Raw genomic sequence first — 57,671 nt, forward strand, 5'->3', positions numbered from 1 at the left:
GCTCTATCCAGGACGGAATGTCGCTCGAGGGGATCAGCCGTCGCGGCAAAAAGGGATTGAGCGTGCCTGCAAACACGATCAATCCCTCATTGAACTTCTCTCGCGCGAAAGCCCGCGCCTCGGCTTCGCTCTCGAATGTGCGTGTCTCCCGTGGGCTTCGCCTCTTCGGCAAGGTCCCACGCTTCTGCACCTCGAATGTTACGTACCAGGTCTGCGGCATCCGCCAGCTTCCGGATCGCGATCAAGCAGACATATGCCGGTGAACGATGATCGGTGAGATCATGTCGGCGTCCTAGTTGCGCCGCTCTTCACGGCGCTCCGTGCGCCCTGTACGCCTTTCCAGGCGGCGTTCAGTCCGGCCCGTGCGCCGTTCCTGACGCCGCTCGTGGCGGGCTCCCCGCCTCTCCTGGCGTCGCTCCATGCCGATCGTCTGAGCCGGCACTTCTGTTCCTAACAGCACCGTGCCGGATGTCGCCAATCCGAGCACAGCGGGCCATCCGAGCAATGAAAGAGCCTCGCGACGATCGAGTCGTTGAAACCTTGGCGTTTCACTCATGTCAGTTACTCCCGATCTTGAGGACGTTTGATTAGGCGACGCTTCGACGTGCATTCGTTGATCAGTATCAACGGCGGGCGCCCCACTCCGCAGCGACGAACGGAGACGCTCACCAGACCTGGTTGCCAAACCAGCCGTACTGCGGAGGTCGCGAGACGAGCCGGATATTTCTTTCAATGTGCCTCCTCACAATTTTGTTTTGACGCTGCGGCTTCGCATCAGCCTTTGCCGACGGACGCGCTGGCGGTCGTTCGATATCGAGCGGTCCAAGCCGAGCAAATGCCTCGCGCGCGCGCGTCTGTGGCAGGTCGGCGCCCGGCGGGGCGGCGAGCTCGACCTTGGGGACGTCGACCGCCATGATCGTGGGCCGGCTAGTGTCGAGAACGATCCGTTCGGGCAACCTCAAATCAGAGTGGATGCGGATAGTGGAGGAGCGCGCAACGCCATCGTGTATAGCGGGCCGGATCGGGACAAAGGCATCCGCAACGAAGAGCATCGCGAGCAACGCACCGCCGACATAGAACAAATATCGTGAGATAGGCATTGTCGGCGCCATCGCCGCCGCAGATTTTCGTCTGGCAAGCAACGGGCCACGGCGGCAGAATTGGCGAAGCAATGCAACATGCATGGGCGTAGTTGCCTAAATCGAGCCGCCGCTGCTTCCGCCGCGGCGCGCCCCTGGTGAAACACTTGCTGAGGCATGGGCGGCGCTTCGTGGTAAGCGCACGCACGCTGCAGCGGACTAATGTTCACCGCGCCCGACGCGGTTTCGCTTGAGCCAGATCAACGAATTGAATTATCGCAACACCGCCTCGCGTTAGTGCCGCATGGCATATCAGTGTCAGTGACATGCCCCTTGGTACAATGGCCGGAAGGGCAATTGCAGAGATGTGGCACGCAACGCAGAATTCTCACCGCGTACATCGAGCTTCTGGCAGGGAGGGCCGATGATGAGTCAATTCGAGCTGAGTTCGCGCGCAGCACTTTGCCGGCAGCTTGCAAGCCAGGATCCGGCAAACCAAATAGTCTGGATGGCCGAGGCAAGGAGCTGGTCACGCCAGGCCGCCGAGGCGCTTCATGATGAGCACCAATTAAAAGGTGGCATCACCGCCCGATTGTTCTTCGCGTTCAGCAAATTGGTCGAGGCGCAACACGAGCCTACAAACGAAACAGCAGACATGATGAAGAGCAGGTCGAGAGGCGTCATGCCGTCTCGGAGCTTGTCGCCGACTGCCTGACGCATTCCAGAAAAAGCGCTCGCACGATTGCATACTTCGCTCCAGTGTGGAGAAGCCGTCCCACGTGACAGCGCGCTTTCCGATGCGACCCGGCGGGCTGCACTTTTCAGACGTCGGAGCGTCCTCCTCCAGATTCACTTAACTCGCTCCGAACTGGATCCGGCGAATTCGAAGAGGAAGCGGACTCGATTTATTTCAATCCCTTGATCTAAAGCAAGTCGGCGGCCCAGTGCCGGGATGGTGTTGCAGCGTTGAACTTCATTTTTGGAGAACGTCCATGAAGTCGATAAGCGCAAGGAAAATTGCCGTTGCCGTCGCCGCGCTCGTATGCGGCACGACGCTGTCCATAGGCTGGACCGACCAAGGCGGAGTTTCGCTGAAGGTCGACAAGGCGCAAGCGGCGACGCGATTGTACGTCACTCCCTCTTATCGCGGACACTACTACACTAACGAGAGTCTGCCCTGGTACGCTGTTCGGGCCTATTACTTCGGCGGACCGTGGAGCTACGGCTATAGCGGCTGGACCGACTATGCGGCGCGCAACGGCATCGGTTGCGTCCCAGGCTCGTTGGTGAAGGGCGGTGACGGCATCATGTATGTCTGCCAATAGAGCTTGATAGCGGCGCGATGGACGGCGCTCATCAAGCCGCCTGTCGCGCTAAGCTGCGTTCCGAGATCGGCGACTGAGGGGGGAGGATACCATGACCTATGTTCTGGTCGTCATCAGCTGGCTCGGCGTCGCGAACGGCGCCGTAGTCTCGACGCAAGAATTTTCAAGCGCAGAGCGTTGCGAAGCAGCCCGGATAGCGCTGATGGAATACGCAAAAGCGCGCAGTACCGACGAGACGCTCAGGCCACTCTGCATACAGAAGTAAAAAAGCGACGAAAAGTGTGACGCATGCACCCGACCCCGACTGAAATCGTTCTGGTGTTTCGCCTTTGCTAACAGCTTCACGATTTCCACGGTTCTTTGATCTTGATCAATGGTCCGAGCGCCAGTCCATGGAGCGATCCAAATTCACTCTCACAGGCGGAGACTATCATGAAGCGTGGTTTGGTCACAAAGCTATCACTCGCGGCTGCCGTGGTCGCCCTTGGAGTGTCCGGCTCGATCGACTGGTCGGTCGACGAAGGCCTTTCGCTCTCGCTCGGCCGGGCTGAAGCACGGGTCGGGCGGCCCTTGACACCTGTATCAGTCGCTGGCGTAGCACGGCGCACCACCAGGCGCGCGGTCGTCGGCGGCGCGGCAGTCGGTGCAGCCGCTGTCGGCACGGCATGTGTCCGCGTTCTGGTCAATGGCAGCTACGTCTGCCGCTGATAGCCGTCGTTGCCGGCTCTGAACACCGCATCCTGCCGGATAATTTTTCTGCAGGATGTGCGGTTTCGGGTTTCGGAGCGCGATTGACGTGGCCGGATGCGAGCGGCAATGCACCGACCAAATCCTCGTTGGGCCACTGCAGATTTTTCAGTCTCCCAGCGGCCCTTTGGCGTCCCCGTCGCTTCCCTTCAGCAACTCGTATTTGATCCGCCGCATGCGTGCCTGGGCTTCGAGCGGCTTGCAATAGGCAGTTGACGCTGCGAGCAGGTCGATGGTGGCGAGAAACGCATAGCGCGACGCCGTAGGCTTGAGCGCGTCGGGCGCTTCGGGCACGTGCACGCCAAGCGCAATATCGGCGATTGAGGCCAGCCTGCTTTGCGGCTTGGTGATTGCCACGACCAAGGCGCCGTATTGCTTGGCGATACTGGCTGCGTCGATCACTTCGTTCGCCGCACCGGTGGTCGAGATGGCAACGACGACGTCATCCCGCCCGAGGGTCGCCGCGATCATGCGCATCAAGCTCGGGTCAGAGGCATGCGAGACGGCAATCCCAAGACGAAAGAACCGGTTCTGAACTTCCGCCGCCGCAAGAGTGGAACCGCCCCCCACCCCGAACGCTGCAAGCTTCGAACAGCCGGAGATAGCCTCGGCAGCCCTCTCGATGTCCTCCTTGCGAAGTCCCTCCTCGGCAGCGGCAATTGCACGACGAATTTCCTGAAACACCGACCGCCACAGCGCGGGGCGCGCCAGATCGGTCCCGACATGCGGGGGAAGCTCAACGTAGATCCGCCCAACCGCCATTGCTTGAGCCAGCCTCACCTTGAGGTCCCGGACGCCCCGGCAACCGACGGAGCGGCTGAACCGGGTGACCGTCGGCTCGCTCACGCGCGCCCGACGGGCCAGCTCGGAATTGCTGGCGTGAACGGCAAACTCCATATCGGCCAGCAGCACCGTGGCAACGCGTTGCTCGGACGGGCTGAGGCTTGGAGCGCTCTGCCTGATGAGGGAGATGATGTCGCCGACCACGACATTGTCGTCGCCCGACGGCTTCGAGATCGCTGCATCAACGGCTCTCGTCGGATGATTTCGCTTTGCACGCGCCATTGCCGCCCTTCCCCAGGTCAGATCCACCTGCGCCCTTGGCAAGAAGCTGCCGTAAGAAACCTTCAGCATCCGACCAAACGTATATCGGCATGCCCCATCAATAACAGCATTTTCCGCTTGATAATTGCCAAATTGTGTATGTAACTTTCGAACAAGCAATAGCGTGCCATCAGCCCAACAGCTGAAAGGCACATCCCCTGCACCGGGAAGCAGGCGGTTCAACAAGGCGGGAGGGCGATCATGAGATACGGTCCAAGTGTCTTGATGCGTGGCGTCGTGGGGCTGGTTACCGCGTCATTCTTGATTGCGCAGGCTAATGCCGCCACCCTGCTGCGCGAAGCCACCATCGGAGAACCGCCGCCGCTCGATGTCATGCTGACGACAGCCGATGTGGCATCGGTCATCGGCCGCCACATCTTCGAGACCCTGTATGCGCTGGACTCAACCTATACGCCGCGTCCGATGCTGGCCGAGAACGATCGGACGGAAGACGGCGGTCGGACCATCGTCATCGAGCTCCGCGAGGGTGTCCTCTTCCACACCGGCAAGGAGATGACCGCCAAGGACGTGGTCGCCTCGATGACGCGATGGGGCAGTTTCGGTGCGCGCGGCAAGCTCCTGATGGCGGCGGCTACGTCGGTCGAGGCGACCGGAAAGTATGAAGTCACGCTGAAATTGTCCGCGCCGAACGGCGCCTGGAAGGCTCTCATTGCGGACGTCAATGGCGGTCTTGCGATCTATCCGGAAGACATTGCCACCAAAGCGGGAAACCGGCCGATCGAGCAAAAGGACTATATCGGCACCGGGCCTTACAAGTTCGTGGAGTGGCGGCCGAACCGCTACGTCGAGGTGGAAAAGTTCGACGGCTACAAGCCGTTGAAGGAAAAGGGTGACGGCTTCGCCGGCGCCCGCCTTGCGAGCTTCGACAAGATCCGGTTCATTCCGGTGCCTGACGTCGGCACGCGCGTGAGCGGCGTGCAGGCGGGCGACTACGACTATGCGGAAATGATCTCCGGCGATCTGTACGAGTCCCTGAGCAAAGATCCATCGGTTCAGGTGCAGCGTACCAACGCGCCGATCTTCGGCCTTTTTTTCATGAACTCGAAGCAAGGAATCCTGAAGGACAATTACAAGCTCCGCCGCGCCATCCAGACCGCGTTGGACAAGTCGCAGGCGCTGCGCGTCGCCTTCGGTCCCAAGGACCTGTGGAATGCCGAAGGATCGATCTTTCCCAACGGCACACCCTGGTACTCGACGGACGGCGCCTCAAATTATAGTGCGCACGATCCGAAGAAGGCCAAGGAGCTCGCAAAGGAGGCGGACTACACGGGGGCGCCGATCCGCCTGCTGGTCTCGACGAACTATCAGGCACACTATGACGAAGCCTCCGTCTTCACCCGCCAGCTGGCCGATGCCGGCATCAATGTTCAGATGATGGTCGTCGATTGGGCGACTCTTCTGAAGATGCGCGGCCAGCCGGAACAGTGGGACATCTTCGTCACCCACCATTCCTTCGCGCCCGACCCGCTGCTGCTCACGTTCCTGAATGCGAGCTATCCCGGATGGTGGGACAGCCCCGAGATCGGCTCGCTTCGGGCTGAGTTGATCAACACGACCGATCCAGCCGCGCGCAAGTCGACATGGGACAAGATCCAGTCGCTGATCTATGAGCAGGTACCCGTGATGAAAGTAGGCGATGCCTACACCTATGACATTGCGTCTCCCAAGCTCAAGGGGCTCAACCCAAACGGTCCCGTGTTCTGGAATGTGTCAACGAAGTAAGGACGGGCAATGAGGCCGCGAGGACTGTCGAGCGCCGGCGCCAGCGCGCATCGTTGCCGCTGAGCAGGCGCACAATCACATGTGGTCTTACGCATTCAAGCGCGCAGGAACGACGGCGGTGACGCTGCTGGCGGCGTCCATCATCATCTTCGCGTTCATCCATATCGTGCCGGGTGACCCGATCTATGTTTTGCTCGGTGACACCGCGACTCCCGACCAGATCGACGCCTTGAGACACCAACTCGGTCTCGACCAACCGATCATCCTGCAATATCTCACTTGGGCCGGCCATGTGCTCGAGGGCGACCTCGGGCGGTCGATCTTCTTCCAGGCGCCCGTGCTGTCGGTGATTGCCGATGGCGCCGAGACCAGCACCTTGCTCGCCACGATGACGATGATCTGGGTTGCGGTCATCGGCGTGCCGATCGGAATGATTGCGGCGGTCCGGCACGGCACGTGGCTCGATCAGGGATTGTCCGGCGGGGCGATGCTGATGGCCTCGATACCCACGTTCTGGGTCGGGCTCTATCTGATCCTGATCTTTGCGGCCTGGCTCGGTTGGTTTCCGAGCTCCGGTTATCCGTCGATCTTCGAAGGTGGCGTCGTCAATCTCCGCTATCTCGTCCTCCCCAGCCTGGCGCTAGCGGCTCCGAATGCCGCCTTGATCCTGCGGCTGACGCGCGCCAGCATGCTCGACGTCTCCCGGGAGGACTACGTGCGCACGGCGCGTGCAAAGGGAATCCGGCCGTGGCAGGTGGTGCGCCGCCACATTTGGCGTAATGCACTCCTGGCGGTCGTCTCGGCCTTCGGCTTCACCTTCGCCGCACTGCTGTCCGAAGCGGTGGTGACCGAAACCGTGTTTGCCCTGCCCGGCATCGGCCGCCTCGTCGTTCAGTCGATCCTTCGTCGAGACTACCCTGTGATCCAGGGCGTCATCCTGGTCATCGTGGTGGTTTATCTCCTGATCAATCTGATCGTCGATCTGAGCTATCGTCTGCTCGATCCGCGGGTCGAGCTCCAATGAGCAGCAATAGCGTGACCTTGTGGCTCAGGCCGTTCACCGCCCGCCCGATCGCGCTGGCCGGGCTCGGGGTCCTTGTGGCGACTGTGCTCGCCGCGGTCTTCGCGCCCTGGCTGTCGCCTTACGATCCGTATGCCATCGATCCCCTGATCCGTCTGACGCCCCCGAACGTGACCCACTGGTTCGGCACCGACCAATTCGGCCGGGATACCCTGTCGCGCACCATTCATTCATCACGCATGGCACTTCTGATCGGCTCTGGCGTGGTCGTCTTCGCCCTCGCGACGGGCGTTCCGGCCGGCGTACTTTCCGCTCTGTTTCCGCGGCTGGGTCACCTGCTGATGCGCATGGTCGACGTGCTGATGGCCTTTCCGACTCTGCTTCTCGCACTTGGCCTGATTGTCATCTTGAGCCCGAGTGTGGGCACCGTCATTCTGGCCATCGGGCTCGGTTACATGACGACGACGACCCGCATCGTCTACGGACTGACACTGCGCTTGCGCGCGGAAACCTATGTCGAGGCATCCCGCAGCATGGGTGCCGGAACGGCATGGCTCATCAGCAGGCACATCTTGCCGAACCTTGTCTCCCCGCTTCTCGTACAGGCCAGCTTCGTCTTCGCGTTCGCGCAGCTCGGCGCGGCTTCACTCGATTTCCTGGGCCTCGGCGCGCCGCCGGACATTCCGAGCTGGGGCAATATGCTGGCGGAATCGCGCACCTTCATCACGCGCGCTCCGTGGCTGCTCTTCTTTCCGGGTATGATGATCGTGGCGACGGCATTTTCTCTGAACCTGGTCGGCGATGCATTGCGCGATAGACTCGATCCGCGGTTCCGTCAGGTCTTTGGTGAGAAGGGTTAGGCCGTGCTGACAGTTCGCGACCTTACGGTGTCAGTGGGGCCGGAGACCGCGCCGGTCGACATCGTCGCGGGCGTGTCCTTCGGCTTGGCCAAGGGCGAGATCCTCGGTCTCGTCGGCGAGTCCGGTTGTGGAAAGAGCATGACCTCGCTTGCAGTCATGGGATTGCTGCCGCAGCCCGGTCCCCGGGTCCGGGCCGGGCGGGTCCTGTTGGAGGGCTGCGACGTAACGCAGCTGCAGCCCTGGCAACGTGTCGAAGCGGGCCACGGCCGCATGGCAATGATCTTTCAGGAGCCGATGACCTCACTGAACCCGGTTCGCCGGATCGGCGATCAGATCGCGGAAGCCGTGCGCGTGCATGAGGGAATTCCGGGTGCAGCGGCGCTCGTCCGGGCGCGCGAACTGCTCGAACTGGTGCGTTTGCCTGACCCCAAAATGCAGCTGTCCGCGTATCCGCACCAGTTGTCCGGAGGCCAACGCCAGCGGGTCATGATCGCGATTGCACTGGCCTGCAGGCCACAGGTGCTGGTCGCCGATGAACCGACCACCGCTCTGGATGTCACCATACAGGTTCAGATTCTCGGGCTCTTGCGCGAGCTCTGCAACCGGCTGGATATGGCGATATTGTTCATCACCCACGACATGGGAGTCATTGCGCAGCTCGCCGATCGCGTCGCCGTCATGTACGCCGGCCGAATCGTGGAAACTGCGGCAGTCGATGGGCTGTTCGGCGCACCGCGTCACCATTACACCCGCGGACTGATGGATTGCATGCCGTCGCGAAATTCCGGTGCGCGCCGGCTGCCTACCATTTCTGGTCAGCCGCCGCTGCCAGGTTCGGTCGCTGCTGGCTGCGTGTTTGCCCTGCGTTGCGCAGCGGTGCGCGATGAGTGCCGCGTGGCGACCCCGCCCCGCCTGGAGGCCTCCCAAGGACACGAGGTGCTCTGCGCATTTCCGCTTGCCCGCGGGGAGCTGCCATGAGCGGCAATGTCATCCTCGACGTCCGGGACATGATGGTCTCGTTCAGTGCCAGGCGAGCCGGTCGGAAATACCGGGTGCAGGCGGTGGATGGTGTATCGCTGTCGCTGGCCGAAGGCGAGGTCCTCGGGATCGTCGGCGAGTCCGGTTGCGGCAAGACCACGCTGGGCCGAACCCTGGTCGGGCTGGTCCAGCCCGACAGCGGCAACATCAATTTGAAGGGAACCGAAGTGATCGGAGCCGGCGGCTCCGGCCTCCGCGAGATGCGTCTGAACGTCCGAATGGTTTTCCAGGATCCCAATGCATCGCTCAACCCGCGGCGCACAATTGGAGATTCGGTGGCGGAGGCGGCCGACATCAGCGGCTTCTTCAAGAGCCGCGCCGAGCGCAGCGCGGCCATAGCTGCCACCTTGACAGCCGTCGGGTTGAACCCGTCTTTCGCCGCTCGCTATCCCTACGAACTGAGTGGCGGGCAGCGGCAACGGGTCGGAATCGCGCGCGCCATTCTTCCTACGCCGTCCATCTTCGTCGCCGACGAGCCGGTCTCGGCCCTCGACGTTTCCGTGCAGGCGCAGGTGCTCAATCTGATGATGGATCTGCGTGACCAGTTGAGACTGGCGATGCTCTTCATCTCGCACGACCTTGGCGTGATCAGACAGATCAGCAGCCGCGTTGCTGTCATGTATATGGGCCGGATCGTGGAGCAGGCCGGGACGCGGACGGTGCTGGATCATCCGCTCCATCCCTATACGCGCGCGTTGGTGGCAGCAATTCCGAAGCCGGATCCATCGAGGCGGATCCTGGGCGCGATCGAAATGGGTGAACCGCCGAGCCTCTTCACACGACCGCACGGTTGTGCATATGCGCCCCGCTGTCTAATGGCCAGCGATCGCTGTCTCGTCGATGTGCCACAACTTCGATCTGTCGGTGCGGACGGTCGGACAATCGCCTGCCACAACGTATAACCATCGAATGTCGCTGAGCGAAACGAGCCGCGCGAGGCACTGAGCCGGCAACGCTTGGGATTGATTTCTCCTCTATTCGAGCGTTCCCATTCACGCGGCGGCAGTCCGCGACCGCCATGCGGCAGGCACATGCAAATTCGGGAAGCCCGACGCCTGTTGCACCGCGATGTTAATCGCGACGCAGCATTCAAAATGAGACTGCCCGTTAAGCCGCGCACAGCTCCGATACGTGCGCTGCATCGGAGTTCGGTTAGCCTCCACTTCAAGAACCGTCGGCCCTGCCCGAACGCCGCACGACGCAGCGGACGCGCCAGGGCGCGGTGAAAAACAGCGACAAGAACGCCAAGGGAGGAGAGCAATGTTGAAAGGCAGTCTAGGACTGATCGCGTTGAGCAGCCTGTTACTTTCGGGCACAGCCTTCGCACAGGAGAAGATCAAGGTCGGCGTCACCGCGACGCTCGAAGGCACCTACACCGTGCTCGGCGAGGACGGCATCCGCGGCTTCCAGACGGCCCTCAACGTGCTCGGCAAGAAGGTCGGCGACAAGGAACTCGAATTTGTCATCGCCTCGACCGACGCGACGCCGGACTCCGCCGTACGAGCCGTGCGCAAGCTGATCGAACAGGACAAGGTGCAGATTCTGCTGTCGCCGCTCTCCGGCGACGAAGGCATCGCGGTCAAGAATTTTGCAAAGACCCATCCCGAACTGACCTTCATCAACGCCGCCTCGGGGGCCCAGGAAACGACCTATGTCGATCCCGCTCCGAACTTTTTCCGCTACAACATGGACGGTGCGCAGTGGCAGGTCGGCCTCGGCAAATACGCTTATGACGAAAAGAAGTATCGCAAGATCGCGACCGTCGGCGAAGACTACTCCTTCATCTATACGCAGGTATTCGGCCTCGTGCTCGAGTTCTGCGGTGCCGGCGGACAGGTCACCAACCGGCAATGGGTACCGCTCGGCACCAAGGACTTTGCCTCGGTTATCGCCGCACTGCCCGACGACGTCGACGCGATCTATCTCGGCCTCGGCGGGGCCGACGCCGTCAACTTCCTGAACCAGTACCAGCAGGCCGGCGGCAAGGCGCATCTGATGGGCGGCTCGATCATGATCGACCAGACCATCCTGTCGTCCAAGGGCAACGCCAAGAATGCCCTGATCGGCACGCTGGCCGCGAGCGGCCAGGCCGACACCTGGGAGAACCCGAGTTGGCAGAAGTTCGTGAAGGACTATCAGGACGCCTTCCCGGCCAACAAGCGCTTCCCGAGCCCATCGCTGCTCGCCACCAACTATTACGACTCGACCATGGCGCTGATCCTGGCGCTGCGTCAGGTCAATGGCGATCTCTCCAACAACCAGGCCAAGTATAAGGAAGCCCTCGCCAAGATCGAGATCGACGCACCCAATGGCAAGATCAAGCTGGACTCCAACCGCCAGGCGATCGGCACCAACTTCGTCACCGAGGTCGTCGACGACGGCAAGGGCGCGCTGTTCTCAAAGGTCGTGAAGGTGATCCCAAACGTCAACCAGACGCTGGGCTACGATCCCGCAGTGTTCGCCAAAATCGGTTTGCCGAGCCGCACAGTACCGGAATGTAAGAAATACTGACCTAGTCTCGTTCGCGAGCGATGATCGACCGGGGAGAGATTTGCCAGGACGCGACACGTGCGCCCTTGCATTCTCTCCCCGGTTGTTGAACGCTACCAAAAAATACCAAGAGCTTTTGGGAGGAGAGGCATGAGCCGGGCGCTCGCCGTCTTCCACGGCCGCTTTGGTCGGGCGACGGTCTATCAGTTGAACCGCCCTTTCAACATCCACGCACATCGCGAAGGTCATTTGATCTTCCATGTCGGCGGACGTTCCGCATGCATCGATGTCAGCGACGGACGTTACGAGCTCACAGAAGGTTCCGTCGTCGCGGTCAATCCGTGGGAGCCGCATAATTTCCTGCCATCCGATCTCGAAGGCGGCGCCGTTTTCTTCGTGCTCTACGTCAATGCAGAGTGGTTCGCGCCCGACGCGCCCGGCGCCGACCGCCTGCGCTTCGGCCGTACCCAGTTCACGCGGTCGGTTGCGCTCGACAAGCATATCAGGCACGCAGCCGCCCTCGTGTGCGGCGCCCCCTCTCTCAACAGCCTCGATGGCGAGCTGAGAAGTCTCATCGACATCTGTTATGACGAAAGCTGGCAACAGGCCGCGACCGCGCGCGATCCGCGCGCAAACGGTTCCGTCACGGATTTTCGTGTGCGCAAGTGCATCAAGATGATGTCGGAGAGTCCCGGCGCCGAGATCGAACTCGACACCATCGCGCGCGAATCCGGCCTGTCGCGGCCGCATTTCTACCGGCTGTTCCGCACCCAGACCGGCGTCACGCCACACCTCTATCTCAACACGCTGATGATGGAGCAGGCGCTGGAGGCGCTGGTGGCGAGCGAAGCGCCGATCGCCGATATCGGCTTCGATCTCGGTTTCTCGTCGCAGAGCGGATTCACCCGCTTCTTCGCCGCCAATGTCGGCATGGCGCCGACCGATTATCGCCGCGCGGCCAAGGTTTTGCGCGCCTGACCGCACGCGAAAAGATACTCACGATCAAACGCCTCCCTTTCAGCCGCATTAGGATAGGCCAAATGCGGTCCCGAAAAGAGGATCGCGCGCGATAGGGAGCGCATGTTCATGGCAGGGCTTGCGGCCGGCAACGGTCTGCGTGCCCCTCCGTCCTGCTTGCGGGATGAGAGATGGGGTGACGTGAAGACGGAGCGGCGATCATGACCCGCTTTGTCGAACGCCATCCCGCCTGGGCATTGATCGTCATTATCGCGATCGCGGTGGCGCTTTGGCTGATTTTCGCGGTGTGGCCGCAGGGCCTTGAAGATGCGGTCGGCCGCAAGCGGGTCTTTCTCAACGCGCTCTTCAACGGCATCACGCTCGGCGGTCTGTATTTCCTGGTCGCCAGCGGTTTTACGCTGATCTTCGGCCTGATGCGTAACGTCAACCTCGCACACGGCTCGCTCTATTTGTTCGGCGGCTATGTCGGCTACGCCATCAGCGCCGCGACCGGCTCATGGGTCCTCAGCTTCATCGTCGCTTTCATCCTGACGGCACTGGTCGGCGTCCTGCTCCAGGTCCTCGTCTTCCGCCGCATGGAAGGCCAGGACTTGCGCCAGACCATGGTGACGATCGGACTCTCGATCGTATTCGCCGATTTGATGCTGTGGGCCTGCGGCGGCGATTTCTATCAGATCCAGACCCCGAACTGGCTGATCGGACCTGTGGAGCTGCCGCTGGTCACCGCGGTCAAATCCTCAGGCGAGCCGGTCTATCTCCGCTATCCCCTGGTCCGGCTCGTGATCTTCGCCGCCTCCGTCGTAATCGGCGTGGCGATGTGGCTCGCGCTCAACCGCACGCGCATCGGCATGATCATCCGCGCCGGCGTCGACGATCGTGACATCCTGGCTGCGACCGGTGTGCGGATCCAACTCGTTTTCGTCGTGGTGTTTGCGCTCGGCGCCGGCCTCGCCGGCGTCGCCGGTGTCGTCGGCGGAACGTTCCAGTCGCTCTCGCCCGGCGAGGATATCCGCTTCCTGCTCGCCTCCCTCGTCGTCGTGATCGTCGGTGGCATGGGCTCGATCCCGGGTGCCGCGCTGGGCGCGCTCATCATCGGCCTCGCCGAACAGCTCGGCTCGGTCTACATCCCGACCTACGCCATCGTCGTGACCTTCCTGATCATGGTTCTGGTGCTGGCAATTCGGCCGCAGGGCCTGTTGGCGAGGCGCTGACATGTCCCTCGCTCACGACACCCGCGTCACGGTTCGTCCCACTGCTGCGGTGCAGCGCTCCAGATTGCGCGGATGGCCGGAGATCGACAATCCGGCGGCCTGGGCCGTCGCGGCTATCCTCCTGATCATGCCGCTGATCGCCAACGGCTTCTTCCTGATCGAGATCTTCGCGACCACGCTGATCCTCGGACTCATGGCGCTGAGTCTGATGTTTCTTGCCGGCTATGGCGGCATGGTGAGCCTGATGCAGCTCACCATCGCGGGTTTCTCCGCCTATATGGTCGCGGTGTTTGGCGCCAGCGGCAACGCCAATATCAGCCTGGGCTGGCCGTGGTGGCTTGCGGTCCCGATGGCGCTTGCGCTCGCGACCATCTTCGGCACCCTCGGGGGCGCGCTGGCGGTGCGCACCGAAGGCATCTACACCATCATGATCACGCTCGCGATCGGCGCGGCGTTCTATTATTTCACCAACCAGAACTGGGCGATCTTCAACGGCCATACCGGCATCAATACCGTTGCCACACCGCATTTCTGGGGCGTCAACTGGCGCGCCGACATTCCCTTCTACTATATCGTGCTCGCGGTAGCCGCGCTGTGCTACTTCGCCGTCGACTACATCTCCCGCGCACCATTCGGCCTCGCGCTGCAAGGTGTACGCGATAATCCCCGCCGCATGGCGGCACTCGGCTTCAACGTCAATGCGCATCGCGTCGCGGCCTACGCCTTCGCGTCCTTCGTCGCAGCGTTGGCGGGAGTGCTCCAGGTCTGGAATTATCGGCAGATTTCGCCGGGATCGGTGAGCGTCGGAGCCTGCATCGATATCCTCATCATCGCAGTCGTCGGCGGCATCACGCGCCCTATCGGACCCTTTATCGGCGCGCTGATCTTCGTGCTGCTGCGCACTTTCGCACTCGACTTTCTGGTCAAGCTGGGGCTCGACGGCAACCGCTTTCGCCTCCTGATCGGCCTCGGTTTCCTCGCGATCGTGTTCTGGTCCTCGGACGGCGTCATCGGGCTCTGGCAGAGCTGGCGGCGCCGCCAACGCTCCGGCGCGGCAAGTTCAAGCGGGCGTCATGGCCGGGAAGCTGGTCGAGAATCTGGCCAAGGATCCACCCAAGGATCCCGCCATGGATAGCGTCGCGCAACGCCTCTCTGTCGTGGGCGCAGGCGCGGCGCTGGAGCTGCGCGGCGTGACGCGTCTGTTCGGCGCGCTCGCGGCACTCACCGACATCACCATTACCGTCCGCCCCGGCGAACGGCGCGCCGTGCTTGGCTCCAACGGCGCCGGCAAGACCACGCTGTTCAACTGCATCACCGGCGACTTCCCACCTTCTTCCGGCACCATCCGCTTCTTCGGCGAGGACGTCACGCACTTCCCGCCCTATGAGCGCATCCGCCGCGGCCTGCGCCGGACTTACCAGATCTCAGCGCTGTTTCCCGGCCTCACCGTCCAGGACAATGTCTATCTCGCCTGCCGTGGCGTCTCACGGGGGCGCTTCTCGTTCCTCCGCCCCGGTCAGAACGATGCGTTGATGCACGCGGCCGAAAATCTCGTGCAGGCCGTCCATCTCTCGGGTGTGAAGGATCAGCGCGTTGCCGAGCTCGCGCATGGCCAGCAGCGCCAGCTCGAGATCGCACTTGCGCTTGCCGGCGCGCCGCGATTCGTCCTGTTCGATGAACCGGCCGCGGGACTGTCGCCGACCGAGCGTGCCGAGCTGATCGAGATATTGACGTCCCTGCCCGCGCATATCGGCTACATCATCATCGAGCACGACATGGACGTGGCCCTGCGGGTCGTCGAGAGCGTCACGATGATGCACAATGGGCGGATCTTCAAGGAAGGCCGTCCGCAGGAGATCGAGTCAGATCCCGAAGTGCAGGAGCTTTACCTCGGAGGCGGCCATGAATGAGGTCCGCCGTACCGCCGCCGCGCTCGAAGTCCGTGGGCTGGACGTCTATTACGGCCATTCGCATGCGCTGCAGGGCGTAGATCTGACGCTCGAGGCCGGCGTGTTCTCGGTCGTCGGCCGCAACGGCATGGGCAAGACCACACTGTGCAAGGCCATCATGGGGCTGGTGCCGGTCAGCGGCGGCTCGATCCGCATCCGCGGCGATGACATCACCCGGCAGCCGCCCGCCCACATAGCCCGGCTCGGCGTCGGCTACGTTCCGCAGGGACGCCGGCTGTGGCGCTCACTCAGCGTCGACGAGCATCTGCAGCTTGCCGCCGGCTTGCGCCGCGGCGCCTGGACGGTCGAGCGCATCTACAAGACGTTTCCGCGGTTAGCCGAACGCAAGGATCACGGCGGCGCTCAGCTCTCCGGCGGCGAGCAACAGATGCTTGCGATCTCCCGCGCGTTGCTCACCAACCCGCGGCTCCTGATCATGGACGAGCCCACCGAGGGGCTCGCGCCCGTGATCGTGGCCCAGGTCGAGGAGATGCTGCTACAGCTTGGCGAGGACGGCGACATGTCCGTGCTCGTGATCGAGCAGAATATCGGCGTGGCTACCGCCGTGTCGCGCAACGTCGCGATCATGGTCAATGGTCGCGTCAACCGCATCATCGATTCGGTGCGGCTTGCCGCCGATCGCGAAATGCAGCAGCGCCTGCTCGGTGTCGGAATGCACGCCGGACTCGAGCTCGACCTCGACGTGCCGCCAGCGGATACGGAAGCGAAGCCTTCTCCGCAGCAGACACGTCCAGGCGGCGCAACCCGCATCTACCTGTCCAACCCGACGCCGCCGACACGCTGGTCGCAGCCCGTGCCGATCGCCCGCATCGAGGCTGCGGCCCGCACGTTCTCGACACAGGTGATGCGTCTCGACGAGACGGCACGGCGCAAGCGCGAACCGGCCGCGACGCAAACGCAGGCCTCCCCGGTCGTGCTCGTCGTCGGTACGCTCGACACCAAGGGCACGGAGCTCCGCTTCATCCGCGACATCATCGCCGGGACCGGCCTGCGAACCCGATTGGTCGATGTCTCCACCAGCGGCAGGCACGCGGCCAGCGACGTCTCTGCCCAGGAGATCGCCTTGAACCATGGTCGCGGCGGATCGGCGGTATTCGGACCCGACCGCGGCGCCGCCGTCACCGCGATGGCCGACGCCTTCGTCAGCTGGCTGCGGCGCCAGAACAATGTTGCCGGCGTGATTTCGGCGGGCGGCTCGGGCGCAGCGTCGCTGGTCGCGCCCGGGATGCGGATGCTTCCTGTCGGAGTGCCGAAGCTCATCGTCTCGTCCGTCGCCTCCGGCGACGTCGGGCCCTACGTCGGCCCCGCGGACATCACCATGATGCATTCGGTCGCCGACGTGCAGGGCCTCAATTCGATCTCACGCGCTGTGCTGGCCAACGGCGCCAATGCGCTGGCCGGCATGGTCAAGGCGCGCCTTGATCAGCCTGCACGGAAGGATCGCGGCGACAGCGGATTGCCGGCGGTCGGCATCACCATGTTTGGTGTCACCACGCCGGCGGTGCAGAAGATCGCGGCCGACTTGCGCGAGGATTTCGAGTGCCTGGTCTTCCACGCCACCGGCGTCGGAGGACGGTCAATGGAGAAGCTCGTTGATTCCGGGCAGCTCGCAGGCATCATCGACCTCACGACCACGGAGGTCGGCGATCTCCTGATGGGCGGTGTATTCCCGGCCACCGACGATCGCTTTGGCGCCATCATCCGCAGCCGAGTGCCTTATGTCGGCTCGGTGGGCGCGCTGGACATGGTGAATTTCGGTGCCCCCCAGACCATCCCGGAACACTACCGCGGCAGGAAGTTCCACATCCACAACCCGCAGGTCACCTTGATGCGGACCACGGCGGAGGAAAACGAGCGCATGGGGCACTGGATTTCCGATCGGCTCAATCGGATGGACGGCCCGGTGCGCTTCTTCCTGCCCGAGGGCGGCGTCTCTGCGCTCGACGCGCGAGGACAGCCATTCTGGGATCCGGACGCGGATGCGGCGCTGTTCCGAACGCTGGAGCGCAACGTGCGGCAGACCGCCAACCGTCAGCTCATCCGCGTTCCCAAGAACATCAATGATCCCGAGTTCGCCTCCACCATTGTCAGCGCGTTCCGAACATTGTTCGGCCGCACCGGGGCGCGCCGGAGACTAGCGAGGTGACCGATGGCCCGGTTTGAACGCGCTGCACTGTTGAAGCGCTTCCGCGACATGGCAAGGCGCGGCGAGCCCATCGTCGGCGGCGGGGCCGGCACCGGCTTGTCGGCCAAATGCGAAGAGGCCGGCGGTGTCGACCTCATCGTCATCTACAATTCCGGCCGCTACCGCATGGCCGGCCGAGGCTCGCTCGCGGGATTGATGGCTTACGGCGACGCCAACGCGATCGTGCTGGAGATGGCCGGCGAAGTGCTGCCCGTCGTCACCAGAACGCCAGTGCTCGCCGGCGTCAATGGCACGGATCCGTTCCGCGACATGGATCTTTTCCTGGACCAGTTGAAGGCGCTCGGCTTCGCCGGCGTGCAGAACTTTCCAACCGTCGGCCTTATCGACGGCGTCTTCCGTGCCAATCTCGAAGAGACCGGCATGTCCTACGCGCTCGAGATCGACATGATCGCAAAGGCGCGCGAGAAGGACCTGCTGACGACGCCCTACGTCTTTAGCGAGAAGGAGGCCGCCGCGATGGCGATCGCGGGCGCGGATATTATCGTCTGTCATCTGGGCCTGACGACGGGGGGGACCATCGGCGCGCAGACCGCACACAAGCTGACTGATTGCCCAGCGCACATCGACACCTGGGCCTCCGCCGCGCTCGGCGTCAACCCGGACATTCTGGTGCTCGCTCATGGCGGACCGATCTCCGATCCTGACGATGCCGATTTCATCATGAGGAACACACGCAATTGCCACGGCTTCTACGGCGCCTCCTCGATGGAGCGGCTGCCGGTCGAGCGGGCGCTGACGGATCAGGTTCGCAAATTCAAGGCGATCGGCGCGCGATAACGCCGAAAGGTCGAGGGAGAGAAACATGTCAGGGACTCTGGTCGGTGAATTGATCCTCTGGTTGATCGTCGCCGTCGTGGTGATCGTGGTCGGCGTCTACATCGTGAACTGGCTCTATCATCGCTCGTCCAAGGAGACATCATTCGTTCGCACCGGCCTGCTCGGCGAGCGCGTTGTGATCAACGGCGGCGCCTTCGTGCTGCCGTTCATCCACGACTACACGCCGGTCAACATGAACGTGCAGCCGATGGGCATCGTTCGCTCCCGCCAGGACGCCGTGATCACCCGAGACCGCATGCGCGTCGACATCGAGGCTGACTTTTATGTCCGGGTCCAGGCGACCCGCGAAGCCGTGTCTATCGCGGCCGCCACGCTCGGCCGCCGCACCATGGAGCCCGAGCAGCTCCACGCCCTCCTCGCCGGCAAATTCATCTCAGCCATTCGTTCCGTTGCCTCGGAGATGACCCTCGAGCAGATGCACGAGCAGCGTGGTGAGTACGTCGCCCGCCTCAAAGCCAACGCGGCAGAAGCACTCGCCCAGAACGGACTCGAGCTGGAGTCAGTCGCGATCACCGATCTCGACCAGACCGATCTCGAATTCTTCAATCCCTCGAACCGCTTCGACGCCGAAGGTCTGACCCGCCTGATGGAGGACATCGAGGCCAAGCGCAAGCTGCGCAACGACATCGAGCAGGATTCGATGATCAAGATCCGCTCCCGCAACCTGGAGGCCGAGCGGCAGGCGCTCGAGATCGAACGCGAAAGCGAGACGGCGCGCCTCGAACAGGAGCGTGACATCGAGATGCGCCGCGCCCTGCAACGCACCGAAGTCGCACGTGAGCGGGCCCTGCGCGAGACCGAAGCCGAGCAGGCGCAGATTTCCGCCCGTGAAACCATCGAGAAGGCGCGAATCGCCAACGACCAGGCGATCGCCGAAGCCCGCATCGCTTCGGAGCGTGAGACCCGTCAGCGGGAGATCGAGCGCACCCGCACCATCGAGGAGAAGGAACTGCTCGCACGGGAGGATATCGAGAAGGCCCGGATCGCCAACCAGCGCTCGATCGATACCAGCCGCATCGCCTCCGAGCGCGAGGTGCGCCAGCGCGAAATCGAGCGGATGCAGACCGTCGAGGAAGCCGAGATCACCGCCCGCGAGGCGATCGAGAAAGCGCGTATCCAGCAAGACCGCGTCGTGACCGACGCCCGCATCGCCAACGAAGAGGAGACCCGACGCCGCGAGATCGACCGGACCCGCGCCGTGGACGAAGCCGAGATCGCCGCCCGCGAGACCACCGAAATGGCCCGCATCGCCCAGACCATGATCGTCAATGTCGAGCGCATCGCATCCGATGAGCGCACCCGAGCGCTGGAGATCCAGCAGGTGCGTAACATCCAGGAAGCCGAGATTGAGGCGCAACGCGCGGTCGAGGCGGCGCGCATCGCCCGCGAGCACAGGCTCGCGGTCGAGCGCATCGCGGTCGAGCAGAATACCCGGCAGTTGGAGATCGAACGCAATCAGACGCTGGAAGTCGCAGAGGTCACGGCGCGCGAAGCCACGGAAGCTGCCCGCATCACCCAGCAAGAACGCGTTCGCTCCTTGGAAATCGCCCGCAACCGCGCCGTCGAGGAAGCCGACATTGCCTCACGCGAAGCCATCGAAGCCGCCCGGATCGCGCAGGAAAAGTCCGTTGCAGCCGAGCGTATCCAGGCCGAGCGTGACACACGCGCGCTCGAGATCGAGCGCAGCGCCGTGCTCGAGGCGGCCGAGTTGAAGCGGCGCGACGCCATCGAGCGCCAGCGCATCGGCGTCGATCTCGCGCTCGAAGCCGAGCGGATCACGTCCTCCAAGAAGCGCGAAGTCCTCAACATCGAGCACAAGAAGGCGATCGAGATCGCGGACGAGGACCGCGTCATTGCGCTCTCGACCAAGAAGTCCGAGCGCATCGACGCCGACCGCCAGGTCAGGCAGGCCGAGATTGTCGCGCGCAAGGAGGTCGAGACCACCGACGTCTCGCGCGAGCATGCGCTGGAGGCGGCGCGGATCGAACGCCGACGTTCCATCGAACAACTCGAAGTCGCCCGTGTCCAGTCTCTCCAGGAAGCCGAGATTGCCGCGCGCGAGGAGGTCGAGCGCTCCCGCATCGCGTCCGATCGTGGCCTCGACGAGGCCCGCATCGGCCGCGAGCGCGAGCTGCGCAAGCTCGAAATCAATCGCGAGAAGGAGGTCGAGACCGTTCTGATGGAGAAGGCAATTGCCATACACCTGAAGTCGTTGGAGGAATCTGCGGCCAAGGCCTCGGCCGAGGAAGCGCGGGTGCATGCCACTGAAGCGACCGAGCGTGTCATTACCGCGCGCGAGAGCGAGATTGCGAAGCGCCGTAAGACCGTGGAGATCCTGATCGCCGAGAAGCAGGCGGAGGAGACGCGAATTGCCGCGGAAGCCGAACGGATCCGCGCTGCGGTCGAGGCCGAGGCGCAGCGTATGCTCAACGAGGCCGAGAACGTGCTGACCGACCAGGCGCGCTACTCGCTGTTCCGGCGAAAGCTGCTCGACCGCATCGAGGGCATCGTCCGTGAGAGCGTCAAGCCGATGGAGAAGATCGAGGGCATCCGCATCCTCCAGGTCGACGGCCTCAACGGCAACGGCCATGGCGGCAATGGCGGCCGTAGCGCGACCGACGAGGTGATCGACTCGGCGCTGCGCTACCGCGTCCAGGCGCCGCTGATCGACTCGCTTCTGGCGGACATCGGCGTCGAAGGCGGCAGCCTCGCCAAGATGCCAGGCCTGATCCGGGAGGCTCGCGACATGCAGGGCATCAAGGACTCCGCACGCAAGGGCGGCGGCGGCGGCGAGAAGCCAGCCGCCGCGCCCTCGCCTTCGGCCGAGGGTGAGCCGCCCGCCGAGCGCAGCCCACGGAAGAAGAGCTGAGGTCGCACCATGGCCCGCGTCTACGTCTCGACCGTCGTCAACGCGCGCAACGACCGCGTCTGGGCGCGGGTGCGCGACTTCAACGGTCTGCCGAACTGGCATCCCGCGATTGCGGAAAGCCGCATCGAAGGCGGCGAGCCCTCCGACAAGATCGGCTGCGTCAGGGATTTTCGCCTGCGCAACGGCGATCGTATCCGGGAGAAGCTGCTCGGCCTGTCCGATTACGACATGTTCTGCACCTACTCGATCCTCGAATCCCCGATGGGGGTCGAGGACTACGTCGCCACGCTTCGGCTGACGCCGGTCACGGATGGCGACCAGACCTTCATGGAATGGACCGCCGAGTTCGACTGCGCGCCCGAGCGGGAGGCGGAGCTCGTCGCAAATATCGGCGGCGGCGTGTTCCAGGGCGGCTTCGACGCTCTCAAACGCCGGTTCGGAGGCTGAGCGCCGTGCCGCACATCATCAAGAGCACGATCGTGGATGCGCCGACCGGCTCCCTGTGGGCCGTGCTGCGCGATTTCAACGGGCACGATCGTTGGCATCCGGCGGTCGCGACCTCCACGATCGAGCGCGCCCAAGCCTCGGACAAGATCGGCTGTGTCAGGCGGTTCAAGCTCCAGGACGGCTCCGAGCTGCGCGAGCAATTGCTGACGCTATCGGATCTGGAGCAGACCTTCAGCTATTGCCTGCTCGATACGCCGGTCCCGATGTTCAACTACGTGGCCCACGTCCGCCTGCTGCCCGTGACGGACGGCGACCGCACCTTCTGGCACTGGGAATCCCGCTTCTCGACGCGGCCGGAGGACAAGGACCATATCACCCACATGGTCGCGGAAGATATCTACCAAGCGGGGTTCGACGCGATCCGCCGGCACCTCAAGGAGGCTGTGTCAACATGACTGTGACGGTGAAGACCTTCACGAGTTCGAGTGAGGCCGCCGCAGCGCTGTCGTCCGATCGCAATGCGCGCTATCTCGGCGGCGGCACGCTCGTGATGCGCGCACTGAACGAAGGCGACATCTCCATCTCGACCGTCGTGCGCGCCAATGACCATGCCTTGACGCGCATCGACCCCTCAGGCCCGCGGATCACACTGGGTGCCGGCGTAACTTTCGCGCGGATTCTGGGCGAGCGCGACCTCGCTTTCCTGCACGCTCCTGCCCGCTCGATTGGTGGCCCGGCGGTGCGCAACATGGGTACGGTGGGCGGCAATCTGTTTGCGCCCAATCCCTATGGCGATTTCACCGTCGCCCTGCTTGCGCTCGATGCCACCGTGGCCCTGCAAGGCGGCTTTGGATCGCGCGACATTCCGATTGAGGAGTTTTTGCAGTCACGTGAAAGGCAGGCGGGCACGCTCGTGCTGTCGGTGTCCTGCACGCGGCCGGCAAGCGCGGAGGCTTTCCGCTACCGCAAGATCGCACGAATCAAGCCCAAAGGCGGCTCGGTCATCACGCTCGCCGCACATCTGCCTATCAGTGGCGGGCGGGTCGCCGGGGCACGCATTGCATTGGGATCGATGGCGCCGACGCAAATACGTGCGCGGGCGGCCGAACGCGCGCTGGAAGGCCGCTCGCTCGATGCCGCGACCATTGCGGCCGCAGGCTCTGCAGCCGTGGAAGGAACATCGCCGTCCGACAACGCGCTCGGCAGCGCCTGGTATCGCCGCGAGATCGTCGGCGTACATCTGCGTCGTCTTCTCTTGGGTCAGGAATAGATCGTATGGCCAAGACTGCCCTGCAATTTCGTCACAACGGCAGCGATGTCGCCATTTTCGTCGATGGCGGCACCAACCTGCTCGTCGCGCTTCGCGAATTGATCGGCGACATGACGCCGAAGTTCGGTTGCGGCCAGGGGGGCTGCGGCACCTGCAGCGTCCTGATCGACGGCGAGCTTCATCTCTCCTGTCTGACGCTGGCCGAGACCGTCGCCGGCCGCTCCGTCGAGACGCTGGATAGCCTGAAGCAAGGACCAAACCTGCATGCGCTGCAACGCGCCTTCGCCGAGAATTTTGCTGCCCAGTGCGGCTATTGCACGCCGGGCATGCTGATGGCGGCCAAGGCGCTGCTCGACCGCAATCCCTCCCCGAGCCGCGCCGAGATCGTCGAGGCGATCTCCGGCAACATCTGCCGCTGCACCGGCTACGAGCCGATCATCAACGCCATCCTCGCCGCCTCCGGCGGCCGGGTGAGCGCCTGAAGGACCAGACCATGCTGGAACTGCGCAAAGACATTTTCGCGGACGAGCGCGACGATAATCTCAACGAGATCGGCAAGGGCACACAGCGCCAGGACATGCTCGGCCATGTCACGGGCACATCGAGCTATTTCAACGACCACAAGCTCCAGGGCATGCTGCACCTGAAAGTCGTCCGCTCGACCCATTCTCATGCAAGGATCCGACGGATCGACACCGCGGAGGCCGAGCGCTCCGCCGGCGTGCGCCGGATCATCCGCGGCTCCGACGTGCCCCGCAATCTCAACACGCTCTTGAGCCTGATCAATTTCGGCAAGGACGACGAGCCGTCGCTGGCCGTCGACAAGGTCCGCTACAAGGGTGAGCCGATCCTGGCCATCGTCGCCGACAGCGAGCGGGAGGCCTTTGAGACGATTGCGAAGGTGCGGATCGACTATGAGCCGTTGCCTGCCGTGTTCGACGTGGAAGATGCGTTGAAGGCCGGTGCACCCGTCGTCAACGATACCTATCCGAAGAATGCCTTCATTTATCACGACACATATGACCACCAAAAACTCCGCTTCGGCGACGCCGATGCCGCGCTCGCGACCGCCGATCACGTGCTCGAACAGCGTTACCAGATGTCGCCCATCGAGCACGCGCCAACCGAAACCAACGGGTCGATCGCGGCGCCCGACACCAACGGGCGTTATGTCGTCTATACCTCGACGCAGGCGCTGTTCTTCTCGGTCGACACCTGCGCCAAGATTCTCGACGTCCCCTCCAATACCTTCCATTTCATCGGCGGCACCGTCGGCGGCGGCTTTGGCGGCAAGGTGGACACGCTGACCGAACCTTTATGCATCCTGGGTGCGATGCTGACGGGACGTCCCGTGCGCTACGTATTCGGACGCGAAGAAGAGATGCAATACGGCCCGCCGCGCGGCGCAGAGCGCATCTACATCAAGGACGGTGTGATGCGCGACGGCCGGGTCGTCGCGCGAAAGATCCGCGCATATTTCGACAGCGGCGCATATACACGGCTCTCCAGTTATGCCGCGGTGAAATGCGCAGCCCATCTGCCGGGACCCTACACTATCCCGAACGTCTATGGCGATGTCTACTGCGTCTTCACCAACCGTACGCCGGCAACCGCGATGCGCGGATTCGGCGTCACCGCAATGGATTTTGCGATCGAGTGCCAGATGGACAAGCTCGCGAACCTCGTCGGGATGGATCCGATGGAGTTCCGTATCCTCAATGCCTATCGCGACGGCGACATGAAGGCGCATCGGCGCGAGGCCAAGAACACGGCATTGATCGAGTGCGTCCAGGTCGCTGCCGAGAAAGCCAAATGGCCGATCCGCGACGAGTTCAAGCGCGCCTCCTCCCGCAAGGACGGTGGCGGCAACCGCGCCGCAATCCCGCGGACGCCGACTGACACCCACGGAGGATCAACTGCGCCAACGCAGCAGCGCACAACCTATGACCGCTTGCCGGCGGCGGCGTTGCGCGAACCACCGCGCGAGCCCCCACCGCCCGCGCCGCCACCGCCGCAGCCACCGCGACCAGCATCGCCCTCGCATGGGGCGGGCCGCTTCTCATCCGTGTTCGGCACCAGGAGGCGTTGAGATGACCCGACATCGCGGACGCGGCATCGCGTCGGTCAATTATCCCATCGGCATGAACCTCGGCGGCGATCCCAGCCAGGCCCTAGTTCATTCCAATCCAAGCGGTAAATTCACTGTGGCGCTATCCTCGATTGACCTTGGCCAGGGCATGAAGTCGGTAACGCGGCAGATCTGCGCTGAGACGCTCGGCGTACCGGTCGAGGATGTTTATGTCGACACCGCCGATTCCGACACCGGTCCGCATTGCATGGGCTCGTTCGCCTCCCGCGGCACCCATCGCGTCGGCAATGCCGTGATGGCGGCGGCGCGTGAGGCGCGTGGCGTGATGATGGAAGCCGCCGCAGAGGAACTCGAGGTCAACGCCGCCGATCTCGAAACCGACGGGCGTGGCAACATCCACGTCAAGGGCGCGCCGCACCGCTCGATCTCCACCAAGGACGTCGCCATCGCCGCGCAATTCAAACAGGGCAAGACCATCTCGGGCCGCGGCATCTTCCTGGTGCCGCTATCCAATGTCGATCCGGAAACCGGCGAGATGTCGCCGGCAACCTGCTACGCTCATGCCTGTCTTGTCGCCGAGGTCGAGGTCGACGACGAGACCGGCGAGGTCACGATGATCCGCATGGACTCTGCCTACGAGCTCGGCCGTGCGCTCAACCCGCGCCTGGTCGAGCAACAGCTCGTCGGCGGCGCGTGGATGGGCGTCAGTCACGCGCTCTACGAGACGCCTGAACCCTATTATCCCGACCCTGTCCACGGCCCTCGCGACTTTGTCGAATATGTCATGCCTGGTCCTGGCGACATCTGCCCGCACGACATCGCCGTGTTGGAACGCCCCGCTCCCGATGGCCCCTTCGGCGCCAAGGGTCCGGGCGAAATGTGCGCGAATCCCGTATTGCCGGCGGTTGCGAATGCCATCTTCAACGCCGTCGGCGTCCGCATCGACGATCTGCCGATTACGCCGGAGAAGGTGCTGCGCGCGATCAAGGCCGAGGGCGGCGCGCGCCCTCAGGCGCGGCGCTGAGGTCTCGATGGCCGTCCGCAGCAACATCGTCGGCATCGACAGCCCCGAGGCACTGGAGAAGGCATTACGGGCGGCCTATTACCTCGCCGACGAGGGACTGGCGACCGCAGCCTATCTCGGGCTGGCACTCGGCAAGCCATTGCTGCTCGAGGGCGCGCCGGGCGTCGGCAAGACCGAGGCCGCCAAAGCTATTGCCGCCGTCCTCGGCCGCCGCCTGATCCGCCTGCAATGCTACGAAGGCATCGACGCGTCCGCCGCACTCTATGAATGGAACTATCCGCGCCAGATGCTCGCCATCCGTCAGGCCGGTGATGAGAGCATCGACATCTATGGCGAAACGTTTCTGATCGAGCGACCCATGCTGGCGACGCTGCGCGCGCCTGACTCGACTGTGCTGTTGATCGACGAAATCGATCGCGCCGACCAGGAATTCGAGGCCTTCCTCCTCGAATTCCTGTCCGACTTCCAGATCTCGATTCCAGAACGCGGTACGGTGCGCGCCTCCGAGCGCCCGGTCGTCGTCCTGACCTCAAACCGCACGCGGGATCTTCATGAAGCGTTGCGGAGACGCTGCGTCTATCACTGGATCGACTATCCCACCGCTGAGCGCGAAGCGCGCATCGTGATGATGCGGGCCTCCAGCGTCGCCGAAGGGACCGCGCGGGCCGTCGTCGCGGCCGTCGAGAAACTGCGGCACGAGCCGCTCAGCAAGGCGCCCGGAATCGCCGAGGCCGTCGATTGGGCTGAGGCCGCCACGCTGTTGCACAAGGGCGGCGCGCGGTGGCCCGATGCCTTCAAGCGCTCGATCGGCGTAGCCCTGAAAGACGAGGAGGATCTGCACTTCATCTCGCCGCGCCTCGATGCCCTGCTGGCGGAGGCCTCTGCATGAGCGCCGAACCCGAACTGCCGCGCGCTGCGCGTGTCTTCATCACCTTCGTCGGGCTGTTGCGAACGAACAGGTTTGCCGTCGCACCGGAACAGACGACCTCGTTCCTGGCCGGAATCCAGTTGCTCGGTCCCCGCAGCCTGGAGGACATTCGGCAGGCAGCCCTCGCAACACTGGGCCCTCCACCGGAGCGTCGCGCAACGTTCGACCGGCTGTTCGATCTGCACTTTCGTGGAAACGAGGCAATCGAGCGCGTCGATGACGGTGAGGACGACGAGACGGTTCGGCTGCAAGAGGAGGCCCGCGGAAACAATGAGCCGCTGTTGTCGGACGAGGCCAATGAGTCCGGTCTCGCAGCGGCGCGCGCCGAAGCCCTCGTCGAGCGCCGGTTTGCGCAGCTCTCGACCACCGATGCGCTGCGCCGGCTGTTCCGCGAGGCGCCCAGACGCCTACCGAAGCGGCGCGGCCATCGCCGCATGCGGGCACGCAGCGGGCCCTACGCGGATTTGCGCCGCACCCTGCGCGACTCCGTTCGCAGCGACGGCGAAATCCTCCGGCTGGGACGTTTGAAGCGGCGGCAGCGCCCACGCAAGGTGTTGCTTCTGATTGACGTCTCCGGCTCGATGAAGACCCGCACCGAGGAGAATATGAAGTTTGCGCACACGCTGGTACAGGCGGCGCCCAACGTCGAGGTCTTCACCTTGGGCACACGGCTGACCCGTATCACCCGGCCGTTGCGTCTCAAGCGGCGCGAGCAAGCGCTCAACGCCGCGGCCTACGTGGTGAGCGACTGGGACGGCGGCACCCGAATCGGCGATGCGCTTCAGGCCTTTCTCGCGGTGCCCCGCTTCGGCGGATACGCGCGCGGCGCCGCCGTGATCATCGTTTCCGACGGCCTGGAGCGAGGCGAACCCGATGCGCTACGCGATGCGGTCGCGAAACTGTCGCGCCGTGCGTGGCGCGTGAGCTGGCTGACGCCGCTCGCGTCTGGTCCCGGCTTTCGCCCGCAGACCGAAGCGCTGGTCGCGATCGAACGCTTCGTCGACGACCTCGTCGATGGTGGATCGAGCGCGTCGATCGTCGCGCACGTGCTGGCGCTGGGACAAAGGAGAGTTGCGTGACCGACATCGTCGATGGGCACCATCATATCTGGCGCCAGGCCGACCTGCCCTGGCTGGTGGGTCCGCTGCAGCCGCGCATCTTCGGTCCGTACGAGCCGATCCGGCGCGATTACCCGATCGAGGAATATCTCGGCGACCTCGAAGGCAGCGGCGTCACCCGCTCGGTCTATGTCCAGACCAACTGGGCCAATGACCGCTTCGAGGACGAGGCGGCTTGGGTGCAGCAGACCGCCGAGGCGCACGGCTGGCCGCATGCCATCGTGGCTTACGCCGACTTTTCAGTGGATGACGTGCGTCCACAACTCGACCGCCTGAAGCGCTATGCCCTGCTACGCGGCGTTCGCATGCAACTGCATTGGCACGAGAACCCGCTTTATCGCTTTGCCGCGCGGCCCGATCTCTGCACCGATCCCGTGATCCAGCGCAATATCGCTCGCCTTGCGGACTATGGCTGGAGCTTTGACCTTCAGGTGTTCACGCCGCAGATGCCGGACGCCGCACACCTTGCGGAATCCTGTCCCAAGGTGACCTTCATCCTCCAGCACGCCGGCATGCTCGAGGACCTTTCACCCTCAGGCCGCGCCGCGTGGCGTGCCGGGATGGCCCGCCTCGCCGCCTGCCCGAACGTCGTGTCGAAACTGTCAGGGCTCGGAACCTTCATCCAACGCAACGACCCCGCGCATATCGCATCCGTCCTGACGGACACGATTGCGATCTTTGGCGCCGAACGCTGCTTGTTCGGCTCTAATTTTCCAATCGAGAAATTGTGGACCAGCTATCGCGAATTGATCGATGCGTTCCGTGACGCTGCAGCGCCGCTACGAGATGATCAGCGCGAAGCTATTTTCAGAACGACAGCCATGCGCGTCTATCGGCTCTGAGCGCCGAGGAAACCAATAAGAACGGACACAGGGAGGGACGGAATGCCGCTGGAAATCAAAATCCTGGACTATGGCGATATCGAGCTGGAATCGAGCTTTCTGGTTCTCGGCCACGACTGCGGCCGCACCCGCCGTGTCCTCACCCTCGGCTTCCTGATCCTCGGCGGCAAATACCCGGTCGTGGTCGATACGGGTTACCGCTCCAACCAGATCATGGAAACGCTGGGGATGCGCGGCCTGCAGTATCACGAGCACATGATCGAGAACCAGCTTGCGCGGCACGGCGTGCGGATGGGCGATGTGCGTTTCGTCTGCCACACCCATCTGCATATCGACCACGCTGGCAAGGACGATCTGTTTCCGATGAACACGACCGTCGTCCTCAACCGCCGCGAGCTCGAGTATTCCGTGTCCGGCCTGATGCATCCGCAATATCCGGCGCCGGATATCAAGCATCTGATCGACCGTCTGCACACCAAGAGCGCGCTGCGCTTTCTCGACCTCGAAATCACGGGTCCCATCGAGCTGATGCCGGGCGTCTACTGCGACGCCGCGAATGCGCATACCGAGGGGTCGATGAACATCATCGTAGAAACCGCCGACGGCATCGCCACCATCTGCGGTGACGTCATCTATGATTTCAACGACCAGATCGTGACGCCCTTCAACGAGATCCACGACTGGGAGCCACGCACCACGGGCAACCACGGCACCACCAAGCGGGCCGAGAAGGCCGCCATCAAGAAGCTGCTCAGCAATTCGCGCTATCTGCTGCCGGTCCACGACCGTCCCGCCAAGATCGAGGGCGGCAACGTCGTCGGCCGGCTGCACGACCAGGTCCCTGGACCGGTCGTGCAATCCCTGCCCCAGCGCAACTGGTTTCCGGCCTAGACGCCAGAGGATGGACGATGACGCACGTCACCTTGCGCTCCGAATTCGAGACCCTGATCGATCCTTACGCACCGGTCGCGCAGATCGGCACCGGTTTTGACTTCACGGAGGGACCGATCTGGCATCCGGTCGATCATTATCTGCTGTTCTCGGACATGCCGGGCGACGTGCGCCGGCGCTGGGATGGGCGGCGCGGCATCGCCGAGGTCAAACGTCCGTCGAACAAGTGCAACGGCATGACCTATGACGCCGAGCTCAATTTGATCGTTTGCGAGCACGCGACATCGTCGTTGATCCGCGAGCGGCCGGACGGGCGGCGCGAGGTGCTAGCCTCGCACTTTGGGGGGCAGGAGCTTAACAGCCCCAACGACGTCTGCGTGCACTCCTCCGGCGCGATCTATTTCTCGGATCCCTGGTACGGCCGCATGCCAGTCTATGGCGTCGAGCGGCCAAGGCAGCTCGGTTTCCAGGGCGTCTATCGCGTCGTGCCCGGCGCCGAGCCGAAGCTGGTAGTTGACCGCAATCTGTTCGACCAGCCGAACGGGCTGTGCTTTTCGCCGGACGAGAAACTGCTCTATGTCAACGACACCGTGCAGGCACTGATCCGCGTGTTCGACGTCAACGGCGACGGCTCGCTGTCGAGTGCGCGTGTATTCGCGAGCGGCATCCGCTCCGAGCTCGAGCCCGGCTTGCCGGACGGCATGAAGTGCGACCAGCACGGCAACGTCTGGGTTACGGCACCCGGCGGGGTCTGGGTCTATTCGCCCCGGAGCGAGCTGCTCGGCAAGCTCCGCCTGCCCGAGCTCGTCGCCAACCTTACCTGGGGCGGGCCGGATTTCCGCACGCTGTACCTGACTTCGACGCACTCGGTCTATGCCATTCCCACCAAAGTCGGACCGCGCCACGAGCCCTATATGAGCGGCAAGCGAGGCGGCGGCACAGCGGCCGCCGGCTCTGCTTCCGCTGCCCCCGTCCTCGCCGACGGCGAAATGCAGCTCGACCCGCGACGATGTGCCATGATCATCCAGGATCTCCAGAACGACGTTATCATGGACGGTGGCGCCTTTGCCGATTCCGGCGCACCCGGGCATGCGCGCCAGCAGCATGTTGTCGAGAATGTTCGCCGCCTGGCGGAAACGGCGCGGGCGCGCGGCGTCGCCATCATTCATGTCTGGTTCGTCGTCGAGTCCGGCGCGCCCGGCGTGACCTTGAATGCGCCCCTGTTCGAGGGTCTCGTCGACAGCAAGGCGATGGTGCGCGGAAGCTGGGGCGCGGCACCGGTGTCAGGTCTCGAACCACGGCCCGGCGACTTCGTGGTCGAGAAGGTGCGCATGAGCGCCTGGGAAGGCACGAGGCTCGAAATAATTCTGAAAGCAACCGGCCGCGACATGATCATCAACACCGGCGCCTGGACCAACATGTCGGTCGAGCACACGGCGCGGACCGGTGCCGACAAGGGCTACTTCATGGTTGTTCCTGAGGATTGCTGCTCGACCATGAACGCCGATTGGCACGCTGCGTCGATCAACTTTGCCATGCAAAACGTCGCCGTCGTGACCAAGGCCGATGCGGTCATCAAAGCGCTGGGATGAGCGGTGGCGAAGCTCCTGCACCTGTCCTGCTCGCCCCGCGACGACTCTTGGTCAAGCGCCGGCGCCCGCGTTTTCCTTGACGGCTTTCGCCGAGCTCGGCCCGATTGGGACGTGGACGTCATGAATCTCTGGCGCGAGCGCCTGCCGGAGTTTTCAGGCCCCATTGTCGAAGCCAAGTATGCACGGATGAAGGCGCAAGCCTTCAACGACGCGCAGCGGGATAGCTTCGCTGAAGCCGAGCGGATGGCGGTGCGCTTGGCGCTTGCCGATCGTGTGCTGATCTCAACTCCCATGTGGAACTTCAGCATTCCCTATAAGCTTAAGCAATGGTTCGACGTCATCGTCCAACCCGGGCTTACCTTCCGGTTCGACCCGTCCCTGGGATATATCCCGCTGCTGAAGGACCGGCCGACCATCGTCATCATCGCCAGTGGCAGCGATTTCGCGACCGGAATGAACCGCGGGCGCATCGACATGGCAACGCCTTACCTGCGCGAAATTTTGCGTTTTGTCGGGATCAGCAATGTCCGCTTTATTCCGATTGGGCCAACCACCGGACCGCAACAGCCCATCGAAGCGGCCCGCGAAAGAGCCCACCAACGTCTGGCCGAAATGGCCGCGAGCTTCTGATGCGCCTCGCAGGCCAGTCGAGGTTACGGCAGATTGTCCCGCAGAAAAATGTCAATGCGGATGCGCTCCTGGTCGGGGCTGATGGGCTCACCCGAACAATGCGCGAGCAGAACTCTCGCCGCAGACCGTGCCTCGTGGCCGGGATCCTGGTTGATGATTGCATCGAGCGCGCCGCGCACCAGGAAACGCCGTGTATATTGAGTGAGCTCATGGGCAATCCAGACCACCTCACGCGCGCGGCCCGAGGCCTCGAGTGCGTCGGCGATGCCACGGTTGCCGGCGCCGCAGCAGTAGATGCCGCGAAGATCGGGTTGGCGCGCGAGCAGTGCCGCAGTGAGCTCCCGCGTCCGCCCGCTGTCGTCGCGGCCCTCGACCACCGGCAGCGCGAGCAGGTTCGGATACTCGCTGGACAGGATCTGGTGGAAGCCGAATTGCCGTTCGGTGTGATCGCGCAGCGACAACGATCCCGCGATCACGGCCACCGTCCCCTTGCGACCAGTGAGGAACCGTCCCATCAGCGTTGCAGCGGTGCGGCCTGCCGCCGGATTGTCGATGCCGACATAGTGCAGGCGACGCGAGCTCGGCGCGTCCGACACAAGCGTCACCACAGCGACCCCGCGCGCGGTGAGTTCGTCGATCGCCGCGCGTACCCTGGGATGGTCGAGCGCGATGACGGCGACGCCCTGATACGCCGGCGAGAGATTTTCCAGCGCGACGGCGAGTACATCCGGATCGAACACGTCAACATGGAGGATATCAATGAAGCCGCGCTGGCCGGCGAGCCAGTCCGCGGTGCGCTGGACCTGCTCGGTCAGGTTGGTCATGAAGCTGTTGCTGCCGGTCGGCAGCACGAAGGCAAAGCGGAACGTCTGCCCGCGGGCAAGCCGAGCGGCCGCGACGTCGGCGCGATAGCCGAGTTTTGCCACCGCGGCCTCGACTCGCGCGACGGTCTTGGCGCGCACGCCCTCGCGCCGGTTGACGACGCGGTCGACCGTGGCGAGAGAAACACCCGCCGTGCGCGCGACGTCCTCAAGCGTGGCACGAATCACCGGCTGAGTCGCACCAGCGTTCATTCGCGCGCGGCCCACAGCATGCCACGGGTCATCAACGTTCGGATCTCCGGTACGTCGAGCTCGTAGGCGCGGTGGCCGAGCGAGGAATAGAACACCCTGCCCGCGCCGTATCGCTTCTTCCAGACCACGGGCATCACCACGCCCTCGATCCAGGGCGCGTGCTCGCCGGTGAAGGTCGTCGTCGCCAACACCTCGTTGGCGGGGTCGACATGCATGTAGTATTGCTCGGAACGGTGCTCGAAACTCTTCAGGCCCTTCATGATGGGATCATCCGGCTTCGTCAAGTCGACCTTGTAGTCGATGATGTTGCCGGGATGCGCAACCCACTGCCCTCCGCACAGGAACTGGTAGTCGACGGAATCGCGGAACGCGTCCCCCATGCCCCCATGATGGCCGGCGAGCCCGACGCCGCTGCGGACCGCAGCGCAGAGATTGAGCGCTTCCGCCTTCTCGATCTTCGCCATGGTATAGATCGGGATGATCAGTGACAGGTCGTGAATCGCGGGATCGGCGAACGCGGCGGTGGTGGTTTCGGTCCGCACCTCGAAGCCTTCCGCTTTCAGCCAGCCGCGGATCATCGACGCACAGAGATCGGGATCGTGCCCCGGCCAGCCGCCCCATACAATCATTGCCTTGCGCATGTTTCTGTCCTTAGTCGATCTGTCCGGTTTCACGCCCGGCCGGCAGCATCGCAGGCCGCTCGACGTAGCTCTCGATCTTGACGCGTCGCCCTTCGTCGGCAGAGGTCTGGAACGCCTCCATCACCTCCAGCACGTGGAAAGCGAGCGCGCCGCTGGCACGATGCGGCCGGTTGTTCAGGATCGCAGAGGCCATGTCGGCGACGCCAATGGAACGGAACTCGCCATCGACATGACCATGAGTCAGCGGCACCGGCTCCCAGTCGCCGCCGGTCTTGGCGACCTGCACCTCGCCGCCGAAGCGGTTCGGATCGGGCACCAGCATGCTGCCCTTGTCGCCATAAATCTCGATTGGCGCGTGCCGGTGCTTCGGCACATCAAAGCTCATCACGATCGAGACGACCGCTCCGCTCTCGAATTCGAGCGTGCCGGCGACATGGGTCGCAACTTCGACCGGGATCAGCGTTCCGTTCATTGGCTGGCTGGTGACCAGCCGCTCGGATTTCGGACGCGCGGTCGAGCCCATCACGCTCGCCACCGGGCCGAGCAGCTGCACGAGATCGGTGATGTAGTACGGCCCCATGTCAAGCATCGGCCCGCCGCCGCGCAAATAGTAGAAACCCGGCGCCGGATGCCAGCGCTCGTGGCCGGGGCAGCCGAAGAACGCGCTACCGGCTACAGGCGTGCCGATCGCACCATCGTCGATCAGCTTGCGCGCGGTCTGGTGTCCGCCGCCAAGGAACGTATCGGGCGCGCAGCCGACGCGAAGACCCTTTTGCGCGGCGAGATCCATCACCTTGCGGGCTTCCGTGACGTTGATGCCGAGCGGCTTCTCGGAATGAACGTGCTTGCCGGCGTTTAGCACTGCGAGGCTGACGTCAGTGTGGGCGAGTGGCACGGTGAGATTGATGACGATCTCAATATCGTCCCGCTTGAGCAGTTGATCGACCCGCATCGCCGGCAGTCCGAAGGCGGAGCCCTGCCGCTCCGCGACGTCGCTGCGCATATCGGCGAGCGCCTTGATTTCCATGACCGGGAATCGCTGGGCCGCCTTCAGATAAGCGGTGCTGATATTGCCGCAGCCGATGATGCCGATGCCGACTTTTCTCATTGTGATCTCCGTGAGGTACCGTTCACCCCTTGACCGCGCCTGCGGTGAGGCCAGCGACGATGTGTTTCTGCGCCAGAAGAAAGAGAACGATCGTCGGCAGAATGGTCAGCGTGATGAAGGCGAGGATCAGATGCCACTCGGACGAATACTCGCCCTGATAAACCATGATCCCGAGCGGCCAGGGATAGAGCGCGTCGGTGTTGAGCATCACCAGTGGCAACAGATAGGCATTCCAGCTGTTGACGAAGGTGATGGTACCGACGGTTGTCAGGATCGGCCGCGATAAGGGCAACGTCACATAGCGGAAGAATTTGATATAGCTGCAGCCGTCGACCAGCGCGGCCTCCAGCAGTTCGTAGGGGATGTCCTTGAAGAAACGCCGCAGCAGCAGCACGCTCATCGCAAGACTGAAGGCCGTCTGCGGCAGGGCAACGCCAAAATATGTATCGAGCAATCCGAGATCGCGCACTTTGATGAAGAGCGGCAGCACCGCTGTCGCGGCCGGAAACAGCAGGCCCAGCGTCAGATAGCTCAGCAGCATCGAGCTGCCGTAGAACCTGATATGGGCGAAGGTGAACGCCGCCATCGAGGCTACGATCAGGGTCAGTGCAACCGTGAGGGTCGAGATGATCAGCGAGTTGCGCAAGAGCTGCCAGTAGCGCGCCGAGAACAGGATGTCGGCATAGTTCTGCCACTCCCAGTGACGTGGCAAGCCGAACGGATTGACGCGCAGTTCGCCGAGCGATTTGAAGCCACCGAACAAGGTCGCGAGCAGCGGTACTACTACGATGATGGCAACGACGGCGAGGAACACCATCTTGAATAGCATTGAGGGATCAAACGGCGCGCGGATAGCCTTGGCGTTACTCATCGCGCATGAACCATCGCTTGTACGTGAAGGCAAAGGTCACGCAGATCGCGAACAGAATGACACCGATAGCGCTCCCGTAGCCGACCCGCATGCGCGAGATGCCGTTGTTGTAGAGAAAGCTCACCATCGTGTTCGAGGAATCCGCGGGCCCGCCGCGCGTCAGCGGCATGACGAGGTCGAACAGCTGCAGCGAGCCGACGATGGCGAAGAACACGGAGAGCCGAATCGTCGGATAGAGCAACGGGATGACCACATGTCGCAAGGCTTGCGATGGGGTCGCGCCGTCAATGCGTGCCGCCTCGACCAGGCTCTTGTCGAGGCTCTGGAGCGCTGCGATGAACAGCATCATGTGGAAGCCAAAGTACTTCCAGACGATCACGATCAGCACCGCCAGCATGGCCGTATCCGTCGAGGCAAGCAGATGTGGGGGCTCGGCGCCGAAGGTGCGCCAGATCGAAGCTACAAGGCCGTAGTCGCCATCATAGACGAAGCTGAAGATCAGCCCGGTCGCGATCTCCGCCAGGATATAAGGCATGAAGAACAGCATGCGCAGCGCCACCGCCCCTCGAAAGCGTTCGGCGAGCATCAAGGCCAGCGTGAGCGCAAGCGGCAGCTGGATGGCGAGCGAAACTCCGATAATCAGGCCGTTGTTGCGCAGCGCGAGCCAGAAGGCGCGGGTCTCCGGCACAAAGCGGTAATTGTCCAGGCCGATCCAATTGGTCGGCCTGCCGAACCCGTTCCAATTGAAGGCCGAATACCAGGCTGCTTCGCCGATCGGCAGCACAACGAACAACGTGAACAATAGCAGCGCCGGTGGCAGGAACAGGATGAGCACCGTCAGCCTGCCGTCCCAACTTGGGCCGCGGATCGAGACCTGTGGCACCATCTCGCCAGCAGCGCCGATCGCCGACACCCTCGCGGTCCGCCGCGCCACCGTCAGTTGCCCTGCTTCCACGCCGCCTCGATCGCCTTGGCAGCCTCTTGCGGGCTCATGCTGCCGCCGGCGATCTCGGCTGTGACGTCGTTGACGACGCGGCCGACCGACGGACCGAGGCTCTGGTCATAGAAATTCTGGTGGTAGTTCGACTTCGCCAGATTGGCGGCAATCAGCTTCATGAAGGAGTTGTTGAGGCCGACATCTGCGCCCTGCACCACCGGGATGATGAAGTTGCCGGCGGCAAGCCGCGTCTGCACCTCTTTGGAGACGAAATATTTCAGGAAATCGACAGCCTCCTTCGGCGAGCCTTTCGTAATCAGCCAACCGGTGATGCCGCCGAGCGTATCGGTGGGCGCGCCCTTGCCGCCGGTCACGACCGGGAAGTCGAACCAGCACATCTTGTCCTCGGTCAATCCGGCCTTGTCGGCGGCGAGAGCGCGCTGCAGATGATAGACCGTGCTGATCGCCAGCGTCATCGCCGCCTTGCCGTCCCCGAAATAGCCGACGGCTTGCGGATTCTTGAAACCCAGGAAGCCATTCTGGAACGGCTGGAGATCGACGAGCTGCTTGAACAGCTCGCCGGATTTCTGGAAGGTTTCGCCGGCAAAGCCGCCGTTCTCGCCGCGCAGCGCCGCATCGAACGCCGCCTTGCCGCCGATGCGCACAGCAAGATGCGTCCAGTAGAAGTGCAGCGGCCATTTGTCGGCGCCGCCGACGACGATCGGGGTCACGCCGGCGGATTTCAACGTCTTCACGGCTGCAAGCAGATCGTCCCAGCTCTTAATCCCGGCAGGATCGACCTTCGCCTTGGCCATCAGCTCCTTGTTGCAGAGGAAGCCGACCTGCGAGAGCGCCGTGGGCAGACCATAAACGCGGCCGTTGCTGGTGAAGGCGGCGAGCGCCGCGGGCGTGAGACTGTCGCTGTAACCCTTCACAGAATCGGTGATGTCGTCGAGCACACCGGCCTCGATCTGCGTCTTCAGGACACCGCCCGCCCAGCTGTAGATGATGTTGGGCCGGTCTTTGGATTGCAGGATGGTCGGCAGCTTGGCCTTGTAGGCCTCGTTCTCGAGGAACTGCATCTCGACCTTCACGCCCGGATGCGACCCCTCATAGGCGCGCGCAACCTCCTCCCAGATTTTGACCTGGGCCGGGTTGGCCTCGATGTGCAGCCACTTGACCGTCGTTTCGGCCGCAGCGAGTTTCGCTCCGAACAGGCATGCGACTACGGCCAGTCCCAGTTTCCCGAGCAGTCTCATCACATTCCTCCCAACGGCTTTTATTCTTTGGTGCAATCCTGCCCTCGATTTTTGAGGTACGCAACTGAAATTCTGATCTATGCACCTCACGAGCGCAGTAGCTAAGGTGAGCGGGAGAGTCGGCGGCGCGTTGCGCTGCCCCAACGCAAATCGAGGGATATCCATGGCTGCCGTTTATTCCGACCTCGCCGGCAAGGTCGTTCTCGTCACCGGGGGCGCATCCGGAATTGGCGCTGCGATCGTGCGGCGCTTCGCACAGCAGAAATCCAATGTCGTGTTCTTCGACATCAAAGTTGACGAGGGCCAATCCCTGGCACGCGAGCTTTCGGACCAAGGTCTTGGCGCGCATTTCATGCGTGCCGACTTGACCGATATCGCCGCATTACGTGCCGGTGTCGCGGAGGCGCGCAACGTGCACGGCGCGATCAACATCCTCGTCAACAATGCCGCGCATGACGAGCGGCACAGCACCGAGGAAATGACACCGGAATATTGGGACGACCGTATCGCGGTCAACTTGAAGCACCAGTTCTTTGCTGCGCAGGCCGTGTTGCCGGACATGAAGGCGGCGAACGCCGGCGCCATCATCAATTTCGGCTCGGTGTCGTGGATCGCCGGACAAGGCGGCATGGCCGCCTACACCGCCAGCAAATCAGGCGTGATCGGTCTCACACGCTCTCTGGCGCGCGATTACGGCTCCTACAACATCCGCGTGAACGCGATAGCGCCGGGATGGATCATGACCGAGCGCCAGCTCGATAAATGGATGACGCCCGATGGCGAGGTCGAGCTAATGCAACGACAATGCCTGAAGCGCAAGCTCGTGCCGGACGAGGTCGCGAAGTTCACCATCTTCCTCGCTTCAGACGAAGCCTCCGCCTGCACAGCCCAGCACTACATCGTCGATGGCGGCTGGGTCTGAGGCGGACCAGACCGGATCGTGCATTACTTGCGAGCGGCTCGGAACCTCGTCAACCAAGCTCCTGCCGAACCTTGGCGGCCGCATCGCACATCGCCTTCAATTTCCCGAACGCGACAGCACGTGGCATGTATTTCATGCCGCAGTCGGGCGCCGGAACGAGACGATCAGGCGACACATATTTCAGGCCGTTGCGAATGCGGTCGGCGACCGTGTCGACGCTCTCGATCTGGGGGTCTGCGAGGTCGAGCACACCAAGCATGATTTTCTTTGAGGAGAGGTCCTTCAGAACGCCGAGGTCGAGTTTTGGCTGCGCCGCCTCGATCGAGATCTGGTCGGCAGTCGTATCGTCGAGCTCGGCGAGGAACGAATAGCCGGCCGGCTTGTTCGAGCCCGGCACGACCGCCGCATAGCCGAAACAGAGATGCACGACGGTCGGCACTGTGATGCCCCTCAGCGCGCGGTTGATTGCCTTGACGGCGTAGCGCTTGGCAGAATCCGGATTGTTCCGCACCCAGGGCTCGTCGAGCTGGATCACGTCTGCGCCCGCTCTTTGCAGGTCGAGCGCTTCGGCATTGACGGCCTCCGCCAGGGCCATCGCGAGCTCTTCGTCGTCCTTGTAGAACTCGTTCTTGGCCTGCTGGCTCATGGTGAACGGACCCGGCAGGGTGATCTTCGCTGCACGATCGGTATTCCTGCGCAGGAACTGCATGTCGTGCAGCTCGACCGGTCCCTTGCGTTTCACCGGGCCGACGACGCGCGGCACCGGGGTCTGGGTGTTACCAGTGCGCGCAACGATCATCGCGGGATTGTCTCCGTCGATCCCGTCGAGCGCCGTGGCGAAGCGGTTGGAGTAGCTTTCGCGGCGGATTTCGCCATCGGTCACGATGTCGATGCCGGCGCGCTCCATGTCGCGGATCGCGACGATCGTCGCATCGTCCTGGGCCTCCTCCAGATGTTCCGCTGGCAGCCGCCACATGTCGTGCAGGCGGGTGCGCGGCACCACTTTCGACAGCATGGCGCGATTCACGAGCCATTCCGGCTGCGGATAACTTCCGACCACCGTGGTCGGGAGGATATGCGTTGGCATCGGCATGACGGTCTCCTTGTTATTGCTGTGGAGCGCGGCCAATCAGGCCGCGCGCGTCGCCTTGGCCGGCACTTCGTCCTTGACGGGATTGCTGAGGACCCCGATCCCGGAGATCTCGATCTCCACGACGTCGCCGCTCTTCATCCACAGCGGCGGATTACGATAAGCGCCGACACCGCCGGTCGTGCCTGTGACGATGACGTCGCCTGGCGCGAGCTCGGTGAAGGTGGAGCAATAAGCAATCAGGGCCGGCACGTCGAAGACGAGATCGGAGATCGGGGCCTTCTGCACCTCGACCCCGTTGAGCCGCGTGATCAGCGTCTGCTTGCTGACGTCGGTCAATTCGTCGGTCGTGACCATCCAGGGCCCAAAGCCGCCCGTGCCGGCGAAATTCTTGCCGGGGGCGAATTGCGAGGTGTGGCGCTGCCAGTCGCGGATGCTGCCATCATTGTAGCAGGCATAACCGGCGACATGGTTCAATGCGGCTTCGCGCGAGATGCGGCGGCCGGCCTTACCGATGACAACCGCCATCTCGCCCTCATAGTCGAAGCGCTCGGATTCGAGCGGCCGGATCATCGGCTGGCCATGTCCGACCTGGCTGTTGGCGAAGCGGGTGAAGATCATCGGGTGTGGCGGGGTGGGATGGCCGCTCTCGGCCAGATGGGTGGCGTAATTGACGCCGATGCAGAAGATCTTGTCGGGATCGGGGACCGTCGGCAGCAGTGTGACGTCCTGCAGCGCGTGGTCGGGCTTCTCGCCGGCAAGCTTCTTCAATTCGTCGAGCGATCCCTTGGCAAGCAGCGTCTTCAGCGTCGGATAGGCCTTGAGACGCTTGCCGGCATCGATGACGCCGTTGTCGGTGACAATGCCAAAGCTCGCGCTGCCGGCGATCGTGAAACTTGCGATTTTCATCAGTCAAACGCTCTCTTCGATGGAGGAAACATAGTCGTTGATCGGAAGTGCGATCGCGCCATTGCGGATCGGAACGCATTGTGGAGGGAAATCCTGGCGGAAACGGGCGCCGGCCGCCTCGGCGCGGTCGAGGAACCGCTCCAGATGGTTCATCGCCCCGGTCGGAAGATCGTGCAGAACCATCAGCGTCCAAGGCTGCTGGCCGCACTGGACAAGGGCGCGCTCGGTCCAGCCGTCGGGATCGTCCCAGTCGCGAGGGATCGCGTTCCAGAGCACACAGCTATGCTTGTGTCCGGCGAGATAGTCGACGACGGATGGCTTCAGCAGCCGCGTATCAAGATTGCCGCCGCCACCGAACGGCCGGAACCAGCGCTGCGGATGGGCGAGATCACCGATCGCGGCTTGCGTGCGGCCAATTTCGTTCTTCGCGGTCGCGCGATCCGGCTGCTCGCCGAGCGGGACGCTGTGGGTGAAGGTGTGATTGCCGATCCAGTGCCCCTCCCCGTGCACCCGGATTGCAAGGCCATGCCGCGCGGGATCGGCGAGCTTCTCGCCGATGACGAAGAACGTGGTCTTGATGCCGCGCTCTCCGAGAATGTCGAGCACGCGCGGCGTCACGTTGGGATCGGGGCCGTTGTCGAATGTCAGGGTCAGATCAAACACGCGGAATTTCCTCAGGTCGCTGGCTGCATCGCGCCCGATGCGATGTCATCGTTGGCCTGACCAGCGCGCGTGCCGGTCTGCCAGATCGCCGCCTTGCGTTCGATCCACCGGATCGCGGCGTTGAAGGCGATCGCCATGAACAGCACGAGGAGGACGCCGGCGAACACGTGCGGACTATCGAGGATCGTGCGGTAGCGCGAGATCAGATAACCGATGCCGGCCGAGGAGATCAGCATCTCCGAGACGACGACGCCAACGATCACCAGTGCGCCTCCCACGCGGAGCCCCGACAGCACTGTCGGAATCGCCGCGGGAATGATGACGCGAACCAGCCGCTGGCTCAGCGTGGCGCCCATGCTGCGTGCCGCGAGCAGGAGTTGAGGGTCGATGGTCTGGATGCCGGCGGCGGTGGCCAGCATCGTTGGCAGGAAGCCGTAAATCGAGGCGAAGGCGATCTTGGATTCCGAGCCAATGCCGAGCCACACCGTGAAGACGGGATAGAGGATCACGAGCGGCACGGCATAGAGGCTCGACACCATCGGCATGATCAGGACGCGCGGACGCGGCAGGCTGCCGACGATAGCGCCAAGCAGGATGCCGCCGCCGCAGGCGAAGGCCATGGAGATCAGCACCTCATAAAGCGTCACTGCGAGCGCGTGACCGTATTCGGCCGCGTCGGTCCATCCGGCCATCAGCGTCGACGAAAGCGACGGCAAGAACAGCTCGGGAATGAGACCGGTTTGCGGCAACAGCTCCCACAGCGCGATCAAGCCGATCACGATCAGACGTCGCAGCGTCTTCGCACTTATTTTGGCGCTCATCTCCGCCTCAGGCCGATTTGCGGATATGCCGCCAGATGCGGTCGCGCAAGCTCCCGAAGGCATCGCCGCTCAGCATCTCATAGGTGCGGGGCCGCGGCAGCTGGACCTGGAGATGATCGACGATGCGGCCGGGCCGCGCCGACATCACGATCACCTCGTCGGCGAGATAGACCGCTTCGGTGAGGCTGTGTGTGACGAAGACGACGGTCTTGCCGGTCGCCGCCCAGATGCGCAGCAGTTCGTCACCCATGGTCATGCGGGTCTGCTCGTCGAGGGCAGCAAACGGCTCGTCCATCAGCAGCACCGGCGGGTCCTGCACCAGCCCGCGCGCGATCGAGACGCGCTGCTTCATGCCGCCTGACAACTCGTGCGGATGGCGCTTGCCGAAGCCGTCGAGGCCGACCAGCGTGAGCGCATCCTGCGCCTTGGCGCGGCGCTCCGCCTTGGGCACGCCACGCAGCGCCAGCGGAAACTCGACATTGTCTTCGGCCGTCAGCCAGGGAAACAGGCTCGCCTCCTGGAACACCACGCCGACCCTGTCCGGGTCGGGCTGCAGAATCGGCGCGCCACTGATGGTGATCGAGCCCGAGGTCTGCTGGCGCAGGCCCGCCATCATCATCAGAAGGGTCGACTTGCCGCAACCGCTCGGGCCGACCAGCACGACGAAGCGACCCGGCTTGATATCGAGCGAGACGTCTTCCAGGGCGACGACGTCCTGAGACCTGGTCTTGAAGACCTGCCCAACATTCTTCACCTCGATCGCGCCGGCGCGCGCGGGAGGCTTCAACGGGGTCACGTTCGCCAATGGCTGCATCGCGTTTCCACCCATCTGACAAGTTCGTTGAAGGTCATGGCGATCGCGGCGACCATCACGACCCCGGCGAGGAGTTGCTTCATCTGGAAGTTCTCGCCCCAGGTCGCGATCTGGTGGCCGATGCCGTCGCGCGAGGCGTACATCTCGGCAAGGATCACGCCGGTGAGGTTGAAGATCATGGAGATTCGCAGGGCCTCGAGCAGCACCGGCAGCATGCTCGGCAGATAGACCCGGAACGCGGTCTGCATCGGAGTTGCGCCATAGGAGCGCGCCACCGTGAGATGCTCGACCTTGACCGACTCCACCGCCGTGGTCGTCGACATGATCACGATGAAGATCGTGGAGAAGAAGCCAAAGCCGACCTTCTGGGCGAACCCGACGCCGAATACGAGGATGAACATCGGCAGGAAGATCGACTTCGGGATGCTGAAGGCGAAGAACAGCAGCGGCTTGGCCACCTCAGCGAAGTAGCGGTTCTCCGCAAGCAGGAAGCCGATCGCGGCGCCGAAGGGGACGGCTAACGCGAACGCGGCCAGTACTTCGGTCGCAGTCACCATCAGGTCTTTCCGCACGGCCGCGCGCTGCAGGAGGTCGCCGAGCGTCGCGAACGTGTCGGACGCCGAGGGCAGCAGGCGCGGATTGACGATGCCGGTGCGCGACAGCACCTCCCACAGCGCCAGGACCGCGATGACGATCGCGATCCGTGCAAGCTTGATGGCGAGTGAGTTCTGCATCGTCACGGCTTGGTCGGAACCGGCTTGAACCTGGTCGAGATCACTTCCTCGACCGGTACGATGTCCTTGAGCCCGCCGAGCTTGGCGAGGTCCAGCGACAGCTGCACGGCCGCGTTCACGTCGGGCGCGCCCATGTCGCCGCTGGTCTCGAGCTTCATGATCGTGTTGTCGTATTCCAGGGCGGCGATCTCGGCCGGCATTTCGTAGAGCTCGGCGATCAGCTTGACGGTCACGTCCCGATTGGCGCGCATGAACGCAACTGCGCCATAGAGGGCGTTCACCGCCTTCTGAACCAACTGAGGCTTTGTCTCCGCCAATTTGTCGAGCACGATCCAGCCTGCCGTGAGGTTCGGCGGCACCGCCGTGGCGTAATCGAGGATCGACTTCGCTTCGCCCGATTTCGAGATCTGGAAGCTCAGCGGCGAATAGACCACAGCGGCCTCGACGTTGCCTGCCAGGAGGTTCGGCACCAGACCGCCGCCACCAACCGGAACGCGCGTGAAATCGATCTTCTTGTCCTGGAGTGTCCATAGTGCGAGCAGGTCGGAACCTGAGCCGGCGGCGGTGATTGCGACCTTCTTGCCGTTGAGGCCCTTGACGTCGAGCGTCGACTTGGCCGGGACCATCAACTGCCAGCCGAAATTTCCCATCGCGGCATTGGCCACGATCCGTGACATCACACCCTTCTTTCGTCCCGCGGAGACCAGCGAGGGCGGATCGAGGATGATATCGGCCGCGCCCGCAGCCATGCCTTCGAACGTCTCTGCACCGCTGCGGTAGATCGTCAGCTCGGCCTGGATGCCTTCCTTCTCGAACAATTTCTGCCGCACGGCCGTCTCGGCGATCGTCGTCGGCCAGTACGTCTTGGTCGGCAGGCCGACGCGAATGGTTTCGGCCGCGGCGACAGGGCCGGCGAGCACGCCGGCTGCGAAGAGCGACGCCAATAGCGCCTTGCGGCGAGTTATTTTCATGATCTGTTTCCTCCCGGTCTCTGTTTTTCTTTGCCGGATTTGTCCGGATCGTCAGTTTGCGCCGTTCACCTCCGCAATGCGAGGCGCGGCGAGCTCGACAAACTCTTTGGTGATGCCGAAGTGCTTTGACAATGCGCGAACCGCCGCGTCCGCGTCGCGTTTGACGACGGCAGCGACAATCGCCCTGTGTTCAGCCTCAACGTCGCGCGGCTTGCCGACTTCCCTGCGGATCGAGAGGCGGCGATATCGCTCGCTTTGTTCGTGCAGCACGTCGCGGAAGCCGAGCAGCCACGGTGAGCCGCAGGCATTGACCAGCGCACGATGGAAGATGCGATGGCGCACCACCCACTCTTCATAATGCACCGTCGGATCGTCGGGGTAGCGATAGGGAACCGCCTTCAGGTCCGCCCAGGCGGATTTCACCGAGACAAGCCAGGCATCGTCGCCCCGCTCGATCGAGCGACGGAGCGCAAGGCCTTCGATATCGATCCGGGTCTGCGTCACGTCGGCGAGATCAGCGAGCGACACCGGGCTCACCCGGAAGCCACGCTGGTCGGACGCCAGCACGAGCCCGTCGGCGACCAGCCGGGAAAGTGCCTCACGTACGGCGGCAAGGCTCACGGAAAACTGCTTGGCGAGGCCGGAGATATGCAGCTTCTGGCCCGGAAGCAGCCGCGTCGCCAGGATGTCGGCGCGCAAGCGCTCGTGCAACGCCGATGTCAGGCTGCGCGGACCGTCCCCGGGGCCTCCGGTCATATGAAACTGAAGCGGACCCATGGGTGGAATGATGGCAAGGCAATGGGAAAGGGTCAATAGAAAATCGAAAATCGATTTTTCTTGTTCATCTCACGCCGCGTTGGACGCCCGGGAATGGAGAGCGCCCCCATCCCCGACAGCCATCTCTGGATCCCCAAAACGGACCACCGGACCAGATCGGCGCAGGCATGGTGTCCCGCCACCCGCTCGTACAAAACTGATTGGCGCCCCGCTACTTTGCGAGGCGGAACTTCCCGCCTTCGACCTTGATCAGAAAGGCCGAGCGCTCATCATAGCCGTTGTGATCGGCCTTGCTCATGTTCGACAGCCCATTGTTGAGATAGATGTTCTGCCCACGCTCGAGTGCGTCGCGCAGAGCCGCGCGAAATTCGGCTGTGCCAGGCTTTGCCGTCTTCAGCGCATCCGGTGCAGCTTTTCCTATCAGCGCGACGACATCCCAGAGGTGAGCAGCGAACATGTTGGGCTTTTGCCCGTTCGCCGCTTCATACGCGGTCACGAACTCCTCCGTCGAGCGACGGAACGGATCTCCCGTGGGAAGATCGGCGGCAATGGTGAAAGCCTCGCCCGCGAATACGGCGCCTTCGACGTTCGCGCCACCGAGCTTGATGAACTCCTCACTGGCCACGCCGTGTGTTTGAAATATCTTCCCGGCGTATCCGCGCTCGCGGAGCGCCTGCTGCGGCAAGACCGCCGGGGTTCCTGCGGAGGCGATGAAGACGGCATCGGGATTGGTCGACATCACCTTCAGCGCCTGACCGGTGACGCTGGTGTCGGCTCGCGCATAGACCTCATGTGTGGTTACGGTCAGCCCCAACGTGGGCGCGAGGCGGCTCACCTCCTTGTAGTAGCCCTCGCCGTAGCCATCCGAAACGCCGATATAGCCCAGCGTCTTCACGCCTGATTTCGCGATATGCTTGAGGATGGCGGCCGCCATGAGGTCGTCATTGGGAACGACCTTGAAAGCCCAGGCGCGTTTCTCATCCATCGGTTGAACGATGGCGGTAGCGGCAGCGAGCGACAGCAGCGGCGTCTTCGATTCGAGCGCGACATCCAGCATCGGCATGGTCACCGGGGTCAGAGAGGAGCCGACCAGCACATCGACCTTGTCCTGGATCACCAGCCGGCGTGCGTTCTGGACCCCTTTGGTCGAATCCGACTCGTCGTCCAGGACGATGTAGGTGACCTTCTCTCCACCGATTTCTTTCGGAAGAGCTGCAACCGTCTTGAGCTGCGGTTGGCCCAAAGCGGATCCCGGGCCGCTTGCTGAAATCACAATTCCAATTTTGATGTCCGCGTGAGCAGCAGTTCCATAAAGGACGCATGCCACAAGAAGCGAGGCTCGCGCGAAACCGATCTTCATATCCTGTTCCTCCTTGTCCGCCTTGATGACTCCGCCGGCTGCATCGGGCGCCCGGCTCGAGGTTGCACTGCTCCCCAGGGGCACCGTCGTTGCTCAGAAGGCATGTCGTCCGATATACGCGTTTCCTCCCGCGGTCCCGAGCAACCGGGCGGACCATGCTAAGCGGATCGCAGCAACGCGTCTGTCCCTAGCGTTAGGGACAAGCCATCGGTAGGGACAAGGCATCGGTGCCCGAACCGGACTCTCTGGGTAGGCGGACGCACAGTCGCGTTCTCGCGGCGCATTTCGCCCGAGCTTTGCTTCGTCACTCCACCCTCTTATCCAAGAGGGCGCAGGGAAGGCCGGGTGCCGGCTGGCACCCGCGGTCCGCTGCGCGAAAAGCACACGCAGGAAAACCGCACAGCAGCATACAGGTGTAGCCAATCACTCGGCCTTCCCTGCGCGATGGTTGGACGGCTTATGCCGTGCTCTCCCGGGAGCCGAGTTCCTGCTGGCCTCCCTCGTCCCAGCGAAATTCACCGACATCGCGCCGGTTGACGCAGATGCCGCATTCGCCAGGGCTTGACCGTAGCAACGACGGCCAGGACCACACGGTTTTGCCGTACGCACGGTTCGCCATTTCGCCACCGGTTTCGACGGCGTTGTGCACGTTGCCGCCGACCTGATGACGAGACGAACCTAACAGCGCCGCTCGTCGGAACGAAGTTTTGGGCTCACGGAGAGCAATCCGCCCTGCCCACACCTCTCGCACCCGAACACTGCCGCGTCCACCGCAAGCCCGGCTTGCGAACGTGACGACCACAAGATCGCCCCTCAAGAACGAGCCGGGATGAGCGACACATACGCCGTTTCCGAATTTCGGTAAAGTGGAATATATTTGAAAAGAGGGGTTGACGCGGTCGTGGCTGTTTCGGCCGACGCGTCTCAGCCTGAGACCTGTAAGCGCAGACGCGGCTGCGCGCTCCCGGGTTCCACGGAGTCCACCTCCGTCTGACTTTCCTTAAGCGCGGCCTGTAATTTCTCTCATAGGTCAACCTCCATGCCGCGAGGCCGCTCGATCAGGAAATTAACGGTTTGGTAACCATACGAGCCTTGCTCGAAGGATTAATGCAAATCACACGCCGCCGGTGTCTCCCCCGCAACGACCCTGCTATAGAGCGTAGATCCGGCTCCATCGACCACCCCGAGCCATCTGTTTTCTTGGTTGCACATGAACAGACCTAGCAACAAATTCAACATCGCCATCGAGCAGGGATTCGACTTCCTGTCGCCCGACTACGCGGAGCTGTTTGACAACTCGGCCGCCACCGCGTTCCAGCATCCGCTCTGGCTGGACACCCTCTACACCAGGCTCGCGTCTCATGCGGGGGCAACTCCTCTGGTTGTTGTGGTCCGCCACCGCGCGACGGGCGCCCTTGCGATGGTGCTGCCCTTGCTACGGATCCGGCGCGGCCCGATACGGACGGTCGAATTCGCCGACCTCCGCGTCTCCGACTATCTGGCGCCGGTGTGCAGCCCGCAGGTATTTTCCGAGCTGCTCAAGGACGAGAGTGCGTGCGCAGAAATTCGATGCCTCGTCCGCCCGTTCGATCTGCTCCGGATGACCAAGCTGCCGGATGGACGGCTTCCGATCGAGAACCTTCTGGCTGCGCCCCGCCGCATAGCGATGGACACCAATGCCTACGCCACCGTTCTCGTCACGCCATTCGAACAATGGCGCGCCAGTGCGTTGGATCGTTCCTACCAGAAGGAGCTCGCAAAGAAAGCCCGGCAGCTCCAGAAGAAGGGCGACGTAATTTTTTCATGCTGCAGCGACAGCGCCTCCGTCCTGGAGGTGTTGGACGTGATGAAGAAATTTCGCGGGCCGCGCTTTCAGGCACATGGCGACGGAGATCTGCTCCAGCGCCCCGAATATTACGGCTTCTATTCCGAGATAGCGCACCGCGGTCTCGGCTCCTTTGTCCGGCTCTATGCCATGAAGATGAACGGCGAGGTGATTGCGGCCGTGCTCGGTCTCTGCCATCGCGGTAGATTCCTCGTGATCATGGGCGCCTTCGACATTGCCGGATACAAGAGCCAGTCCCTGGGCGCACTGATGTTCGAGCAGGTGGCGAAGGATTGCATCGAGCGTGGGGATCAGATGCTCGATTTCACCATCGGCGACGAGCCTTACAAGAAGCAGTTCGGCGCGGAGCCTTCGCCGATGTGGACCGTCACGCAGGCCGGCAGCACCACGGGCGCCTTCTCCCTGTTCGCACTCAAACAGGCGCCTTGGCTCAAACTGGCCGCCAAGCGAATGTCGGAGTTCAGGCTTCTGCCAACCCGCACCTCAACGCCGACGCGCTGACCGGCGCGAGGCGCCGACGGGCGCGGCTCTCAGGCGCGTAGCGCGCTTCGAACATGCGCGAGCCAGCCCGGACGCATCTGATCGACCCGGTGGGTGATACTGCGTCGCAGAAAGTGCAGCCGCCGCCGCACGTCCCAGCCGATATCGTTGCGGGACGTCAGGGCCTGCCGGAAGCGCGCCATCTTCAGTGATTGCTGGTCCGACGCGACCTTGTCGGGATCGGAATAGAATTCCGAAATCTTCTCCTGGCTCATGCCCTCGGTCCCGAGCCAACGCGGCGCATATTCGGTGCAGAGGCGCTCGACGTCGACCAGCAGGCGGGCAACGCCGGTGCCAGCGGCCGGACAATTGGTCTGGAAGGCGTCGCCGATGAGCACGACGCCGGGCTGAAGGTGTCCCTCCACGACGGACAGGTCCATCACCCAATTCTGCACCCGGTCGATCACGCGGAAATCGCCGAGGTAGGCGCGCAATCCCGGCAGCAGGCGCAAAACCGTCGCTTCCGGTTCGCGGCGCAACTCGCGCATGATCGGATCGGTCGGGTCGCGGAACATGAAGAGATTTGCCCGCACGCCAGCACGGACGGGAAACAGGCTGAGATAATCGATGCCGTCCGCCGTGCGCTCGCCGTAACAGGTCAGCGCCTCGAAGTCGAACGGCGCATCATCCCGGCGGGCGATCGTGAAGCCGAACGAGACCGAATGACGCTCGGCCAGCACGCGCCGCTTGATGCCGAGCTTGTAGCCGAGAACGCCCGCCATGCCCGTGGCCAGAACGACGAGGCGCGCTGTCAAGCGCCTCCCGGACGCGAGCTCGATATGCTGGATATCGTCGCTGCATTTGACGGCGGTGACCTCGTCGACGATCAGGCTCGACGGATCAGGCAGTTGGCTGCGCGCCATGGCGACGAGATCCGCATATGGAAGTCCGTAAGCCCGGCCGACGCTGACATCGACCACCTTGCCTTCCCTGATATTGAGCACCTGGTCATACCGGCAGGCCACGTTTTCGAGCGCGTCGAGGAAGCCAAGCTTGCGCAACATCTCCAGCTGATGGCCGCCGATTTTCTCGACCCGGAACTCGTCCGGATAGACCGCGCGCTTGTCGACGAGAGCGACACGATGCCCCGACCGCGCGAGCACGGCCGCCGCGAGCGAGCCCGCAAGGCCGCCGCCAACGATCGCGATGTCGGCGGCGATCGTCGAAGTGCCGGCTGCGGCAATCGGCTCGGGCACGTTGCTATCCGCCGTCATGGTGCAGGCTCCCACGGTCAATGATGATTGCCTGAGCAATTCTCACGCCTGATGTCGCATCGCAGGACCAAACGCGATCATTTCTCGATATCTCGGTTAATGCAGCGGAGACCTGCCCGGCCCGATGAGGTCCGGCACGCGCCTTGCTCGGGACGGCTATTCCCGGCGAGCTGGTCCGCATTCCAGCGGCTCATCTCGCCTCATCGGCCGTCGATGCGGCGCTATGCCGCCACGCGATTGGGCTGCACTTTGCTCTATCCGGGACAGTGGGGTCAGCGATGTTCCATAGTGAAGCACCAGGCATGACCGCGACGTCGCCGCGGTCGGCAGGATCACGGAGACCGTCCATTAACACTCGCGATTTTTCGGCATGCTAGGCTTTTGGAGGTAATCGGAAAATGTCTCTTCAGGGGAAGTTGCCTCTTAAATTTCCATGATCGAATCCATCGTCCAGTTCATGCGGCGCGACGTGACTCGCGGTGTTGCCGGAACCATCCTTCTCAAGGTTGGTAGCGGCGCGCTTGCGTTCGCGTTGTTCTCGCTTGCGGCACGAACGATGTCGCCCGATGGGTTCGGCATCTTTGCGACCTGGCTTTCGGTGGCCCAGATGGCTGCGGTCGTCGGTCTGGTGGGCCAGGAATCGCTGCTGGTGCGATTTCTGAACGAGTATCGGGCTGGAAATCAGCCCGATCTCACCAAAGGCGTGCTGCTATCGAGCTTCAAGATTTCCTCCGTCGCGATGCTGATTGCGATCGGCGCAATCGCGATCGGCGCCAACATCAAAGGCGCCTCGTGGCTGCTGGTTGTCGCGGTGTCGGCCTACACGGCCGTGAATGCGGGGCTGATGCTTGGCAGCCAGATCGCACGCTCGCTGGTCAGCATTCTCATGGGAGAAGGAAACAGGGAGTTCTTCTGGCGAGTCAGCGTCGTGCTGTTTCTGCTCGCAATCATGTCCGGCCATCGGCTGCTCGATCCCGCCGAATTGATCGCCGTGATGACGCTTGCCATGTCCGTCGGGCTGGTTGCACAGATCATCGCGATTGCGCGAGTTCTGCCGGATTTCCGCGGCACGACGGTGCGTTCCGAGCCGTCGCGCTGGAGATCGAGCGCGCTTCATTTCTGGGCCGCATCCATCCTCGAAGCCGCGAACCAATATTTCGACGTCATTCTGGTCTACTGGATGCTGGACCCGGCAACCGCCGGAATTTACTTTGCCGCTTCGCGCCTCGCCAACATCTTCGCCATGCTGTCGGCCGCATTGTACAGTTTTGGCGCACGTCGGCTCCCCTCGCTGTACTTCAGCAAGAACCATCAGGAATTCGAGCGAACGTTGCGGCTCATGGCGGAAGTGACCGCGGTGTGCGTAGTCAGCGGACTACTCCTGATCTGGGTTGGCGGTCCCCATCTGCTCAACCTGTTCGGGCCGCATTTCGCTGCGCAGCACTGGGTTCTGATCGTGCTCGCCATCGGAACGGCGTTCCAGGCGGCGGGCGGTCCGTCTGCGGCGATATTGCAGCTGACTGGCTATGAGCGCGAGTATGTCCCCGTGATTGCCGGGAACGTAGCGCTGCGGCTAATCGGATTTCTCGTCCTCATTCCCTGGCTCGGCGTTCTTGGCGCAGCAATCTCGGCCACTGTATCGCTGGCGCTCGCGACCATCGCCCTCAACATCATCTGTCGCCGGCGAACCGGCGTCGACCCCTCGATTTTGGGGCTTCTGCGTTTCTCGGCGTCGAAGCCTAGCGCCTACGCGGTCCGTGCCGCGGATGGTGAATAGAGCGTCAGAATACGTCGGGCGTGTCCCGCATGAAGGAGCGCACCGGCGACCGTCAGCGCACCGGCAGAGTCGTTTTCGCACGCTCTCAGTGGCCCGCTCCAACCTGAACATCGATGGCTGGTCGGCAGTTACCCACGTCCTCTTCGCTTCGTCGGGAACCGCCGGAATACCCTGGTGAACGACGCCCTTGCGGCAGGGCGCATTAACTCCGTTTCTTGCTAGTCGGTGTCCGCGCGATGCCCGCATGGTAGATAGGCGGTTAAGAAGGTGAAAAATTCGTTTCTTCAATGGGTCGGGATCCGTGCTCCATTATCAGCCAAACAGGGCGTTGGGCGAGACGACTGCGACAGCACTTCCGCCGTCCAACGGTAGCGGACGAAAGCTGCACGTCCTCCTCGTACAGACCCAGGCCGAGAACGCCGGTGCGCAGGAGATCTCGCGCCTGCTTGGCGCCGGGCTGACCGCCCGCGGCTATCGGGTCACCAATCTGTTCTTCTTCCGCAAGTCGGAATCGTTCGATGAGCCGCCGGACACGATCTATTGCGCGTCGAGCCGGCCGGGAAATCCGCTGGCGCTGCTGCAAATGCTGTGGACGCTCGGCGGCCACATCAAGGCCACCAGGCCCGACGCCGTTCTGACGTTTCAGCACTTCGGCAATGTCATCGGCGCCGGCGTGGCGCGCTTGATCTGCCGCGCGCCTGTCATCGCCAATCAGGTTTCCTCCGCGCTGTCGATGAGCTGGCCGGTCCGTATCGCCGACATCGCCATGGGCAGCCTCGGCTTCTTCGACCGCATCACGCTCAATTCGCTGGACATGCAGCGCGAGTATTCGCGCTACCCCAGGGCTTATCGCGCGCGCATGGTGCATGTCCCGCACGGCTTCGACAACAAGGCCCTCACGCTGACGAAGCAAGCTGCGCGACAGAACTTCAATCTGCCGCCGGATCGCACCGTGCTCGGCTGCGCAGCAAGATTGCACCCGCACAAGCGGCTCGATGCGGCGATACGTCTGTTGCCGGATCAACCGTCCTGGCATCTCGCACTGGCCGGTCAGGGAGCCGACGAGGCCCGGCTGCGGCAGTTGGCAGCTGAGTTGAGAGTATCGGACAGGCTGCATCTGCTCGGCGAAATCACCCCGCACCAGATGGCGGAGTTTCTCGCCGCTCTCGACGTGTTCGTATTTCCGACACAGGCGGAAACCTTCGGCCTCGCCGCCGTGGAGGCCGCAAACGCCGGCGTTCCCTCCGTCGTCACCGATCTTCCGGTCTTGCGCGAGGTGTTGTCCGTCGAAGGCAAACCGACAGCGCTGTTCGTCGATGCCACCGATCGTACCAAGCTGTCCGCGGCCGTCTCCAGGCTCCTGACGGACCAAAAACTGAGCGACGAACTGCGGCAAAACGCCAAAGGCCTGAAGCTGCGCTATTCAGTGGATGCCATGGTGGAGGAATACGTTCGAATTCTCGGCCAGGTCATTTGATCGGGACGCATTGAAACGGATCGGCTCGACATGACCATCGAGTTTCGCTGTGAAATTGAGCATGCGCGGCAGTGGATGGGCCGCGAGACGCTGTCGGTCGACGGCCGGGATGTCCCGGTCCAGATCATATGGACGGCAACGACAGAGCCGCGCCCCACAGGTCTCGACGCGCTGTTCGAGCTCGAACGTTTGGTGTTGCACAAAGGCAAGCACAGCGGCACCGACAGGCTGATGATCAGTCCCGAACGAATGCAGGCTCGCGCCGGGACGGCAGATGTCATCGTCGATTTCACCAGTGCCACGCGGGGTCCGAACTGCTCCGCCCGGCAGTATCTCCGCCCGCTGTTCAATGGAGCCGCAGGCGAAAACGCCGCCCTTGCAGCCATTCTCGCCGGCGATTTGCCCGTGATCGAAATCATCGACGAGGTCGACGGTGCAGTCCTCGATCGCGGCCACCCCTCCGGAGAAATCGCAGCCGGCTTGAGCGGCGCGCTCGACACGGTCATGGCGCGAACCCTGACCATGCTGGCGGCCATCCTGTCGGGACGGCCACGCATCGTGCCGCAGCTGGCACGCCCCGCCCGAATTGGTAACGGCCGCCCGCCGGCGGCGTACGTCGCGCGCGGGCTCGCCATATCGATCGCCAAGGAGATCTATCGGCTCTGCTGCTATGCCCCGCATTGGCATGTCGGATGGCGCATCAACAAGGGCGCAGGCGTCTGGCAGACCGGAGATCTGTCAGGGCCTTCGTGGAACGTCCTTGCCGATCCGGGAAACCACTTCTACGCCGATCCTTTCCCCATCACCTGGCAGGGAAGAGCATTCGTCTTCTTTGAAGACCTTGATCACCGGGTTGGAAAAGGCATCATTTCCGCGATCGAGTTCAACGACGCCGGCCCGATCGGAGCGGTCGTCCCCGTTCTGGAGGAGCCTTGGCACCTCTCCTATCCGTTCCTCATCGAGGACGATGGCGCGTTGTGGATGATCCCGGAGAGCTCGATCAATGGGGACGTCGCCCTCTATAAATGCGTTCGGTTTCCGGACAAATGGGAGCGGCACGCAACGCTGCTTTCGGGCGTCGAGCTGGCCGATGCCACGATCACCCGGCACAACGGCCTGAATTATCTGTTCGGAGCCTGGCGCGACGGCACCGGCGGCTATTCGGATTCGCTGGCGATCTATTATGCCGAGCACCTCATGGGCCCCTGGTTGCCGCACGCCAGCAACCCGGTCCTGATCGATCGCGCGAGCACGCGACCTGCGGGGAGTTTCGTCACCATCAATGACAAATTGTGGCGACCGGTCCAGGATTGTGCCGACGGCTACGGCGCAGCGCTCGCGCTGGCGGAAATCGTCGAACTATCGCCGACGACGTTCAAGCAGATCGTCCGTCACTCTCTGAGGCCCGGACCGGTATGGCCCGGCAGGAAGTTGCACACCTTGAACCGCTGCGGACAGCTCGAGGTGATCGACGGATCGCGTGTTCAACCCAAGACCCGCGCCTTTGGGGGCAAATTTCCATCGGCCGTTCTGTCGCCGCGAACCAGTCCCTCTACCGCCAGCTAACGCGGATGGCTGAACAGGTCCGTCGTGGCGTCATCGACGGCGATATCGACCAGCGCCGGGCCGCTCGATGCCAACGCTTCGGTCAAGGCGTAGTCGACATCCCCGGCATCGGTCACGCGCCGCCCCGGACAACCCATTCCCCTTGCGAGCGCCACGAAGTCGAGCCCGGGCAAGTCAATTCCGGGCGGGCGATGCGCCTGCATCAGCTGGCTGAAGGCGCGCATCGCGCCATAGCCTGAATTGTTCATGACCACGAAGGCGATCGGCAGGCGGCGTTGCACCGCGGTCCAGATCGCCTGGATGCAATACATCGCCGATCCGTCGCCGATCAGGGCGACGATGCGGCGGCCCGGCCGCGCCAGCGCCACGCCGACGGAGGCTGGCAGGCTGTAACCAAGTCCGCCGCTCGTCATCGTGTAGAAGCTGTCCGCGCCCGGCCGCGGCAGGAATTGTTGAATGGCAGGACGATGCGACGGCGCCTCCTCGACCACGATCGCATCGCTCGGCATCAACGCCGAGAGCCGGGCGAGCGCATGGCTCGGCGGAATCGGATTTTGCGCGGCAGGAGCGGAAGGCCGCATGCGCGGGGCCGGCACCTCGCGCTCAGCGATATCTGGCATCGCCGACAGCAGCCCAGCCAGTGCTTTCGGGAGCGTGCTGATGATGGTGTCACCGACAGAAGCGGATGCGGCTTCCGTCGGATCATCCGTGATCTGCCAGACCGGCGTTCCGTCGTCGAGCAATTCGCATTGTCCTTCGACATGGAAAGTAAACACCGGCGCGCCGACCACGATGATCAGATCGGCGCCGCGCAGGGCGCGGGCGAGACCTCCTGGTGCTGCCGGAAGGAAGCCGGCGAACAGCGGATGCAATTCCGGAAAGCTCGAACGGCTGGACATCGGGCTTGCCCAAACGGCCGCGCTCGCCTGTTCGGCCACAGCGACCATCGCGTCGACGCAGCCGCCGCGATCGATGTCGGGCCCGACAACGAAGATAGGCCTTTTGGCAGCTCGGATCGCCGCGCCGAGCCGAACGATCGCCGCCGGATCGGGCGCAAACTCCGTCGCGATGTGGCGGACCGGCGGAGCGATTGCGGGCCGCGCCCAATCATCCGACGGGACCGACACGAATGTCGGACCGCGCGGATGCTGCATGGCGGTGAGAAAGGCCTGCGCAATCGCCGCTGGAACATCTTCGGCGCGCGCCGGTTCGGCGCTCCATTTCACATAGGGCTTTGGAAACTGTGCGGCGTCCTCGGCGAAGAGATAGGGTCGCATCCGCAACAGGCTGCGCGCCTGCTGCCCGGCTGTCACGACCATCGGCGTCTTGTTGCGGAACGCGGTGAAGAGATTGCCGAGGGCATGACCGAGTCCGGCCGCCGAGTGCAAATTGACGAACGCCGGACGCCCCGTCGCCTGCGCATAGCCATCCGCCATGCCGACAACGCAGGCTTCCTGCAAACCGAGCACGTATTCGATGTCGTCGGGCCAGTCGCCGAGGAAGGCAAGCTCGGTCGAGCCGGGATTGCCGAAAACGCGATCAACGCCAAAGGAGCGAAGCACACCGAGGGTCGCTTCCCGAACCGTGAGAACTTTCGTATTCATGAATGGACGTCCTGGTGGGCTTCGCTTGCGGCGCGCTTAGAAGGGATAGTGCTGCGGCTGGGTCTCGATGGTGATCCAACGCAGATCGGTGAACTCGGCGATGCCGGCCTGGCCGCCGAAGCGGCCGTAGCCCGATCCCTTCAAGCCGCCGAACGGCATCTGCGCCTCGTCATGCACGGTCGGGCCGTTGACGTGGCAGATGCCGCTCTCGATCCGCTGCGCCACCGTCAGCGCACGCGCGACGTCACGGCCGAACACGGCGGCCGAGAGGCCGTACTCGGTATCGTTGGCGAGCCGCACGGCATCGTCCACGCCACTTGCACGGATCACCGAGACGACGGGACCAAAGCTCTCCTCGGTGTAGATGCGCATGCCGGGCACCACGCGG

55 protein-coding genes (2 of these 55 only partly in view) are annotated in these 57,671 nt (G+C 63.3%); 34 read left to right on the top strand and 21 right to left on the bottom strand.

What is annotated here, in order from left to right; genetic code table 11:
- Together GWG67_RS02240 and GWG67_RS02245 are read right to left on the bottom strand one after the other, a co-directional pair.
- A protein-coding gene (locus GWG67_RS02240) for a hypothetical protein (protein ID WP_275167514.1) crosses the window boundary here: on the bottom strand, positions 1–220 show its 5' portion. The gene continues 56 nt to the left of window position 1, outside the view; only the first 220 of its 276 coding nucleotides appear in the window; its start codon is at positions 218–220; its stop codon lies beyond the left edge, outside the window.
- Positions 221–665: 445 nt separating this feature from the next.
- Entirely contained in the window at positions 666–1,184 is a 519-nt protein-coding gene (locus GWG67_RS02245; protein ID WP_275167515.1) for a hypothetical protein, read from the bottom strand.
- Between the two features lie 319 nt (positions 1,185–1,503).
- Between GWG67_RS02245 and GWG67_RS02250 the strand changes: the two genes are divergently transcribed.
- The 4 genes from GWG67_RS02250 to GWG67_RS02265 all read left to right on the top strand — a co-directional run bounded on the left by GWG67_RS02250 (position 1,504) and on the right by GWG67_RS02265 (position 3,112).
- Complete coding sequence (locus GWG67_RS02250; RefSeq protein WP_275167516.1) at positions 1,504–1,794, top strand: hypothetical protein; 291 nt, start codon at positions 1,504–1,506, stop codon at positions 1,792–1,794.
- Between the two features lie 277 nt (positions 1,795–2,071).
- Positions 2,072–2,404 (top strand): hypothetical protein, encoded by a 333-nt coding sequence (locus GWG67_RS02255; RefSeq protein WP_275167517.1) that lies wholly within the window; start codon positions 2,072–2,074, stop codon positions 2,402–2,404.
- Positions 2,405–2,495: 91 nt separating this feature from the next.
- The gene (locus GWG67_RS02260; protein WP_275167518.1) at positions 2,496–2,669 is read left to right on the top strand and encodes a hypothetical protein; all 174 of its coding nucleotides are present in this window, start codon (positions 2,496–2,498) and stop codon (positions 2,667–2,669) included.
- Between the two features lie 167 nt (positions 2,670–2,836).
- Positions 2,837–3,112, top strand: coding sequence for a hypothetical protein (locus GWG67_RS02265; RefSeq protein WP_275167519.1), 276 nt, complete (start codon positions 2,837–2,839; stop codon positions 3,110–3,112).
- A gap of 147 nt (positions 3,113–3,259) precedes the next feature.
- On the opposite strand, the gene GWG67_RS02270 is transcribed toward GWG67_RS02265, so the two are convergent.
- The gene (locus tag GWG67_RS02270; RefSeq protein ID WP_275167520.1) at positions 3,260–4,285 is read right to left on the bottom strand and encodes a MurR/RpiR family transcriptional regulator; all 1,026 of its coding nucleotides are present in this window, start codon (positions 4,283–4,285) and stop codon (positions 3,260–3,262) included.
- Positions 4,286–4,456: 171 nt separating this feature from the next.
- Between GWG67_RS02270 and GWG67_RS02275 the strand changes: the two genes are divergently transcribed.
- The 25 genes from GWG67_RS02275 to GWG67_RS02395 all read left to right on the top strand — a co-directional run bounded on the left by GWG67_RS02275 (position 4,457) and on the right by GWG67_RS02395 (position 32,309).
- A complete protein-coding gene (locus tag GWG67_RS02275) occupies positions 4,457–5,998 on the top strand; it encodes an ABC transporter substrate-binding protein (RefSeq protein ID WP_275167521.1) in 1,542 nt (513 codons plus the stop codon).
- A 79-nt stretch (positions 5,999–6,077) separates the two neighbouring features.
- Positions 6,078–7,022, top strand: coding sequence for an ABC transporter permease (locus GWG67_RS02280; protein WP_007608695.1), 945 nt, complete (start codon positions 6,078–6,080; stop codon positions 7,020–7,022).
- 11 nt (positions 7,023–7,033) lie between these two features.
- The gene (locus GWG67_RS02285; RefSeq protein ID WP_275167522.1) at positions 7,034–7,879 is read left to right on the top strand and encodes an ABC transporter permease; all 846 of its coding nucleotides are present in this window, start codon (positions 7,034–7,036) and stop codon (positions 7,877–7,879) included.
- Positions 7,880–7,882: 3 nt separating this feature from the next.
- Positions 7,883–8,857, top strand: a complete 975-nt coding sequence (locus tag GWG67_RS02290; protein WP_275167523.1) for an ABC transporter ATP-binding protein — start codon at positions 7,883–7,885, stop codon at positions 8,855–8,857.
- Positions 8,854–9,819, top strand: coding sequence for an ABC transporter ATP-binding protein (locus GWG67_RS02295; RefSeq protein ID WP_275167524.1), 966 nt, complete (start codon positions 8,854–8,856; stop codon positions 9,817–9,819). Before GWG67_RS02290 ends, GWG67_RS02295 begins: the two co-directional genes overlap by 4 nt.
- A gap of 358 nt (positions 9,820–10,177) precedes the next feature.
- Positions 10,178–11,428: an ABC transporter substrate-binding protein gene (locus tag GWG67_RS02300; RefSeq protein WP_275167525.1), complete on the top strand. Its 1,251-nt coding sequence runs from the start codon at positions 10,178–10,180 to the stop codon at positions 11,426–11,428.
- 129 nt (positions 11,429–11,557) lie between these two features.
- Positions 11,558–12,385, top strand: a complete 828-nt coding sequence (locus tag GWG67_RS02305; RefSeq protein ID WP_027569321.1) for an AraC family transcriptional regulator — start codon at positions 11,558–11,560, stop codon at positions 12,383–12,385.
- Between the two features lie 200 nt (positions 12,386–12,585).
- Positions 12,586–13,596, top strand: coding sequence for a branched-chain amino acid ABC transporter permease (locus tag GWG67_RS02310; RefSeq protein ID WP_275167526.1), 1,011 nt, complete (start codon positions 12,586–12,588; stop codon positions 13,594–13,596).
- A gap of 1 nt (position 13,597) precedes the next feature.
- Positions 13,598–14,731, top strand: coding sequence for a branched-chain amino acid ABC transporter permease (locus tag GWG67_RS02315; RefSeq protein WP_275167527.1), 1,134 nt, complete (start codon positions 13,598–13,600; stop codon positions 14,729–14,731).
- Positions 14,724–15,506 (top strand): ABC transporter ATP-binding protein, encoded by a 783-nt coding sequence (locus tag GWG67_RS02320; protein ID WP_007593014.1) that lies wholly within the window; start codon positions 14,724–14,726, stop codon positions 15,504–15,506. The genes GWG67_RS02315 and GWG67_RS02320 overlap by 8 nt, the downstream gene beginning before the upstream one ends.
- The gene (locus GWG67_RS02325) at positions 15,499–17,712 is read left to right on the top strand and encodes an ABC transporter permease (protein ID WP_275167528.1); all 2,214 of its coding nucleotides are present in this window, start codon (positions 15,499–15,501) and stop codon (positions 17,710–17,712) included. Before GWG67_RS02320 ends, GWG67_RS02325 begins: the two co-directional genes overlap by 8 nt.
- Positions 17,713–17,715: 3 nt before the next feature.
- Positions 17,716–18,549 carry a phosphoenolpyruvate hydrolase family protein gene (locus GWG67_RS02330; protein ID WP_275167529.1) on the top strand — a complete coding sequence of 278 codons (834 nt, stop codon included), beginning with the start codon at positions 17,716–17,718 and terminating at the stop codon, positions 18,547–18,549.
- Between the two features lie 25 nt (positions 18,550–18,574).
- The gene (locus tag GWG67_RS02335) at positions 18,575–21,478 is read left to right on the top strand and encodes a flotillin family protein (RefSeq protein WP_275167530.1); all 2,904 of its coding nucleotides are present in this window, start codon (positions 18,575–18,577) and stop codon (positions 21,476–21,478) included.
- Positions 21,479–21,487: 9 nt separating this feature from the next.
- Positions 21,488–21,925 carry an SRPBCC family protein gene (locus tag GWG67_RS02340; protein WP_275167531.1) on the top strand — a complete coding sequence of 146 codons (438 nt, stop codon included), beginning with the start codon at positions 21,488–21,490 and terminating at the stop codon, positions 21,923–21,925.
- A gap of 5 nt (positions 21,926–21,930) precedes the next feature.
- Complete coding sequence (locus tag GWG67_RS02345; RefSeq protein WP_275167532.1) at positions 21,931–22,380, top strand: SRPBCC family protein; 450 nt, start codon at positions 21,931–21,933, stop codon at positions 22,378–22,380.
- Positions 22,377–23,195, top strand: a complete 819-nt coding sequence (locus GWG67_RS02350; RefSeq protein WP_275167533.1) for a xanthine dehydrogenase family protein subunit M — start codon at positions 22,377–22,379, stop codon at positions 23,193–23,195. The genes GWG67_RS02345 and GWG67_RS02350 overlap by 4 nt, the downstream gene beginning before the upstream one ends.
- 5 nt (positions 23,196–23,200) lie before the next feature.
- On the top strand, positions 23,201–23,677 hold the full coding sequence (locus tag GWG67_RS02355) for a (2Fe-2S)-binding protein (protein ID WP_275167534.1): 477 nt from the start codon (positions 23,201–23,203) through the stop codon (positions 23,675–23,677).
- Positions 23,678–23,688: 11 nt separating this feature from the next.
- Entirely contained in the window at positions 23,689–25,284 is a 1,596-nt protein-coding gene (locus GWG67_RS02360; RefSeq protein ID WP_275167535.1) for a xanthine dehydrogenase family protein molybdopterin-binding subunit, read from the top strand.
- Between the two features lies 1 nt (position 25,285).
- The gene (locus GWG67_RS02365) at positions 25,286–26,308 is read left to right on the top strand and encodes a xanthine dehydrogenase family protein molybdopterin-binding subunit (protein ID WP_007593027.1); all 1,023 of its coding nucleotides are present in this window, start codon (positions 25,286–25,288) and stop codon (positions 26,306–26,308) included.
- A gap of 7 nt (positions 26,309–26,315) precedes the next feature.
- Entirely contained in the window at positions 26,316–27,197 is an 882-nt protein-coding gene (locus tag GWG67_RS02370) for a MoxR family ATPase (RefSeq protein WP_275167536.1), read from the top strand.
- Positions 27,194–28,315, top strand: a complete 1,122-nt coding sequence (locus tag GWG67_RS02375; RefSeq protein ID WP_275167537.1) for a VWA domain-containing protein — start codon at positions 27,194–27,196, stop codon at positions 28,313–28,315. Before GWG67_RS02370 ends, GWG67_RS02375 begins: the two co-directional genes overlap by 4 nt.
- Entirely contained in the window at positions 28,312–29,196 is an 885-nt protein-coding gene (locus tag GWG67_RS02380; RefSeq protein WP_275167538.1) for an amidohydrolase, read from the top strand. The genes GWG67_RS02375 and GWG67_RS02380 overlap by 4 nt, the downstream gene beginning before the upstream one ends.
- Before the next feature lie 42 nt (positions 29,197–29,238).
- On the top strand, positions 29,239–30,087 hold the full coding sequence (locus GWG67_RS02385) for an MBL fold metallo-hydrolase (protein WP_275167539.1): 849 nt from the start codon (positions 29,239–29,241) through the stop codon (positions 30,085–30,087).
- Positions 30,088–30,104: 17 nt separating this feature from the next.
- A complete protein-coding gene (locus GWG67_RS02390) occupies positions 30,105–31,679 on the top strand; it encodes an isochorismatase family protein (protein WP_275167540.1) in 1,575 nt (524 codons plus the stop codon).
- Between the two features lie 3 nt (positions 31,680–31,682).
- Complete coding sequence (locus GWG67_RS02395; protein ID WP_275167541.1) at positions 31,683–32,309, top strand: FMN-dependent NADH-azoreductase; 627 nt, start codon at positions 31,683–31,685, stop codon at positions 32,307–32,309.
- Positions 32,310–32,332: 23 nt separating this feature from the next.
- On the opposite strand, the gene GWG67_RS02400 is transcribed toward GWG67_RS02395, so the two are convergent.
- The 6 genes from GWG67_RS02400 to GWG67_RS02425 are packed head-to-tail and all read right to left on the bottom strand — an operon-like array spanning position 32,333 to position 38,198.
- Positions 32,333–33,382 carry a LacI family DNA-binding transcriptional regulator gene (locus GWG67_RS02400; protein ID WP_275167542.1) on the bottom strand — a complete coding sequence of 350 codons (1,050 nt, stop codon included), beginning with the start codon at positions 33,380–33,382 and terminating at the stop codon, positions 32,333–32,335.
- The gene (locus GWG67_RS02405) at positions 33,379–34,023 is read right to left on the bottom strand and encodes a ThuA domain-containing protein (RefSeq protein ID WP_275167543.1); all 645 of its coding nucleotides are present in this window, start codon (positions 34,021–34,023) and stop codon (positions 33,379–33,381) included. Before GWG67_RS02405 ends, GWG67_RS02400 begins: the two co-directional genes overlap by 4 nt.
- Positions 34,024–34,033: 10 nt before the next feature.
- Positions 34,034–35,131 carry a Gfo/Idh/MocA family protein gene (locus GWG67_RS02410; protein WP_275167544.1) on the bottom strand — a complete coding sequence of 366 codons (1,098 nt, stop codon included), beginning with the start codon at positions 35,129–35,131 and terminating at the stop codon, positions 34,034–34,036.
- Positions 35,132–35,153: 22 nt separating this feature from the next.
- Positions 35,154–36,002, bottom strand: a complete 849-nt coding sequence (locus GWG67_RS02415) for a carbohydrate ABC transporter permease (RefSeq protein WP_275167545.1) — start codon at positions 36,000–36,002, stop codon at positions 35,154–35,156.
- Entirely contained in the window at positions 35,995–36,888 is an 894-nt protein-coding gene (locus GWG67_RS02420; protein ID WP_275167810.1) for a carbohydrate ABC transporter permease, read from the bottom strand. The genes GWG67_RS02415 and GWG67_RS02420 overlap by 8 nt, the downstream gene beginning before the upstream one ends.
- Positions 36,889–36,938: 50 nt before the next feature.
- On the bottom strand, positions 36,939–38,198 hold the full coding sequence (locus GWG67_RS02425) for an extracellular solute-binding protein (RefSeq protein WP_275167546.1): 1,260 nt from the start codon (positions 38,196–38,198) through the stop codon (positions 36,939–36,941).
- A 163-nt stretch (positions 38,199–38,361) separates the two neighbouring features.
- On the opposite strand from GWG67_RS02425, the gene GWG67_RS02430 reads away from it, so the two are divergent.
- Positions 38,362–39,120: an SDR family NAD(P)-dependent oxidoreductase gene (locus tag GWG67_RS02430; RefSeq protein WP_275167547.1), complete on the top strand. Its 759-nt coding sequence runs from the start codon at positions 38,362–38,364 to the stop codon at positions 39,118–39,120.
- Positions 39,121–39,169: 49 nt separating this feature from the next.
- Here the strand turns inward: GWG67_RS02430 and GWG67_RS02435 are convergent, their stop codons facing one another.
- From GWG67_RS02435 to GWG67_RS02475, 9 genes are all read right to left on the bottom strand, one after another.
- Positions 39,170–40,213 (bottom strand): 5-methyltetrahydropteroyltriglutamate--homocysteine methyltransferase, encoded by a 1,044-nt coding sequence (locus GWG67_RS02435; RefSeq protein WP_275167548.1) that lies wholly within the window; start codon positions 40,211–40,213, stop codon positions 39,170–39,172.
- Positions 40,214–40,249: 36 nt separating this feature from the next.
- A complete protein-coding gene (locus GWG67_RS02440) occupies positions 40,250–41,119 on the bottom strand; it encodes a fumarylacetoacetate hydrolase family protein (RefSeq protein ID WP_275167549.1) in 870 nt (289 codons plus the stop codon).
- 3 nt (positions 41,120–41,122) lie between these two features.
- Entirely contained in the window at positions 41,123–41,782 is a 660-nt protein-coding gene (locus tag GWG67_RS02445) for a polysaccharide deacetylase family protein (RefSeq protein ID WP_275167550.1), read from the bottom strand.
- Positions 41,783–41,793: 11 nt separating this feature from the next.
- On the bottom strand, positions 41,794–42,603 hold the full coding sequence (locus GWG67_RS02450) for an ABC transporter permease (RefSeq protein ID WP_275167551.1): 810 nt from the start codon (positions 42,601–42,603) through the stop codon (positions 41,794–41,796).
- 7 nt (positions 42,604–42,610) lie between these two features.
- A complete protein-coding gene (locus tag GWG67_RS02455) occupies positions 42,611–43,417 on the bottom strand; it encodes an ABC transporter ATP-binding protein (RefSeq protein WP_275167552.1) in 807 nt (268 codons plus the stop codon).
- Complete coding sequence (locus GWG67_RS02460) at positions 43,396–44,151, bottom strand: ABC transporter permease (protein WP_275167811.1); 756 nt, start codon at positions 44,149–44,151, stop codon at positions 43,396–43,398. Before GWG67_RS02460 ends, GWG67_RS02455 begins: the two co-directional genes overlap by 22 nt.
- Before the next feature lie 2 nt (positions 44,152–44,153).
- Positions 44,154–45,122 (bottom strand): ABC transporter substrate-binding protein, encoded by a 969-nt coding sequence (locus tag GWG67_RS02465; protein WP_275167553.1) that lies wholly within the window; start codon positions 45,120–45,122, stop codon positions 44,154–44,156.
- Between the two features lie 51 nt (positions 45,123–45,173).
- Positions 45,174–45,899, bottom strand: a complete 726-nt coding sequence (locus GWG67_RS02470; protein WP_342761014.1) for a GntR family transcriptional regulator — start codon at positions 45,897–45,899, stop codon at positions 45,174–45,176.
- A gap of 211 nt (positions 45,900–46,110) precedes the next feature.
- Positions 46,111–47,259, bottom strand: coding sequence for an ABC transporter substrate-binding protein (locus tag GWG67_RS02475; protein WP_275167555.1), 1,149 nt, complete (start codon positions 47,257–47,259; stop codon positions 46,111–46,113).
- 1,210 nt (positions 47,260–48,469) lie between these two features.
- Here GWG67_RS02475 and GWG67_RS02480 point away from each other — a divergent pair.
- A complete protein-coding gene (locus GWG67_RS02480) occupies positions 48,470–49,606 on the top strand; it encodes a GNAT family N-acetyltransferase (RefSeq protein WP_275167556.1) in 1,137 nt (378 codons plus the stop codon).
- Between the two features lie 29 nt (positions 49,607–49,635).
- Here GWG67_RS02480 and GWG67_RS02485 read toward each other — a convergent pair whose 3' ends face one another.
- A complete protein-coding gene (locus GWG67_RS02485; protein ID WP_275167557.1) occupies positions 49,636–50,859 on the bottom strand; it encodes an NAD(P)/FAD-dependent oxidoreductase in 1,224 nt (407 codons plus the stop codon).
- A 433-nt stretch (positions 50,860–51,292) separates the two neighbouring features.
- On the opposite strand from GWG67_RS02485, the gene GWG67_RS02490 reads away from it, so the two are divergent.
- From GWG67_RS02490 to GWG67_RS02500, 3 genes are all read left to right on the top strand, one after another.
- Positions 51,293–52,636 (top strand): lipopolysaccharide biosynthesis protein, encoded by a 1,344-nt coding sequence (locus GWG67_RS02490; protein WP_275167558.1) that lies wholly within the window; start codon positions 51,293–51,295, stop codon positions 52,634–52,636.
- A gap of 301 nt (positions 52,637–52,937) precedes the next feature.
- Positions 52,938–54,113, top strand: coding sequence for a glycosyltransferase family 4 protein (locus GWG67_RS02495; protein ID WP_275167559.1), 1,176 nt, complete (start codon positions 52,938–52,940; stop codon positions 54,111–54,113).
- Positions 54,114–54,143: 30 nt separating this feature from the next.
- Entirely contained in the window at positions 54,144–55,679 is a 1,536-nt protein-coding gene (locus tag GWG67_RS02500) for a hypothetical protein (RefSeq protein WP_275167560.1), read from the top strand.
- On the opposite strand, the gene mdlC is transcribed toward GWG67_RS02500, so the two are convergent.
- On the bottom strand, positions 55,676–57,283 hold the full coding sequence (gene mdlC / locus GWG67_RS02505; protein ID WP_275167561.1) for a benzoylformate decarboxylase: 1,608 nt from the start codon (positions 57,281–57,283) through the stop codon (positions 55,676–55,678). The two genes, GWG67_RS02500 and mdlC, sit on opposite strands and share 4 nt — an antisense overlap.
- A 36-nt stretch (positions 57,284–57,319) precedes the next feature.
- On the bottom strand, positions 57,320–57,671 hold the final stretch of the coding sequence (locus GWG67_RS02510) for an aldehyde dehydrogenase (protein WP_275167562.1). Its footprint extends 1,097 nt past the window's final position; 352 of the gene's 1,449 nt are visible here — the last part of the coding sequence; its start codon lies beyond the right edge, outside the window; the stop codon is at positions 57,320–57,322.

The sequence above is a fragment of the Bradyrhizobium sp. CSS354 genome (assembly GCF_029051725.1).
In the GTDB taxonomy this organism is placed as follows: domain Bacteria; phylum Pseudomonadota; class Alphaproteobacteria; order Rhizobiales; family Xanthobacteraceae; genus Bradyrhizobium.

Coding starts and splice junctions, on each gene's coding strand:
- GWG67_RS02350 (WP_275167533.1), top strand. CDS start 22,377: ATGACTGTGACGGTGAAGACCTTCACGAGTTCGAGTGAGGCCGCCGCA.
- GWG67_RS02365 (WP_007593027.1), top strand. CDS start 25,286: ATGACCCGACATCGCGGACGCGGCATCGCGTCGGTCAATTATCCCATC.
- GWG67_RS02270 (WP_275167520.1), bottom strand. CDS start 4,285: ATGCTGAAGGTTTCTTACGGCAGCTTCTTGCCAAGGGCGCAGGTGGAT.
- GWG67_RS02425 (WP_275167546.1), bottom strand. CDS start 38,198: ATGAGACTGCTCGGGAAACTGGGACTGGCCGTAGTCGCATGCCTGTTC.
- GWG67_RS02280 (WP_007608695.1), top strand. CDS start 6,078: ATGTGGTCTTACGCATTCAAGCGCGCAGGAACGACGGCGGTGACGCTG.
- GWG67_RS02465 (WP_275167553.1), bottom strand. CDS start 45,122: ATGAAAATAACTCGCCGCAAGGCGCTATTGGCGTCGCTCTTCGCAGCC.
- mdlC (WP_275167561.1), bottom strand. CDS start 57,283: ATGAATACGAAAGTTCTCACGGTTCGGGAAGCGACCCTCGGTGTGCTT.
- GWG67_RS02435 (WP_275167548.1), bottom strand. CDS start 40,213: ATGCCGATGCCAACGCATATCCTCCCGACCACGGTGGTCGGAAGTTAT.
- GWG67_RS02420 (WP_275167810.1), bottom strand. CDS start 36,888: ATGGTGCCACAGGTCTCGATCCGCGGCCCAAGTTGGGACGGCAGGCTG.
- GWG67_RS02335 (WP_275167530.1), top strand. CDS start 18,575: ATGTCAGGGACTCTGGTCGGTGAATTGATCCTCTGGTTGATCGTCGCC.
- GWG67_RS02450 (WP_275167551.1), bottom strand. CDS start 42,603: ATGAGCGCCAAAATAAGTGCGAAGACGCTGCGACGTCTGATCGTGATC.
- GWG67_RS02325 (WP_275167528.1), top strand. CDS start 15,499: ATGAATGAGGTCCGCCGTACCGCCGCCGCGCTCGAAGTCCGTGGGCTG.
- GWG67_RS02430 (WP_275167547.1), top strand. CDS start 38,362: ATGGCTGCCGTTTATTCCGACCTCGCCGGCAAGGTCGTTCTCGTCACC.
- GWG67_RS02265 (WP_275167519.1), top strand. CDS start 2,837: ATGAAGCGTGGTTTGGTCACAAAGCTATCACTCGCGGCTGCCGTGGTC.
- GWG67_RS02500 (WP_275167560.1), top strand. CDS start 54,144: ATGACCATCGAGTTTCGCTGTGAAATTGAGCATGCGCGGCAGTGGATG.
- GWG67_RS02475 (WP_275167555.1), bottom strand. CDS start 47,259: ATGAAGATCGGTTTCGCGCGAGCCTCGCTTCTTGTGGCATGCGTCCTT.
- GWG67_RS02310 (WP_275167526.1), top strand. CDS start 12,586: ATGACCCGCTTTGTCGAACGCCATCCCGCCTGGGCATTGATCGTCATT.
- GWG67_RS02490 (WP_275167558.1), top strand. CDS start 51,293: ATGATCGAATCCATCGTCCAGTTCATGCGGCGCGACGTGACTCGCGGT.
- GWG67_RS02275 (WP_275167521.1), top strand. CDS start 4,457: ATGAGATACGGTCCAAGTGTCTTGATGCGTGGCGTCGTGGGGCTGGTT.
- GWG67_RS02460 (WP_275167811.1), bottom strand. CDS start 44,151: ATGCAGAACTCACTCGCCATCAAGCTTGCACGGATCGCGATCGTCATC.
- GWG67_RS02370 (WP_275167536.1), top strand. CDS start 26,316: ATGGCCGTCCGCAGCAACATCGTCGGCATCGACAGCCCCGAGGCACTG.
- GWG67_RS02250 (WP_275167516.1), top strand. CDS start 1,504: ATGATGAGTCAATTCGAGCTGAGTTCGCGCGCAGCACTTTGCCGGCAG.
- GWG67_RS02390 (WP_275167540.1), top strand. CDS start 30,105: ATGACGCACGTCACCTTGCGCTCCGAATTCGAGACCCTGATCGATCCT.
- GWG67_RS02470 (WP_342761014.1), bottom strand. CDS start 45,899: ATGGGTCCGCTTCAGTTTCATATGACCGGAGGCCCCGGGGACGGTCCG.
- GWG67_RS02405 (WP_275167543.1), bottom strand. CDS start 34,023: ATGCGCAAGGCAATGATTGTATGGGGCGGCTGGCCGGGGCACGATCCC.
- GWG67_RS02340 (WP_275167531.1), top strand. CDS start 21,488: ATGGCCCGCGTCTACGTCTCGACCGTCGTCAACGCGCGCAACGACCGC.
- GWG67_RS02295 (WP_275167524.1), top strand. CDS start 8,854: ATGAGCGGCAATGTCATCCTCGACGTCCGGGACATGATGGTCTCGTTC.
- GWG67_RS02455 (WP_275167552.1), bottom strand. CDS start 43,417: ATGCAGCCATTGGCGAACGTGACCCCGTTGAAGCCTCCCGCGCGCGCC.
- GWG67_RS02360 (WP_275167535.1), top strand. CDS start 23,689: ATGCTGGAACTGCGCAAAGACATTTTCGCGGACGAGCGCGACGATAAT.
- GWG67_RS02385 (WP_275167539.1), top strand. CDS start 29,239: ATGCCGCTGGAAATCAAAATCCTGGACTATGGCGATATCGAGCTGGAA.
- GWG67_RS02305 (WP_027569321.1), top strand. CDS start 11,558: ATGAGCCGGGCGCTCGCCGTCTTCCACGGCCGCTTTGGTCGGGCGACG.
- GWG67_RS02415 (WP_275167545.1), bottom strand. CDS start 36,002: ATGAGTAACGCCAAGGCTATCCGCGCGCCGTTTGATCCCTCAATGCTA.
- GWG67_RS02245 (WP_275167515.1), bottom strand. CDS start 1,184: ATGCATGTTGCATTGCTTCGCCAATTCTGCCGCCGTGGCCCGTTGCTT.
- GWG67_RS02255 (WP_275167517.1), top strand. CDS start 2,072: ATGAAGTCGATAAGCGCAAGGAAAATTGCCGTTGCCGTCGCCGCGCTC.
- GWG67_RS02330 (WP_275167529.1), top strand. CDS start 17,716: ATGGCCCGGTTTGAACGCGCTGCACTGTTGAAGCGCTTCCGCGACATG.
- GWG67_RS02300 (WP_275167525.1), top strand. CDS start 10,178: ATGTTGAAAGGCAGTCTAGGACTGATCGCGTTGAGCAGCCTGTTACTT.
- GWG67_RS02315 (WP_275167527.1), top strand. CDS start 13,598: ATGTCCCTCGCTCACGACACCCGCGTCACGGTTCGTCCCACTGCTGCG.
- GWG67_RS02355 (WP_275167534.1), top strand. CDS start 23,201: ATGGCCAAGACTGCCCTGCAATTTCGTCACAACGGCAGCGATGTCGCC.
- GWG67_RS02410 (WP_275167544.1), bottom strand. CDS start 35,131: ATGAGAAAAGTCGGCATCGGCATCATCGGCTGCGGCAATATCAGCACC.
- GWG67_RS02375 (WP_275167537.1), top strand. CDS start 27,194: ATGAGCGCCGAACCCGAACTGCCGCGCGCTGCGCGTGTCTTCATCACC.
- GWG67_RS02440 (WP_275167549.1), bottom strand. CDS start 41,119: ATGAAAATCGCAAGTTTCACGATCGCCGGCAGCGCGAGCTTTGGCATT.
- GWG67_RS02400 (WP_275167542.1), bottom strand. CDS start 33,382: ATGAACGCTGGTGCGACTCAGCCGGTGATTCGTGCCACGCTTGAGGAC.
- GWG67_RS02320 (WP_007593014.1), top strand. CDS start 14,724: ATGGATAGCGTCGCGCAACGCCTCTCTGTCGTGGGCGCAGGCGCGGCG.
- GWG67_RS02485 (WP_275167557.1), bottom strand. CDS start 50,859: ATGACGGCGGATAGCAACGTGCCCGAGCCGATTGCCGCAGCCGGCACT.
- GWG67_RS02260 (WP_275167518.1), top strand. CDS start 2,496: ATGACCTATGTTCTGGTCGTCATCAGCTGGCTCGGCGTCGCGAACGGC.
- GWG67_RS02480 (WP_275167556.1), top strand. CDS start 48,470: ATGAACAGACCTAGCAACAAATTCAACATCGCCATCGAGCAGGGATTC.